Annotated in this window: 53 protein-coding genes (2 of these 53 running past the window's edge); 26 read left to right on the top strand and 27 right to left on the bottom strand. The window is 56.3% G+C overall.

Translation table 11 applies throughout. The features are described from left to right. A protein-coding gene (gene hrpA / locus PAG01S_RS03515) for an ATP-dependent RNA helicase HrpA (RefSeq protein WP_062757709.1) crosses the window boundary here: on the top strand, positions 1-1,429 show its final stretch. The gene continues 2,474 nt to the left of window position 1, outside the view; 1,429 of the gene's 3,903 nt are visible here — the last part of the coding sequence; the start codon falls outside the window, past its left edge; its stop codon occupies positions 1,427-1,429. A gap of 57 nt (positions 1,430-1,486) precedes the next feature. Here hrpA and PAG01S_RS03510 read toward each other — a convergent pair whose 3' ends face one another. The 6 genes from PAG01S_RS03510 to rstA form a co-directional block, all read right to left on the bottom strand. Further along, on the bottom strand, positions 1,487-2,296 hold the full coding sequence (locus PAG01S_RS03510; protein WP_062757708.1) for a trypsin-like serine peptidase: 810 nt from the start codon (positions 2,294-2,296) through the stop codon (positions 1,487-1,489). Between the two features lie 115 nt (positions 2,297-2,411). Next, the gene (ydgU, locus tag PAG01S_RS22790; protein ID WP_010244657.1) at positions 2,412-2,492 is read right to left on the bottom strand and encodes a small membrane protein YdgU; all 81 of its coding nucleotides are present in this window, start codon (positions 2,490-2,492) and stop codon (positions 2,412-2,414) included. An 81-nt stretch (positions 2,493-2,573) separates the two neighbouring features. Continuing rightward, positions 2,574-3,101: an acid resistance repetitive basic protein Asr gene (asr, locus tag PAG01S_RS21475; protein WP_071785070.1), complete on the bottom strand. Its 528-nt coding sequence runs from the start codon at positions 3,099-3,101 to the stop codon at positions 2,574-2,576. A gap of 159 nt (positions 3,102-3,260) precedes the next feature. Next, positions 3,261-4,748, bottom strand: a complete 1,488-nt coding sequence (locus tag PAG01S_RS03500) for a carboxypeptidase M32 (RefSeq protein ID WP_062757706.1) — start codon at positions 4,746-4,748, stop codon at positions 3,261-3,263. Positions 4,749-4,767: 19 nt separating this feature from the next. Further along, complete coding sequence (gene rstB / locus PAG01S_RS03495) at positions 4,768-6,069, bottom strand: two-component system sensor histidine kinase RstB (protein ID WP_010244663.1); 1,302 nt, start codon at positions 6,067-6,069, stop codon at positions 4,768-4,770. Then, a complete protein-coding gene (rstA, locus tag PAG01S_RS03490; RefSeq protein WP_010244666.1) occupies positions 6,066-6,791 on the bottom strand; it encodes a two-component system response regulator RstA in 726 nt (241 codons plus the stop codon). Before rstA ends, rstB begins: the two co-directional genes overlap by 4 nt. A gap of 178 nt (positions 6,792-6,969) precedes the next feature. On the opposite strand from rstA, the gene PAG01S_RS03485 reads away from it, so the two are divergent. Further along, entirely contained in the window at positions 6,970-7,383 is a 414-nt protein-coding gene (locus PAG01S_RS03485) for a hypothetical protein (RefSeq protein WP_010244668.1), read from the top strand. A gap of 127 nt (positions 7,384-7,510) precedes the next feature. On the opposite strand, the gene PAG01S_RS03480 is transcribed toward PAG01S_RS03485, so the two are convergent. Beyond that, complete coding sequence (locus PAG01S_RS03480) at positions 7,511-8,902, bottom strand: basic amino acid/polyamine antiporter (RefSeq protein ID WP_010244671.1); 1,392 nt, start codon at positions 8,900-8,902, stop codon at positions 7,511-7,513. Positions 8,903-9,108: 206 nt separating this feature from the next. Further along, entirely contained in the window at positions 9,109-10,062 is a 954-nt protein-coding gene (ydgH, locus tag PAG01S_RS03475; RefSeq protein ID WP_010244673.1) for a DUF1471 family protein YdgH, read from the bottom strand. 540 nt (positions 10,063-10,602) lie between these two features. Here ydgH and pntA point away from each other — a divergent pair. Both pntA and pntB read left to right on the top strand, forming a co-directional pair. Further along, entirely contained in the window at positions 10,603-12,135 is a 1,533-nt protein-coding gene (gene pntA, locus PAG01S_RS03470; protein WP_062757705.1) for a Re/Si-specific NAD(P)(+) transhydrogenase subunit alpha, read from the top strand. A 3-nt stretch (positions 12,136-12,138) separates the two neighbouring features. Continuing rightward, positions 12,139-13,527, top strand: coding sequence for a Re/Si-specific NAD(P)(+) transhydrogenase subunit beta (pntB, locus tag PAG01S_RS03465; protein ID WP_010670206.1), 1,389 nt, complete (start codon positions 12,139-12,141; stop codon positions 13,525-13,527). Positions 13,528-14,153: 626 nt separating this feature from the next. Here the strand turns inward: pntB and uspE are convergent. Next, a complete protein-coding gene (gene uspE, locus PAG01S_RS03450; protein ID WP_010244683.1) occupies positions 14,154-15,110 on the bottom strand; it encodes a universal stress protein UspE in 957 nt (318 codons plus the stop codon). Positions 15,111-15,245: 135 nt separating this feature from the next. After that, positions 15,246-15,980 carry a fumarate/nitrate reduction transcriptional regulator Fnr gene (gene fnr, locus PAG01S_RS03445; RefSeq protein WP_062757703.1) on the bottom strand — a complete coding sequence of 245 codons (735 nt, stop codon included), beginning with the start codon at positions 15,978-15,980 and terminating at the stop codon, positions 15,246-15,248. A gap of 317 nt (positions 15,981-16,297) precedes the next feature. On the opposite strand from fnr, the gene smrA reads away from it, so the two are divergent. Next, positions 16,298-16,864, top strand: a complete 567-nt coding sequence (smrA, locus tag PAG01S_RS03440) for a DNA endonuclease SmrA (RefSeq protein ID WP_062757701.1) — start codon at positions 16,298-16,300, stop codon at positions 16,862-16,864. Here smrA and PAG01S_RS03435 read toward each other — a convergent pair. Continuing rightward, entirely contained in the window at positions 16,861-17,781 is a 921-nt protein-coding gene (locus PAG01S_RS03435; protein ID WP_010670205.1) for a LysR substrate-binding domain-containing protein, read from the bottom strand. The genes smrA and PAG01S_RS03435 overlap by 4 nt on opposite strands. 322 nt (positions 17,782-18,103) lie before the next feature. On the opposite strand from PAG01S_RS03435, the gene PAG01S_RS03430 reads away from it, so the two are divergent. From PAG01S_RS03430 to PAG01S_RS03415, 4 genes are all read left to right on the top strand, one after another. Beyond that, positions 18,104-19,438 (top strand): MFS transporter, encoded by a 1,335-nt coding sequence (locus tag PAG01S_RS03430; RefSeq protein ID WP_062757699.1) that lies wholly within the window; start codon positions 18,104-18,106, stop codon positions 19,436-19,438. A gap of 67 nt (positions 19,439-19,505) precedes the next feature. Continuing rightward, positions 19,506-20,849 (top strand): 2-oxoadipate dioxygenase/decarboxylase HglS, encoded by a 1,344-nt coding sequence (hglS, locus tag PAG01S_RS03425; RefSeq protein WP_062757697.1) that lies wholly within the window; start codon positions 19,506-19,508, stop codon positions 20,847-20,849. 431 nt (positions 20,850-21,280) lie between these two features. After that, entirely contained in the window at positions 21,281-22,801 is a 1,521-nt protein-coding gene (locus tag PAG01S_RS03420) for a carboxylesterase/lipase family protein (protein WP_029519079.1), read from the top strand. A gap of 217 nt (positions 22,802-23,018) precedes the next feature. Further along, a complete protein-coding gene (locus PAG01S_RS03415; protein WP_062757695.1) occupies positions 23,019-24,683 on the top strand; it encodes a methyl-accepting chemotaxis protein in 1,665 nt (554 codons plus the stop codon). Here the strand turns inward: PAG01S_RS03415 and PAG01S_RS03410 are convergent. Next, positions 24,641-25,522: a LysR substrate-binding domain-containing protein gene (locus tag PAG01S_RS03410; protein ID WP_062757694.1), complete on the bottom strand. Its 882-nt coding sequence runs from the start codon at positions 25,520-25,522 to the stop codon at positions 24,641-24,643. The genes PAG01S_RS03415 and PAG01S_RS03410 overlap by 43 nt on opposite strands. A 125-nt stretch (positions 25,523-25,647) precedes the next feature. Between PAG01S_RS03410 and PAG01S_RS03405 the strand changes: the two genes are divergently transcribed. Together PAG01S_RS03405 and PAG01S_RS03400 are read left to right on the top strand one after the other, a co-directional pair. Then, complete coding sequence (locus PAG01S_RS03405) at positions 25,648-26,814, top strand: methionine aminotransferase (RefSeq protein ID WP_062757693.1); 1,167 nt, start codon at positions 25,648-25,650, stop codon at positions 26,812-26,814. Between the two features lie 65 nt (positions 26,815-26,879). After that, positions 26,880-27,656 carry a transporter substrate-binding domain-containing protein gene (locus PAG01S_RS03400; RefSeq protein WP_010670199.1) on the top strand — a complete coding sequence of 259 codons (777 nt, stop codon included), beginning with the start codon at positions 26,880-26,882 and terminating at the stop codon, positions 27,654-27,656. Positions 27,657-27,692: 36 nt separating this feature from the next. On the opposite strand, the gene pepT is transcribed toward PAG01S_RS03400, so the two are convergent. Beyond that, entirely contained in the window at positions 27,693-28,919 is a 1,227-nt protein-coding gene (pepT, locus tag PAG01S_RS03395; protein WP_062757692.1) for a peptidase T, read from the bottom strand. A 127-nt stretch (positions 28,920-29,046) separates the two neighbouring features. Here pepT and PAG01S_RS03390 point away from each other — a divergent pair, with 127 nt between their 5' ends. Further along, positions 29,047-30,642, top strand: coding sequence for an ABC transporter substrate-binding protein (locus PAG01S_RS03390; protein WP_050679896.1), 1,596 nt, complete (start codon positions 29,047-29,049; stop codon positions 30,640-30,642). Positions 30,643-30,965: 323 nt separating this feature from the next. On the opposite strand, the gene PAG01S_RS03385 is transcribed toward PAG01S_RS03390, so the two are convergent. Further along, positions 30,966-31,880, bottom strand: a complete 915-nt coding sequence (locus tag PAG01S_RS03385; RefSeq protein ID WP_010244726.1) for a LysR family transcriptional regulator — start codon at positions 31,878-31,880, stop codon at positions 30,966-30,968. A gap of 140 nt (positions 31,881-32,020) precedes the next feature. On the opposite strand from PAG01S_RS03385, the gene PAG01S_RS03380 reads away from it, so the two are divergent. Continuing rightward, positions 32,021-33,442, top strand: coding sequence for a M20 family metallopeptidase (locus PAG01S_RS03380; RefSeq protein ID WP_062757690.1), 1,422 nt, complete (start codon positions 32,021-32,023; stop codon positions 33,440-33,442). After that, positions 33,439-34,707 carry an MFS transporter gene (locus PAG01S_RS03375; RefSeq protein WP_010244731.1) on the top strand — a complete coding sequence of 423 codons (1,269 nt, stop codon included), beginning with the start codon at positions 33,439-33,441 and terminating at the stop codon, positions 34,705-34,707. The genes PAG01S_RS03380 and PAG01S_RS03375 overlap by 4 nt, the downstream gene beginning before the upstream one ends. 75 nt (positions 34,708-34,782) lie before the next feature. On the opposite strand, the gene aldA is transcribed toward PAG01S_RS03375, so the two are convergent. Further along, positions 34,783-36,219, bottom strand: a complete 1,437-nt coding sequence (gene aldA, locus PAG01S_RS03370; protein ID WP_062757688.1) for an aldehyde dehydrogenase — start codon at positions 36,217-36,219, stop codon at positions 34,783-34,785. 196 nt (positions 36,220-36,415) lie between these two features. Here aldA and PAG01S_RS03365 point away from each other — a divergent pair, with 196 nt between their 5' ends. Next, positions 36,416-36,682, top strand: a complete 267-nt coding sequence (locus PAG01S_RS03365) for a DksA/TraR family C4-type zinc finger protein (RefSeq protein WP_010244737.1) — start codon at positions 36,416-36,418, stop codon at positions 36,680-36,682. A gap of 3 nt (positions 36,683-36,685) precedes the next feature. Here PAG01S_RS03365 and PAG01S_RS22180 read toward each other — a convergent pair whose 3' ends face one another. Next, the gene (locus tag PAG01S_RS22180; protein WP_008925225.1) at positions 36,686-36,784 is read right to left on the bottom strand and encodes a YoaK family small membrane protein; all 99 of its coding nucleotides are present in this window, start codon (positions 36,782-36,784) and stop codon (positions 36,686-36,688) included. Between the two features lie 43 nt (positions 36,785-36,827). Further along, positions 36,828-37,151: a hypothetical protein gene (locus tag PAG01S_RS03360; protein WP_010244743.1), complete on the bottom strand. Its 324-nt coding sequence runs from the start codon at positions 37,149-37,151 to the stop codon at positions 36,828-36,830. Positions 37,152-37,510: 359 nt separating this feature from the next. On the opposite strand from PAG01S_RS03360, the gene rhaT reads away from it, so the two are divergent. Then, entirely contained in the window at positions 37,511-38,545 is a 1,035-nt protein-coding gene (rhaT, locus tag PAG01S_RS03355) for an L-rhamnose/proton symporter RhaT (protein WP_062757686.1), read from the top strand. Positions 38,546-38,802: 257 nt separating this feature from the next. Here the strand turns inward: rhaT and rhaR are convergent, their stop codons facing one another. Beyond that, complete coding sequence (gene rhaR / locus PAG01S_RS03350) at positions 38,803-39,666, bottom strand: HTH-type transcriptional activator RhaR (RefSeq protein ID WP_062757684.1); 864 nt, start codon at positions 39,664-39,666, stop codon at positions 38,803-38,805. A gap of 11 nt (positions 39,667-39,677) precedes the next feature. Beyond that, entirely contained in the window at positions 39,678-40,499 is an 822-nt protein-coding gene (rhaS, locus tag PAG01S_RS03345; RefSeq protein WP_029519076.1) for an HTH-type transcriptional activator RhaS, read from the bottom strand. Positions 40,500-40,790: 291 nt separating this feature from the next. Between rhaS and rhaB the strand changes: the two genes are divergently transcribed. Genes rhaB through rhaM form a run of 4 tightly spaced genes read left to right on the top strand, consistent with a single transcriptional unit; the run spans position 40,791 to position 44,669 of the window. Next, positions 40,791-42,263 (top strand): rhamnulokinase, encoded by a 1,473-nt coding sequence (rhaB, locus tag PAG01S_RS03340; protein ID WP_062757683.1) that lies wholly within the window; start codon positions 40,791-40,793, stop codon positions 42,261-42,263. Continuing rightward, on the top strand, positions 42,256-43,512 hold the full coding sequence (locus PAG01S_RS03335; protein WP_010244756.1) for an L-rhamnose isomerase: 1,257 nt from the start codon (positions 42,256-42,258) through the stop codon (positions 43,510-43,512). The genes rhaB and PAG01S_RS03335 overlap by 8 nt, the downstream gene beginning before the upstream one ends. Positions 43,513-43,522: 10 nt before the next feature. Then, positions 43,523-44,365: a rhamnulose-1-phosphate aldolase gene (gene rhaD, locus PAG01S_RS03330; RefSeq protein ID WP_022625622.1), complete on the top strand. Its 843-nt coding sequence runs from the start codon at positions 43,523-43,525 to the stop codon at positions 44,363-44,365. Further along, positions 44,355-44,669: an L-rhamnose mutarotase gene (gene rhaM, locus PAG01S_RS03325; protein ID WP_010670186.1), complete on the top strand. Its 315-nt coding sequence runs from the start codon at positions 44,355-44,357 to the stop codon at positions 44,667-44,669. The genes rhaD and rhaM overlap by 11 nt, the downstream gene beginning before the upstream one ends. 47 nt (positions 44,670-44,716) lie before the next feature. On the opposite strand, the gene PAG01S_RS03320 is transcribed toward rhaM, so the two are convergent. Continuing rightward, entirely contained in the window at positions 44,717-45,367 is a 651-nt protein-coding gene (locus PAG01S_RS03320; protein ID WP_062757681.1) for a TetR/AcrR family transcriptional regulator, read from the bottom strand. Between the two features lie 307 nt (positions 45,368-45,674). On the opposite strand from PAG01S_RS03320, the gene bhsA (PAG01S_RS03315) reads away from it, so the two are divergent. Both bhsA (PAG01S_RS03315) and bhsA (PAG01S_RS03310) read left to right on the top strand, forming a co-directional pair. After that, positions 45,675-45,932, top strand: coding sequence for a multiple stress resistance protein BhsA (bhsA, locus tag PAG01S_RS03315; RefSeq protein WP_031592385.1), 258 nt, complete (start codon positions 45,675-45,677; stop codon positions 45,930-45,932). A 39-nt stretch (positions 45,933-45,971) separates the two neighbouring features. Then, positions 45,972-46,229 carry a multiple stress resistance protein BhsA gene (bhsA, locus tag PAG01S_RS03310; RefSeq protein ID WP_010670183.1) on the top strand — a complete coding sequence of 86 codons (258 nt, stop codon included), beginning with the start codon at positions 45,972-45,974 and terminating at the stop codon, positions 46,227-46,229. An 82-nt stretch (positions 46,230-46,311) separates the two neighbouring features. Here the strand turns inward: bhsA (PAG01S_RS03310) and PAG01S_RS03305 are convergent, their stop codons facing one another. The 4 genes from PAG01S_RS03305 to ynfM all read right to left on the bottom strand — a co-directional run bounded on the left by PAG01S_RS03305 (position 46,312) and on the right by ynfM (position 50,007). Then, a complete protein-coding gene (locus tag PAG01S_RS03305; protein WP_010244774.1) occupies positions 46,312-47,496 on the bottom strand; it encodes a sugar transporter in 1,185 nt (394 codons plus the stop codon). 174 nt (positions 47,497-47,670) lie between these two features. Beyond that, the gene (cybB, locus tag PAG01S_RS03300; RefSeq protein ID WP_010244777.1) at positions 47,671-48,213 is read right to left on the bottom strand and encodes a cytochrome b561; all 543 of its coding nucleotides are present in this window, start codon (positions 48,211-48,213) and stop codon (positions 47,671-47,673) included. Positions 48,214-48,325: 112 nt separating this feature from the next. After that, positions 48,326-48,586, bottom strand: coding sequence for a hypothetical protein (locus PAG01S_RS03295; RefSeq protein ID WP_010244780.1), 261 nt, complete (start codon positions 48,584-48,586; stop codon positions 48,326-48,328). Positions 48,587-48,753: 167 nt separating this feature from the next. Continuing rightward, the gene (ynfM, locus tag PAG01S_RS03290) at positions 48,754-50,007 is read right to left on the bottom strand and encodes a multidrug efflux MFS transporter YnfM/SxtP(Kp) (RefSeq protein ID WP_062757679.1); all 1,254 of its coding nucleotides are present in this window, start codon (positions 50,005-50,007) and stop codon (positions 48,754-48,756) included. Positions 50,008-50,102: 95 nt separating this feature from the next. Here ynfM and PAG01S_RS03285 point away from each other — a divergent pair, with 95 nt between their 5' ends. From PAG01S_RS03285 to PAG01S_RS03270, 4 genes are all read left to right on the top strand, one after another. Next, positions 50,103-50,996 (top strand): LysR family transcriptional regulator, encoded by an 894-nt coding sequence (locus tag PAG01S_RS03285; RefSeq protein ID WP_062757677.1) that lies wholly within the window; start codon positions 50,103-50,105, stop codon positions 50,994-50,996. A 130-nt stretch (positions 50,997-51,126) separates the two neighbouring features. Then, positions 51,127-52,344, top strand: coding sequence for a sugar metabolism global transcriptional regulator Mlc (gene mlc, locus PAG01S_RS03280; protein WP_062757675.1), 1,218 nt, complete (start codon positions 51,127-51,129; stop codon positions 52,342-52,344). A 113-nt stretch (positions 52,345-52,457) separates the two neighbouring features. Then, positions 52,458-53,156: a dethiobiotin synthase gene (bioD, locus tag PAG01S_RS03275; protein WP_033767301.1), complete on the top strand. Its 699-nt coding sequence runs from the start codon at positions 52,458-52,460 to the stop codon at positions 53,154-53,156. A gap of 180 nt (positions 53,157-53,336) precedes the next feature. After that, entirely contained in the window at positions 53,337-54,713 is a 1,377-nt protein-coding gene (locus PAG01S_RS03270; protein WP_010670178.1) for a nucleobase:cation symporter-2 family protein, read from the top strand. 508 nt (positions 54,714-55,221) lie between these two features. On the opposite strand, the gene osmV is transcribed toward PAG01S_RS03270, so the two are convergent. The 3 genes in view from osmV to PAG01S_RS03255 are tightly spaced (at most 9 nt apart) and all read right to left on the bottom strand, a layout consistent with a single transcriptional unit that may run on beyond the window. Then, a complete protein-coding gene (gene osmV, locus PAG01S_RS03265) occupies positions 55,222-56,358 on the bottom strand; it encodes an osmoprotectant ABC transporter ATP-binding protein OsmV (RefSeq protein WP_010244799.1) in 1,137 nt (378 codons plus the stop codon). Continuing rightward, positions 56,358-57,005 (bottom strand): osmoprotectant ABC transporter permease OsmW, encoded by a 648-nt coding sequence (osmW, locus tag PAG01S_RS03260; RefSeq protein ID WP_010244802.1) that lies wholly within the window; start codon positions 57,003-57,005, stop codon positions 56,358-56,360. Before osmW ends, osmV begins: the two co-directional genes overlap by 1 nt. A gap of 9 nt (positions 57,006-57,014) precedes the next feature. Next, positions 57,015-57,088: the end of a glycine betaine ABC transporter substrate-binding protein gene (locus tag PAG01S_RS03255; protein ID WP_010244805.1), read on the bottom strand. 838 nt of this gene lie beyond the right edge of the window; the window shows 74 of its 912 coding nt (coding positions 839-912); its start codon lies beyond the right edge, outside the window; its stop codon occupies positions 57,015-57,017.

Genomic DNA, 57,088 nt, shown 5'->3' with positions numbered 1-57,088 from the left:
AGAACTGCTGAATTTCGACAAGCAGATGCTGATCAAAGAGGGTGCGGATAAAGTCAGTCAGCTCGACTACCCCAACTTCTGGCATCAGGGCAACCTCAAACTGAAGCTGAGTTATCAGTTTGAGCCGGGCGCAGATGCGGATGGCGTGACGGTACATATTCCGCTGCCGCTGCTGAACCAGGTAGAGGATAGCGGTTTTGAGTGGCAGATCCCCGGTGTGCGCCGTGAACTGATCATCGCACTGATTAAGTCGCTGCCCAAGCCGCTGCGCCGTAACCTGGTGCCTGCGCCTAACTACGCCGAGGCGTTCTTAGGAAGAGTGAAAGCGATGGAGATGCCGCTGCCTGATGCGCTGGCGCGGGAATTTCGCCGCATGACCGGCGTCACGCTGGAGCGGGAAAACTGGCAGTGGGAACAGGTGCCCGATCATCTGAAAATGACGTTCCGGGTAGTCGACGAGCACAACCGTAAACTGCTGGAAGGTAAAGATCTTACGGCGCTTAAGGCACAGCTGAAAGACAAAGTGCAGGAAACGCTGTCGAAAGTGGCGGATGACGGGCTGGAGCAGAGCGGGCTGCATATCTGGAGTTTTGGCGATCTGCCACGCAGTTATGAACAGAAGCGCGGCAGCTACCAGGTTAAAGCCTGGCCTGCGCTGGTCGACGAAAAAGAGAGCGTCGCCATTCGTCTGTTTGACAGCGAGCAGGAGCAGCAAAAAATGATGTGGCGCGGTCAGCGTCGCCTGCTGCTGCTGAATGTGCCGTCACCGGTTAAATATCTGCACGAGAAGCTGCCGAACAAAGCCAAGCTCGGACTCTACTTTAATCCTTATGGCAAAGTGCTGGAGCTGATTGATGACTGCATCGCCTGTGGCATCGACAAGCTGATGGGGGAAGCGGGCGGACCGGCCTGGGATCAAACCTCTTTTGAGCAGTTGCGTGACAAAGTGCGCGGCGAACTCAATGAAACCGTGGTGACCATCGCGAAGCAGGTCGAGCAGATCCTGACGGCAGTCTTCAACATCAATAAGCGTCTGAAGGGCCGGGTCGATATGACCATGGCGCTGGCGTTATCTGACATCAAAGCGCAGTTAAGTGGTCTGGTTTATCGCGGCTTTGTCACCGGCAACGGCTGGCAGCGACTGGCCGATACGCTGCGTTATCTGCATGGGATTGAGCGCCGACTGGAAAAACTGCCTGCCGATCCGCACAGCGATCGTGCGCGGATGTTAAAAGTACAGGCAGTGGAACAGGCTTATCAGGCGTGGCGCAACAAGTTGCCGCCGCAGCGTCAGGATGATGAAGAGGTGCAGAGCATCCGCTGGATGATCGAAGAGCTGCGAATCAGTTATTTTGCTCAGCAGCTGGGTACGCCTTATCCCATCTCAGATAAGCGTATTCTGCAGATGATGGAGCAGATAGCGGGTTAAACGCAGGGATGCGCGCCGTAACCGGCGCGCATCCGATAATGAGGGTAAGAGTGCGGGCTACTGCGCCAGGGATTCCAGCTTATCTTTAAACGAGGTGACCGAAATCGCACGGTTATCAGCCAGGTAGCGATCTTTCGCTGCCGGTGCTGAGCTTTGTACCGCGATTAACTGCCAGCCTTTATCGCTGTTGAGCAGCAGTGGCGAACCACTGTCACCCGGCAGGGTGTCACACTGATGCGACAACACGGCGCGCTGCGCCCAGCCGGTGATCAGGCAATCGCTGTGAGAGTAAAGCGTGTCCAGATGATCAGCCGGATAGCCCGCCTGCGTCACTTTGCGTCCGGTCAGCTTCAGCGCCGCAGTGAGATCGCTGCGTGAGCCATCGAACAGCGGAATAGGCGTAATCGCTGAGGGCGGATTGCGTAAAATCACGATGCCGTAGTCATAGGGTGCTGCACTGCTCGGCACGATCCAGCCTTCACCGTCCGCTTTTAACTTTGACGCCAGCGAGGGTTCAACCCGCGCATCAATATCATGAAGCTCGTAGCGCCAGCCTTTATCGCTGGCCATAAATCGTAGCGCAACCGGCTTATCGAAATTACCCGGAGGGGCAAGCAGGCAGTGTCCGGCGGTCAGCGCCAGATGCGGAGAGATGAGCGTGGCAGTACAGAGGTTGCCGCTTTCGGTTTCCAGCTGACCAATGGCATCCCAGGGGGCAGCGGTAATATCGGTGATTGCCTGGCGATGATCCTTACCGAAAAACAGCATCTTAATTTCAGCAGGAGTAGGCGAGTCATCGTCATCATCGGCATGAACCGTGGTGGCAAAGCTGAGGAGTCCAACCATTAACAGGGTAGCCAGGCGCATAGAAATCTCAATGGCGAGAAAAAATTAACGTTATTGTTATTACGTAAGTACGGTAACTATAGTCGGTGAGCGTTGAAAAAGGGAGTTTTATTGGTTAATCAGTACGCTACAGCGGTTAAACAAAAAAGCTTGCTGCAACAATGCCACACAGGATCATCACCAGCAGAATAATTTCGAAGCGATAGCGACGCACCATATCATCCACTCCAGTAAAGAAACACCCGGCAGAACCGGGTGTTTTTAATCATCATCTCGTGGCCGTGCGCTGAAGGCGACCTTAGTTTTTAGCTGCTGGTTTCACAACTTTTTTGTGGTGAACTTTTTTAGCAGCCTGCGCTTTCTGTGCAGCTGGTTTAGCTACTTTTTTGTGGTGAACTTTTTTAGCAGCCTGGGCTTTCTGAGCGGCTGGCTGAGTGGCTTTTTTGTGGTGAACTTTTTTAGCGGCCTGGGCTTTCTGAGCAGCTGGTTTAGTGACTTTTTTGTGGTGAACTTTTTTAGCGGCCTGGGCTTTCTGTGCAGCAGGTTTAGCTACTTTTTTGTGGTGAACTTTTTTAGCCGCCTGCGCTTTCTGCGCGGCATCTTTTTTCACAGCTTTTTTGTGGTGTTTCTTAGCAGCCTGCGCTTTCTGAGCCGCTTTATGGTGTTTCTTGTGCGCAGTTTTGTGAACGGTTTTAGCCGGTGCTGCAGCGGTAGTAGTGGTTGTTGCGGCTGGCGCAGCAGCTGGAGCAGCTGTGGTGTCAGCAGCGAAAGCAACAGAAGACATACCCATAGCAGCGGCGACAACCAGTGCAAATAATTTTTTCATTGCAAATCCCTCGAAGACTATTTTTTCATGTGTAGCCCACTGCGGGGCCGGTGAAGAGACTATAGGGATATCAATGAACGGTGTCCGTGGGTGTTTGGTATCGGCGTGTAACCGATTGTACAAAGGCGGGAAAGGGCGGTCAGCTGACCGCCCGAGAGCTTAGCTTTTCAGGTAACGTTGTTCAAGGTGCTGGCGGAAGAAAGCCGGATTCAGCGCTTCGCCGGTGGCGTTGATCAGCAGCTGGTCGGTGGAGAAACGGCTGCCGTGCTGCCAGATGTTCTGTTGCAGCCAGTCGAATACCGGCTGCAGCTCACCGTGCTGAATCAGCTCGCTGAGCTGAGGAATCGCAAGATGTACCGAGCGGAACAGCTGTGCGGCGTACATCGCGCCCAGCGTATAGGTCGGGAAGTAGCCAAAAGCGCCGTCGGTCCAGTGGATATCCTGCATACAACCATCGCGGTAGTTACCCCGGGTATCCAGACCCAGCGACTGCATCATTTTCTCATCCCACAGCGCCGGAATATCCTCAACCTCAATCTCGCCTTCAATCAGCGCCTGTTCGATTTCATAACGCAGAATGACATGCGCCGGATAGCTGAGCTCATCGGCATCAACCCGGATCAGGCCAGGCTTAACCTGCTGGGTCAGGCGCACAAAATTATCCGCCTGCAGGGCAGGCTGATCGCCAAAGGTGGCGATCACCTGCGGCAGAATGCGCTGCAGGAATTCGCGGCTGCGACCGAGCTGCATCTCCATAAACAGGCTTTGTGATTCGTGGATAGCGGTGGAGCGCGCCAGCGCCACCGGCTGGCCGCGCCACTGCTGCGGCAGATTTTGCTCATAGCGGGCGTGGCCGGTTTCGTGGATCACGCCCATCAGGGCACTGAGAAACTCATTCTCGTTGTAACGGGTGGTAATGCGCACATCTTCCGGCACGCCACCGCAGAAGGGATGCGCACTGATATCCAGACGGCCATGGTTGAAGTCGAAACCCAGCGTTTCCATGATGCTCAGGCCGAGCTGACGCTGAGCAGGCAGGGCGAACGGCCCCTGCGGCGTGACAACAGTTTGCTGCGCCTGTTTTTCCACGACCTGCTGTAACAGATCGGGCAGCCAGGTTTTCAGTTCGCCAAAGGTTTCATCCAGCCGGGCGCGGGTCATCCCCGGTTCATAAAGATCCAGCAGCGCATCGTAACGCGAGCAGCCAGTGGCGTCGGCGCGGCGCTGGGCCTCTTCGCGGCTCAGACGCACCACCTCTTTAAGATTGGCGGCGAAGCCCTGCCAGTCGTTGGCGGGACGCTGAGTGCGCCATGCATGTTCACATACCGAACCGGCGATTGATTTGGCTTCAACAAAATCATCAGGCAGCAGGGTGGCCTGCTGGTAAGCGCGCTGCATCTCGTTGAGATTGGCCCGCTCAACATCGTTGAGTGACTGCTGCTCTGCGGCCCTGAGCCACTCACCAACCTGAGGGGCAGTGAGGATCTGGTGCTGCAACACGCTCATTTCGGCCAGCGCTTCACCACGCGCCTGACTGCCGCCCGGCGGCATGGTGGTTTGCATGTCACATCCGGCGATGGCCGTGACGTGGCTGAAACGGGAAAGGCGCTGGAACGTCTTGGTAAGTTGTTGATACGCTGAGGTCACGTAAGACTCCTTGTGGTTTTTAACGCAGCGGAATTTCCCGCAAGGTTAGATCAACCGGCCAGCAAAAGCGAACGCTGGCGCCGCCCAGCGGACTGGATTCAATCGTCACATTGCCGCTCAGCGCCTGGGCAATAGAGTGCACAATCGCAAGTCCCAGTCCGCAGCCGCCTGTAGCGCGATCGCGGCTGGGGTCCAGCCGGACAAAGGGTTCGAAAACCCGTTCACGCTCTTCAGGCGGAATGCCGGGACCGTCATCTTCCACCTGCAGACACCCTATCGGACCGTCGAACCACAAACTGACGCGCAGCCGCTGTTGCGCATAACGCAGCGCATTGTTCACCAGGTTATCCAGTACCCGCTCCATCAGGCGGGTATCAGAAATGCCGATGTTTTCACGCTGCGGCAGCTCAAGGTCGAGCCGCACGTCGGGATTAATGGTGCGGAAATCGTCAAGCCGCTCGCGCAGCCAGTTGGCCAAATCCAGTGTTTTCAGATTGAGATCGACGCGCGGCCGGTCAAGACGTGCATAGGTCAGGAGCTCCTCAATCAGGCTTTCGAGCTGGCCGATGTCGCGATTCAGCGCCACCCGTTCGCCATCCGTGAGGTTGTCGCTCATCTCCAGCCGGTAACGCAGGCGCACCAGCGGTGTGCGCAGCTCATGCGCAATACCGTCTATTAGCTGCTTCTTACTGGCAACCAGCGTATTGATGTTCTCAGCCATCTGGTTAAAGGCGATGCCGAGCCGGAACAGGCTGGAGGTGCTGTCGAAATGGGTGCGCACGTCCAGCTCGCCACGGCCAAAGCGCTGTGCCGCTTTTTCCAGTCGCTGCATCTCCTGCCAGTGGGGGCGCAGCCAGATAAATACCGGCAGCGCCAGTGACATACCTATAAAGATCAGCAGGGCAATATCCAGCAGTCGCATCTGATGCAGATAGAAGAGATAGGGAATCGGCCCGACTGACAACACGTAGTGGCTGCGCGGAATGTGCTGCAAAAAGGTGTATTGATCGTCGAGCGCCACGATCTCTCCGGCGCGCAACCGACGCATGTTGCCTTCATCAAGCTGATATTTGTTCATCGGCTCGATGTGCAGATCGAACGACAGGCCGAGATCGAGACTCTTGATGGTTTTATTCCAGTCACGCGGGGGGATCTCGCGCAGTTCGCTGCGGATCAGGTAGAGCGAACTGGCCATCAGGTCATTCATCGACTGGCGGCCCGCGCGTTCAGCGGTGAACTTGTAGACCAGCCCCACCAGCAGCGCCATCACCAGAAAGCAGACAAACAGCAGCAGATAAAACTGAATAAAAAGCTTTCTCATAGTCCGCGGGTATCCCAGGCCTGGGGCGCAAACAGATAGCCTTTGTTACGAATGGTTTTAATGCGGAACGGCTCGGTGGCGCTGTCGTGCAGCTTTTTGCGCAACCGGGAGATGGCCACGTCGATGCTGCGGTCAAGGCCGTCATAGCTGACCCCGCGCAACGTTTTCAGCAGCGCATCACGGTTAAGCGTCTGGCCTGCATGGCTGGCGAGTACCCACAGCAGATCGAAATCCGCAGTGGAAAGGGCGATCTGCTCGTCAAACAGCGTGACCTGGCGGTTCAGCGCATCGATGGTCAGCGAGCCAAAACGCAGCATACGGTTGGCGGCGGGTGCGCTGGGCGCATCGTCCGGCTGTCCCTGCTGCGACTGACGCAGATGAAGGCGCAGGCGGGCTAGCAGTACCGCCGGCGGCGTGGTTTTCAGAATGTAATCCTGCGCACCCATCTCCAGGGCCAGAATATGGTTCATGTCGCTGTCCAGTGAGGTGAGCAGCACGATCGGCCCCTGCCAGTTGGCCCGCAGGTCACGGCAGATAGTCATGCCATCTTTGCCTGGCAACATGATATCCAGCATCACCAGATCGGGCTGCTGTTCGGCAATGACCGCTTCAGCACGGTCGCCGCGCATCTCGACAATCACCTCAATATCATGACGACCCAGATAGGCCGCAATCAGAGAGCCCACTTCGGGTTCATCTTCTACATAAACAATTTTGTTCATAGTTCACAAAGCAGAAACAGGGATGGACGGAAGCATATCTTTTCCTGGTCCTGAGCTCTACGTTACCGCACGAAATATCCGTGGCTTGCTGGTATATAACCGGCAAAATGTGCAATCATTAGCGCGGCCTTTTTGCGCCAGGTTTGGGATATTGATGATTACCATGAGGAGCGTTAGTGTGTCTGATAAAGAGCTGGCATCAGCCATATACCCCGACCGCATCTGCTTCAATTACAGTGACTTTCTCTCCGCTTCCTGCAAAAAGCGCTGGAGCTTCGTCGATGCTATTTATGGTGTGATGCCGATATTTGGCATGGTGACACGTAAATCGGCACACCGCTTACAGGGCAGTGACGACCCGTTAAAAGAATTAGCATTACAAATCATTTCTACTCAGGTCAGCGACGAAATTAATATCGCGCGCCTGATTACCCTTGCGGAACAACAGCAGATTAGTCGCTTCGATATTCAGCTTCCTTATCCGCTTTCGGCGGAGCAGCTGGACGCGATCCATCATGAATATTCCAGGCCGCTGAATCTGACACAGCAGGATGACCTGCTGTGTGTCTCAATACCTGTGCAGTCGCACTGAGAGCCTCTCCCATCAGGCTCTGAACCTGGGCAGTGCTCACCATCCTCACGTACTATCTGTACGCCTGGTTGCTCCGCGCTGGCCGGGTTCGCACTGCCTGCAACCATTACGCCTGCCGGGCCAGGCGTTAAGTTGTCAGCTGCCACACGGCGGGCAGCGTCGCGGCAATCAGCAATCCCATTGCAATCCGCTCCAGCGAGGTCAGCGCAAACTCTGCGCGGCCACCGCGTCGTGCAAACAGAAACAGCAGCAGGCCCGGTGTATAGAGCACCACTGACATCATCAGGTGCAATGGCCCCGAGGCGTAAAGCAGCCAGATGCCATACAGGCTGGCACCGATACCGGTCGCCATCGCCAGCGGCTTATGCTGTCCGCGTACCACTTTGATCAGATACAACCCCACCAGCAGATAGGGCACCAGAATCATCTCAGAGGCGATGGTCAGCAGGTTGTTGTAGTTCGCACCTGTCAGGGCAATCAGGATCAGGCAGAGCTGAATACTGCCGTTGGTCAGCCACAGTGAGGCGGCTGGCGCGTTATGGCGGTTTTGTCGGGCGATACTGCGTGGAAATGCACCCTGTTGCGCGGCAATCAGCGGCACTTCAGCGGCCATAATCGTCCAGCTCAGATAGGCACCGCACACCGAGATAACCAGACCCACCGCAATCACCGCATCGCCCCAGTTGCCCATCAGTCGGGTCATCAATCCCGCCATGGAGGGGTTACGCATCTGAGCCAGTTCAGCACGTGGAACCACGCCAAGCGACAGCAGTGTCACCAGCAGATAGACCAGCAACGCTGCCAGCACGGCGAATAGTGTAGCCCGGCCCACATCCTTTTTCTGGCGCGCGCGTGCAGAGACCACCACCGCCCCCTCGACGCCAATAAAGACCCACAGGGTAATCAGCATGGTCTGCTTGACCTGCTCCCATAGCGGTTGCCCCAGCGTGATGCCGGAAAAGTCAAAGCGGAAGCGATCATAGTTGAACGCCATCACCGCCAGCACAATAAACAGCAGCAGCGGCACCAGCTTGCCGAGCGTCGCCATCAGATTAATGCTGGCAGCGGTCTGAACGCCGCGCAGCACCAGCCAGTGAACCAGCCACAACAGCACGGAGGCACCCAGCATCGCCTGCCAGGTGTTGCCATCGCCAAAGATAATCCGGTCCGGCGTATCGGTGAAGAAGCTCAGGGCAGAGAAGACAATCACCAGATAGGAGACGTTGGCGATCACGGCGCACAGCCAGTAGCCCCACGCGGAGCAGAAGCCCATCAGCTCGCCGAAACCGGCACGGGCATAGGTAAAGATGCCACCATCCAGCTCGGGTTTAAGGCGGGTCAGCAGCAGCATCGCCAGCGACAGAAAGATGATGCCGACGCCGGTAATCAGCCAGCCCAGCAGCAGCGCCGCCGGACCGGCCACTGCAGCCATATTTTGCGGAAGACTGAACACGCCTGCGCCCAGCATTGAGCTGAGCACCAGCGCCGTCAGCGCACCGAGACCTAATTTTTTCTCCAAAACAACCTTCCCGCTAGCATATATGGCTGGGTAAATCGGATTCTGTCGCTGGGTTATGTCACACCAAAGGCACAATACAGGGACAATATCCGGTAAAACAGGCGGAGGATTTTACGGAGTGTGGCAGGGGATGGCAATGCGTGACTATGCAAAACAGCGCAGGAATTATGCAAACAGCAGGGCGGCAGGCGCCGCCCTGAGGAGGATTACTTAAACAGGTCAGCCGTGACGGTCAGGTTACCGCCACTCTGGTTCTGCCACTGGCGGGTAACGTGGTAGAACTTGGCACCTTTGTCCGCCGCACGCTTCGCCACTTCTTCTGAAATCTCAGTTGGCGTACCGAAGTGACCGGTGAAGGTTACGGTATCGAACGGCTGCATCTGAGCAGCAGTAATGGCATTCACTTCCTGCACCGATTTGCCGTTTGGCAGATTAACGGTATAGCGCTTGCCGGTAGAGCTTTGGGTTTCGAAGAAACGGCCCACTTTGTTGCTTGGCGTTTCAGACGAGGCCACGCCTGGAATCTCTACGTTAGCCGCCGCAGCGCCACCGGTTGCCAGTGCGGCTTTACCCGCTTCTGAATCGGCAGGAATCGCATTTGGTGTCTGCACCGCGCGCTCTTTAGCATCCGCTTTATAGACATAGGCGGTGACATACTGATTGCCGCCGCTGTTGGCATCGATCTGGCGAACGATAAAGAAGGAGGCTGCGCCTTTCTGTTTTGCGGCTTTCGAAATTGCGTCGTTTACATCCGGCTGGCTGGCAAAGAAGCCGCTGACCGAAACGGTATCGAAGGGTTCGAGTTTATACGCTTCTGCTTTTGGCAGTTCGTTTACGCCGTTGAAACGACGGTAGGTCGTTGACTCTGTGGCTGCCGGGGCATCGGCTTTATAGAGGTCAGCCGTAACGCGCCAGTTACCGCTGTTGCCGTTGCTGTCGTTGATCGCCTGAATGTAATAAGAGGCAGCGCCCATCTGATCTGCACGCTTAGATACCGCATCGGCAGCGTCGCCAATTGCGTTGAAACGGCCGGTGATATTAATACGTTCGAATGGCTTCAACGCGGCCGCTTTTTCTGGCGTAAGTTCCTGCGCAGCGAATGCGTTGGCTGCCAGCAGGGACAACAGAGTAGTCGCCAGAATAGTGTTCTTCAGCTTCATAAAAATAATCCTTCGCCTTACGCAAAAATGAGTACGAAAACGTGCTGGACTCTTGATGTATAACAGAATAGCCGCTGATTATTGCATGTTATAAACAGACTGTCGCAGCGATTTTTTGTGTCAGATCGCGTTATTCAACCATGATTTTTTCATTTGTTTGTCATCAAACGCAGTTATGGCCAGTTTTAGTGACAGTTACCACTAAAAGCGGTAACTGTTAGCGCTAAAATAGTTAATGCATTGTTAAATAAAGGTTTTTGTTGTTGATTAATTCGTCCTGGTACAATTGTTTCTGGCAGATTATCTGCCTGTGAGACTATTTTGCAGTGGGATAACGCAGGTTTCTTAACAGAACACTGCATAATTGGGTGAATGTCATCACTCTGCGTAGGCGCTGTAGATCGCTCGTCACATTTTCAGTAGGTTATAAACACTTTGAAATACCTGCGTTTCGTCCAAAAGCGGCTGAAATCGCGTTTCAGTCGCGCTCTCGTGGTGCAGGTTCGGGCCATCATCCTTTAACCGATGAAAGGAAACACTATGTTAATTGGAATACCCAAGGAAAGGTTGCCAAACGAGTCGCGCGTGGCCGCCACGCCTAAGACCGTGGAACAACTCATCAAGCTGGGTTTCAGCGTCACCCTTGAGCATGACGCCGGTAAACGCGCCAGCTTCGATGATGAAAGCTATATCGCAGCCGGTGCCACACTCAGCGACAGAGAGCAGGTCTGGCAGTCCGATATCGTGCTGAAGGTGAATGCGCCGGATGACGAAGAGATTGCGCTGACGCGTGCGGGCAGCACGCTGGTCAGTTTTATCTGGCCCGCACAGAATCCCGATCTGTTGTCAAAGCTGGCCGCACGTCAGGTCACGGTAATGGCAATGGATTCAGTGCCGCGTATTTCACGGGCGCAGTCGCTGGATGCCCTGAGCTCTATGGCGAACATTGCCGGTTATCGCGCCATTGTCGAAGCCGCCCATGAATTTGGTCGCTTCTTTACCGGTCAGATCACGGCAGCCGGTAAAGTGCCACCGGCAAAAGTGATGGTAATTGGAGCCGGCGTTGCCGGGCTGGCCGCGATTGGCGCAGCGGGCAGCCTGGGCGCGATTGTCCGGGCGTTTGATACCCGTCCCGAAGTCAAAGAGCAGGTGCAGAGTATGGGCGCCGAATTCCTCGAGCTCGACTTTGAAGAGGAAGCGGGCAGCGGCGACGGCTATGCCAAAGTCATGTCCGAGGCTTTCATCAAAGCTGAGATGGCGCTGTTTGCCAGTCAGGCCAGAGACGTGGACATCATTGTCACCACGGCGCTGATCCCAGGCAAACCGGCTCCGAAACTGATCACCGAAGAGATGGTCGCCAGCATGAAGCCGGGCAGCGTCATTGTTGATCTGGCGGCGCAGACCGGCGGCAACTGCGCGCTGACCGTCGCTGACCAGGTTACCGTCACGCCGAATGGCGTGAAAATCATCGGTTACACCGATCTGCCCAGCCGTCTGGCGACACAATCCTCCCAGCTCTACGGCACCAATCTGGTCAATCTGATCAAGCTGCTGTGTAAAGAGAAAAATGGCGAAATCCAGGTCGATTTCGAAGATGTGGTGGTGCGTGGCGTCACCGTGGTACGCGATGGTGAAGTGACCTGGCCAGCCCCGCCGATTCAGGTCTCCGCCGCCCCACAGGCTGCCGCTGCCGCCGCGAAGCCGTCAGAAAAGATTGAGGCGAAGCCCGTTTCACCGTGGCGTAAATATCTGCTGATCGCCCTGGCTATTGTGCTGTTTGGCTGCCTGGCAAACGTGGCACCGGCCGACTTCCTCTCCCATTTTACCGTGTTCGCGCTCGCCTGCGTGGTGGGGTATTACGTGGTCTGGAACGTCAGTCATGCGCTGCATACACCGCTGATGTCCGTAACCAATGCCATTTCCGGCATCATTGTTATCGGTGCGGTCTTGCAGATGGGCCACGGTGGCTGGGTCACCTTTATCTCCTTTATTGCCGTGCTGATTGCCAGCATCAATATCTTTGGTGGCTTCACCGTCACCCAGCGCATGCTGAAAATGTTTCGTAAGGGGTAACACATGTCTGGCGGATTAGTCACTGCAGCCTATATTGTGGCTGCGATTCTGTTCATCTGTAGCCTTGCTGGTCTTTCGCGTCATGAGACCTCTAAGCGGGGTAATATTTTCGGTATCAGCGGTATGGCGATTGCGCTAATCGCCACCATATTTGGCCCGGACAGCGGTAATGTGGTCTGGATCCTGCTGGCGATGGTCATCGGCGGCGCTATCGGCATTCGTCTGGCGAAGAAAGTCGAAATGACGGAAATGCCAGAGCTGGTGGCGATTCTGCACAGCTTTGTTGGTCTGGCCGCAGTGCTGGTGGGCATCAACAGCTATATCGACCATGCGCCTGGCCTGCCAGCGGTGATGGAGAATATCCATCTCAGTGAAGTGTTTATCGGTATCTTTATCGGTGCCGTCACCTTCACCGGCTCGCTGGTGGCGTTTGGCAAACTGTGCGGCAAAATCTCTTCACGGCCGTTAGCGTTACCGCATCGTCACAAGCTGAATCTGCTGGCGCTGGTGGTTTCGTTCCTGCTGCTGTTGTGGTTTGTTAACACCAGCAGCACGGCTGTACAGGTGTTTGCACTCTTGCTGATGACGGTCATTGCGCTGGCGTTTGGCTGGCATCTGGTCGCGTCGATTGGCGGCGCGGATATGCCGGTCGTGGTATCGATGCTTAACTCCTATTCAGGCTGGGCCGCCGCCGCTGCCGGTTTCATGTTGAGCAACGATCTGCTGATTGTGACCGGTGCGCTGGTGGGGTCATCCGGTGCGATTCTCTCCTACATCATGTGCAAAGCGATGAACCGTTCGTTTATCAGCGTGATCGCGGGCGGCTTTGGTACTGAAGCCAGCAGTGGCGATGAAAGTCAGGAAGCGGGCGAGCATCGTGAGATTACGGCTGAAGAGACCGCTGAGATGCTCAAGGCTTCCAGCTCGGTGATTATCACCCCAGGCTACGGCATGGCGGTAGCGCAGGCGCAGTATCCGGTCGCGGAAATGACTGCCCGACTGCGTGCGCTTGGCATCAAAGTTCGCTTCGGTATCCATCCGGTGGCGGGGCGTCTGCCGGGTCACATGAACGTGCTGCTGGCAGAGGCGAAAGTGCCTTATGACGTGGTGCTGGAGATGGATGAGATCAACGACGATTTCAGTGACACCGACACGGTGCTGGTCATTGGCGCTAACGACACGGTCAACCCGGCGGCGCAGGATGATCCCCGCAGTCCGATTGCGGGCATGCCGGTGCTGGAAGTGTGGAAGGCGCACAACGTGATAGTGTTCAAACGCTCAATGAACACTGGCTATGCCGGGGTGCAGAATCCGCTGTTCTTCAAAGAGAATAGCCAGATGCTGTTTGGTGATGCCAAAGCCAGCGTGGAAGCGATTCTCAAAGCGCTGTAATAAAAAAAGGGCGGCTAATCAGCCTAATGCTGGTCAGTTAAGATTAGATTTGTAAAGGCTGTCACGGTCAGACGTGGCAGCTTTTTTTCCGGGCGAGCGAGCCGCAGTGCGGGCCAGAGCACCTCTGCTGCTGCCGGGCCGTCCTCGCGCCGCTCACGCGGTACCTTCGGCTTTGACGTCGTGCCGACGAACCGTTCGGGGATCGGCCCTCCCTGGCCGGCCCCGAACTGTCCACGCTTCCCGGCGTGGACTTCTGGCCCACCGTCACGCCTCAGCGCTGCGGATAATCCTTTCATCAGCAGAGGCGCTCAGGCCTTCACTATCGTGCCCTTTTTAACAGCTGGCACTGAAGCTTCAGTGCAGGCCGGTGGCGATCAGGAGCAGGCAATCCGCAGCGCTGAACAGAATGAGTCTGCCAGGAGAGCCCGCAGGACGCGGGCGAAAGGCGGGGCGGCACAGGATGTGCCATCCCCGGCGGTCCGTCAGGCAGAGGAATGAAGTGAAGGAACCGCGCAGCGGCGCGAGGACCGCCAGCCCCTGAGCGGCACCAGACTGCGTTATCACCTGTCGCTTAACTGTGACAGGCATTACGGCTAATCAGCCGCCCTCTCTGTTTCTGAGGAGGATTAATCCTCCTCATCCTCTTCATCATCCAGGTCAATCGGCGATTTGAAATCGTCCGGCTTAAGCGCCAGCAGATCGCAACGCAGATGATCAATCACCTGTTCCGCCGTATTGCCGAGGAATGCCGCCGACAGTCCGGTGCGTCCAATCGTGCCCAGCACCACCACACCAGCTCCCAGATGTGCCGCCAGATCGGGGATGACCTCTTCCGGCAGGCCTTTAGCCACATGGGTGAACTCTTCACCAATCGAGAACTTCTGCCGTAGCGCTTTCATTGCCACAAGATGCTGACCACGGATCGCGTCGTTGTAGACGCTGGGATCAAAATCGGGCAGTTCGATAGCAATATTGATAGGGGTAATCGGGTAAGCACCGACCAGATGCACTTCGGTCTGATTCACCTTTTCCGCCAGGATCACCGTTTCACGAATCAGCTTCTGATTCAGGCCATCGTGATGCGGCTCTTCGCTGGCAAGATTGACCGCCACAATCGCTTTACCGCCTTCCGGCCACGGCTGATCTTTGACCATCCACACCGGACACGGGCATTTACGCAGCAGGTGCCAGTCAGTTGGAGTGAAAATCACTGACTCAAGGCGATCATGCTGATGCGCCATCTTAAGCACCAGGTCATGCTGGTGAGCGAGCACTTCCTGAATAATGGCTTCGTAGGGACGGTTGTGCCAGATCACTTTGATGTCAATTTCGACACCGGCATCAAGATAAGCGCGGGCCTGCTCGCGGATCCATTCGGTACGCTGGCTGATCACGCCCTGGCGCATCGACGCGCGCTCATCCGGCGAAAGCAGGGTGGTCATCTCATATGAGAAGTCATAGATAGGCAGGAAGGCTTTAATTCTTCCGCCAAGACGTTGATTCAGATAGACCGCACGTCGCAGCGCGGGCTGATCGTCTTGCTGGGCATCAATGGCGACCAGAACATTTTGGTACTGGGACATGAGGCGTTCTCCTTAAACCAGAGCGACTGGAATAAAGATAGCCTATGTTGCACAGCGGAAGAAGTGAAAAAGTTACTGCCGGATCAACAAAATAAGATTTATTGATCCGGCTGAGGATCAGGCGGCCTGGTGGCTCTAACCGGCGAGCTCTTCCAGCAGGGCGTGGTTTTCAATCGTGATGTATTTGCCTTTCACCGCCAGCATACCGGACTTCTGAAAACGCCCCAGCAGGCGGCTGATGGTTTCAACCGTCAGGCCCAGGTAATTACCGATATCGCCACGCGTCATGGTGAGGCGGAATTCGCGCTGTGAAAAGCCGCGCTGGCCAAAACGACGGGAAAGGTTCCAGATAAACGCCGCCAGGCGCTCTTCAGCATTTTTCTTCGACAGCAGCAGGATCATGTCCTGATCGCCTTTGATTTCACCGCTCATCAGACGCATCATCTGCTGACGCAGGGCCGGCATTTTGCCCGACAAATCATCAAGCGTTTCAAAAGGGATCTCACACACCATTGCCGTTTCCAGCGCCTGCGCAAAGCTGGGATGGCTGGAGCCCATAATCGCGTCAAAGCCGACTAAATCGCCCGCCAGATGGAAACCGGTGATTTGCTCATCACCCTGTTCAGTGATGGTGTAGCTTTTAATGGTGCCGGAGCGAATCGCATACAGAGACTTAAGTTCATCGCCTGCTTTGAAAAGCGTTTGCCCTTTCTGAATCGGTTTTTTACGCTCAATGATATTGTCGAGCTGATCCAGCTCATGTTCATTTAGCGTAAAGGGGATGCAGAGCTGACTGATGCTGCAATCCTGGCAGTGAATGGCACAACCGCCCGACTGAATACGACGAATGCTGCGTTTTTCAGGGATCATAATGGTTTGCTCGACGATTATTGACTGGGGTCAATTTTAACATTTTTTGTGCTGAAGGGAACTCATCCGAGCAGTTTTACACTTACAAATATTATGGACTAAGCACACAACGACAAACGCTGATGTGACGGGCTTCTCAGAATCCCGACAGTGCCGACTGTCAAGAAAACTTTCCGCTTATGTGATCTGTCACACGCTTCTGCACTGGCAGTGACTTTCGAAAAAGTGGGGTGGGCCGGTGATTCCAGCTTTTGCTACGCTAACGGGTAAAGCGTGATTTGCACATTCCATCAATTTTAACCAGGTGTGAGAAAACCATGAACCTTGATGATAATGATCTCTTTCGGGATGCCATGGGCGATGTCACGCCGTTAAAAGACACCACCACAACCTTGTGGCTCAAAGCACCCTCAACGAAGGCGCCACGAAAACCGCCAGGTGAATCTGAGCTGGAGAATTTCCTGACCCGGGGCGATCTGGAGATCGTTTCACTCAATACCCCGCTGGAATACAAAGCCGACGGCATTCAGCAGGGGATTCTGGATAAACTGCGCAGAGGTGAGTATCAGCTGGATGCCAGCCTGAACCTGTTGCGGCAACCGGTCGAAACCTGTCGTCAGGCGCTCTTTAACTTTATGATGCAGGCGCACAAACAGGGATTGCGCAATCTGCTGATCATCCACGGCAAAGGTCGTGATGATGAATCGCATGCCAACATCGTGCGCAGCTATCTGGCGCGCTGGCTAAAGCAGTTTGATGACGTACAGACCTTTTGCGTGGCCCAGACCCGGCATGGCGGGGCCGGGGCGCTTTATGTCGGATTGCGCAAAACCGATAAAGCCCGGCTTGAAAACCGCGAGCGGCATGCGAAACGCAGCCGCTAACTGTGAAACTTACGGATGGTGGACATCAGCACTTCAGCACTCAGGCTCAATTCTGCGCCGGTGCGGGTAATGATGCCCACCGGTTCGCCCGGCCCGGAAGAGGCGATCGGCAGCGCACAAACAGCGTTGTGGCTCAGATCCTCTTTAATCGCCCCGGAAGGGACGAACCAGATGTAGTCGTAGCGAAGAGCCAGCTGGCGTGCCAGTGAAGTCGAAGAGGTCTCAATGCAGTGAGGCGGAAGGGTGCAGCCCTGTTCATCCAGCATCTGCTGGGCAATCCGGCGCGGAGCGGTGCCCTCGGGCGATATCACTACCGGCCACTGCATCGCACGCGAAAGCGTGACGTTGTCACTTAAAAGCGGGTGTTCCGGCCTGACCACCAGCTTGAGTGACTCCAGAAACAGCAATTCATAGGTCAGCCCGGTCATCATGGCGCTGTCCGCCATCCGGCCAATGCCGATATCGAATTCACCGCCGCGCAAGCCCGCCAGCAGCACATTATTGTGAAGTGTCGCTACCTGAATGGTGGTGTTGGGCTGCAATTGATGAAAACGATCCAGGATGCGTGGCAGCATCCCCATCGCAGCAGTGGTTAATGCCCCCAGCCGGATAATCACCGGCGCATCGCCCGGCTGCTCATTAAAACTCTGTCCGGCATGGTTCAGCGCGTCGAGTACCCGTACCGCATGGGTCAAAAACTGCTCTCCCATGGTGGTCAGCTGCGCGCCAAGCCGGCCACGTTCAAACAGACGAACGCCAGTCAGCTCCTCCAGCTCATTCAGGGTCTTGGAGAGGGCAGGCTGGCTGAGGCTAAGCGTCTCTGCCGCCCGGCCCAGTGTGCCTTGCTGCGCAACCGCAACAAAGGTATGTAGATGGCGCAAGCGAATGCGCTGATTGAAAAGGATATTTTTTTCCATATCCTAAACTTAATGAGAATGACCGGCTTCAGGCAACTGTTTAAAATGAATTCTGTTAACTTTGCTGCAAATTTATTTTAACAAACGATTCGAAATGACCGCGTTACCCTTTAACTCTCTGATTAAAAAGCGCTCAGCCGGGTATGCCGCTGAAATACGCCATCCTCTGACTACGGTATATCAATAACTTAACAGCTAAAAATTGAATAATTCTCAATATCATATAAAAATCTGACCGCTTAAGGTTAACGATCGGCTATCATTAGCGCCGTTTTTTTTACTTAAACTGATGTCAGATTTCGTTACTCCAGAGGAGTGTTCATTGACCAGCGTCGAGGCGGTAGATGTCCGCCAGCTTATCAACCAGCAGGGGCTGAGCCACTGGCAAAAGCGGCTCATTACGCTCTGTTTTATCGTGGTAGCACTCGATGGCATGGACATTGCGATCATGGGATTTATTGCGCCGACACTGAAAGCCGCGTGGGGGGTGAGTAATCATCAGCTCGGGGTCGTCATCAGCGCAGCGTTAATCGGGCTGGCGCTGGGTGCCATGGTTGCAGGACCGCTGGCTGACCGCTATGGCCGTCGCATGATGATTATCCTCAGCGTCTTCTTTTTCGGTCTCTGGACGCTGGCAACGGCGCTGTCACAAAACATTGAGCAGATGATGCTGTTCCGTTTCCTGACCGGGCTGGGACTGGGTGCGGCGATGCCCAACGTCGGCACGCTGGTGGCGGAATATGCACCTGAGCGGCGACGGGCTTTTATCATCACGGTGGTGTTCTGCGGCTTTACCTTTGGTGCCGCCAGCGGGGGATTTGCTGCCTCCTGGCTGTTACCGCGCTATGACTGGCACTCCGTGCTGCTGCTGGGCGGTATTCTGCCGCTGCTGGTGTTGCCATTACTGATCCGCGGCCTGCCGGAGTCGGTGCGATTTCTTATCAGCCGTGGCGCACCGGCTGCCCGCATTCACGCCATCCTCGACCGGATGATGCCGGGCAAAACCGCGCCCGACTGTGCGTTTCACGCGCCTGAGGCCACCGTGCCGGTGAGCGGCGCGATAGGCACCGTACTTTCACGCCGCTATCTGTTTGGCAGCACCATGCTGTGGGGCGGCTACTTTATGGGGCTGTTCATGGTTTACCTGATTGGCAGCTGGCTGCCGTCGCTGGTCAACACCCTGGGCATGTCAGTGACCGAAGCGGCGATTATCACCGCGATGTATCAGGCGGGCGGGACGCTGGGCTCCCTGTTTGCGGGCTGGATGATGGATCGCTTCAATGCTAACCTGGCCCTGGCGGCGATCTACGGCTGCGGCGGGCTGTTTATTGTGGCACTGGGCTTTTCACCCGCGGAAGTGGGCATGATGAGTGCGATCGCCTTTTGCAGTGGCTTCTGTTTCAACGGGGCCAATACCGGTATGAATGCCTTATCCGCCAGCTATTATCCTACCCATGCCCGCGCTACCGGTTCCAGCTGGATGCATGGAGTGGGCCGCATCGGCGCGATTTTAAGCGCCTTTGTTGGCGCAGAGATGATGTCTCTTGGATGGTCTTTCAGCGTAATCTTTCTGCTGCTGGCAATACCGGCTGTGATCACTACCCTGATGCTGCTGTTAAAAAACCGCTACGGCTTTAAGCCGATCACAGATTCGTGATTTTTTCCGCTGAGGCCAGCGCGTTGCATTACATTAGCAGCAACGCTAACGGTGTCAGGTGGATAAGATGGACAACTTTCTCAGTGCGGATCTCATCCGCACCCGTTTCTCTCAGGCGATGTCAGCTATGTATCAGCAGGAAGTGCCGCAATATGGCACGCTGATGCAGCTGGTGGCGACCGTCAACGATCGCGCGCTGGAAGCGAATATCGCGCTGAAAGATCGTCTCACCGCAGCCGATGAGATCGGCCGACTCAATCTGGAACGTCACGGTGCAATCCGTGTGGGCACGGCAGACGAATTAGCCACACTGCGGCAGCTGTTTGCGGTGATGGGAATGCACCCGGTTGGCTATTACGATCTCTCTCAGGCTGGTGTGCCGGTTCACTCCACGGCGTTCCGGCCGATCACCGATGCGGCGTTGCGCCGCAATCCCTTTCGGGTCTTTACCTCGCTGTTACGCCCTGAACTGATCGACGACCACGGGCTGCGTGAAAAGGCGGCGGAGATTCTTGCCGCGCGCGACATTTTCACCCCCCGTTGCCGGGCGCTATTGGAACTTCATCAGCAGCAGGGCGGTTTAACTGACGAGCAGGCCACTGAGTTTGTTACCGAAGCACTGGAAACCTTCCGCTGGCACGCCCACAGCAGCGTGGACAGTCAGACCTATCAGGCGCTGAACCAGCAGCATCGGCTGATCGCTGACGTGGTCTGCTTCCCCGGCTGCCACATCAACCATCTCACGCCGCGCACGCTGGATATCGACCGCGTACAGCAACTGATGCCGTCGCGTGGTATCGATCCGAAAACCCTGATTGAGGGACCGCCGCGTCGTCAGGTACCGATCCTGTTACGTCAGACCAGCTTTAAAGCGCTGGAAGAGCCGATCATCTTTCAGGATGGGCATCAGGGAACCCATACTGCACGCTTCGGTGAAATTGAGCAGCGCGGCGTGGCGCTGACGCCTCAGGGCCGTGCGCTTTACGATCGGCTGCTCAGCGAGGCGGGCAGCGGTCAGGATAATCAGCAGCATCAGCAACATCTGGCGGCGATTTTCCGTGACTTCCCCGACGACGAAACCACGCTGCGCCAGCAGGAGCTGGCCTGGTTCCATTATCGCCTGAGTGAAAAGGGCATCGCGACGCCGCCGGCTCAGGGTGAATCGCTGGAGACTCTCATCGAAGAAGGTCGTGTGCTGGCAGACCCCATCATCTATGAAGATTTTCTGCCCGTCAGCGCGGCGGGCATTTTTCAGTCCAACCTCGGCGATCGGGCGCAGGTTCGTTCGGCGGGACAGGCGAGCCGCCAGGCATTTGAAGCCGCGCTGGGCGCTGTCGTGCTGGATGAGATGGCGTTATACGAAGAGCGGCAGCAGCGCTCGCTGGCGCAGTGTGGCTTACGGCCAGACTGACGCCTCTGCGGGCAACAGGCGCGTTGCCCGCAACACTTTCTCTGCACTCGCCCTGCTAAGGCCAGTGGACCTGAAGTAGAGCAACGCGGGTAATATGCTGACAGGACTGGGGAAAAACAACGCTTTACCGCTCAGCGCAGGTTTACCCGCGTGAGTATCTTAATCTATTAGCAGACGGACTGATTAGCAGCAGCACAACCGCACGTGATAACAGAGCAACGACGCGCCACTCCGGCGCTGGCAGCGTCATTGACCAATTGCGAAAAGATAAACAACGTTAAATCATAACCGTAACTGACTCTCTGAACCTGTTGATGAGCATGTTCACGCCTGCCCCTCACGCTTCGGCATATTCTGCAAATCCCTTCCGTACCTGGACAATGCTGGCGGGCCTGCAAATAATGGAGGGACGTTTGAACAGGGAAACAGGAATGAAAAACGAAACAGGTCTGAGGATCATGACTGCTGAGGGGGAGTTGCGTGGATGCATGGACGATGACCTTTTCGTATTCAAAGGCATACCTTATGCGGCGGCACCGCTTGGCGCACTGCGCTGGCGTCCGCCTCAGCCGGTTACGCCCTGGCAGCAGGTGCGCGACGCCACCGCGTTTGGGGCTTCCGGCTGGCAAAATCGCACTTACTGCCAGGCCGTGGGCGGTGGCGATCCGGGTGAGTTCAGCGAAGACTGCCTCTACCTTAATGTCTGGACGCCCGATGTCGCGCCCGTGAAACCCCTGCCGGTGATGGTATGGCTGCACGGTGGTGGTTACACCATTGGTGCTGGCGGGCTGGCACCTTACAACGGCAAGCCGATGGCTTCACGCGGCGCGGTGGTGGTGACGCTCAACTACCGGCTAGGCCATCTCGGTTTCTTTTCTCATCCGGCCCTGGATGCTGAATACCCTGTTGCCAGCACGGTGAACAATTTTGGCCTGCTGGATCAGATTGCCGCACTGCAGTGGGTGCAGCGCAACATTCCTGCCTTTGGCGGCGACCGCCGCAATGTGACACTCTTCGGTGAATCCTCAGGCGCACGCAGCGTGCTGTCACTCTGCTGTTCGCCACTGGCCGAAGGGCTGTTTCATAAAGGGATTGTGCAGAGCGCCTACAGCCTGCCTGACACGCCGCTGAAAAAAGCGCGTCAGCAGGGTATGGCGGTGGCCCGCCATTTTGGTCTGCCGCCCGATGCCAGCGCTGATGACCTGCGCGCACTGCCTGCCGATGCTTTCTGGTCGCTGGAAGGGCCGCTGGCGATCCCGCCGGTGCCGATTGCGGGTGATGCTGTCCTGCCTGAGCCGATGCTGAAAACCTTTATGGCTGCAAAACAGCACCGTCTGCCGCTGATGGCGGGCAGCAACAGCGATGAAGCCAGCGTGCTGGAATATTTTGGCGTGGATGCCACCGCGGTGCTGCATCAGTTACGCGATAAAAATCGGCTCACTTACCGGACGCTGAAATGGATGTATGACATTCATGACGATCAGCGGCTGGGACGTGCTGTGGCACGCGATATGGCCTTCAGCCTGGTGCCGTGGCTGGTGATGCGGGCGCAGCACAATGCCGGAATGCCAGGCTGGCGCTACTGGTTTGATTATGTCTCTGAACATGCCCGTGACCTCTATCCGCACGGCACCTGGCACGGCAACGAAGTGCCTTATGTGCTGAACACGCTGAGTCAGATGCCGGATCCCAACGAAGAACGGCCCTTCAGTGAGGCCGATCGGGCATTTGCGGCGCGTGTCAGCGAGTACTGGTTTACTTTTGCCCGTGATGCAACGGAATATAAGCATCAGCTGGAGGGGGAAGTCGTGTGGCCAGCCTGGCACCCGGGCTCTGACGTGACAATGTCACTCGGTGATGATCGGAAGAGCGGGCTGGTTTTGAAGCGAAACTTTATGCGCGCTCGTATGCGGCTTTTCCGGCTATTAATGACTCGTATGGTCAGGCTTTAAGCGATGGGTCATGGTTAGCCTGCTAACCATCAAATTGCGCGAATGGAATTACTCTGCTTTTTAAAGGCTAAGCTATTGAATTAAAAAATCATAAACACAAATCTGTAATATGGACGCTGTAAAATATTAGGTAACAAAACAGTTACATCTTCACAATCGCATGCCGATAAACAACCTATGCCCGACGCTTGCGGGTCAACGTGTATAGGATTTTGGTATGGGAATGCTCAAAAATTTTACCATTCGCGCAGTGATGCTCACGATTCTGGGACTGTTTTGTTTACTGTGGAGCGGCGTCGGGCTGTATAGCATTCACTCTCTGGGCGCGCTCAGCGAAGGGAATGATGTGGACCGTCATCTGGTTGAGCAAATGACGGTGCTGAGCAAAGGCAACGATCAATATTTTCGTGTTATTACGCGCTTATCCCGCGTGATGGAAGGCAAAGCGGCGGGTAAAGCGCTGACCGACGAGGCTTATGCTCCGGTACAGCAGGCGCTGGATGGTATGACCCAGCAACTGGCTCGCTTTAAACAGCTGGCACCCGGTCCGATGAACCCGGAAGTGGTGGATGGCGTAATTCAGACCTGGCAAAAGTTGCTGGACGAGGGCGTGACTCCACAGTTGCAGCTGGCCCGCCAGGCAACACCTCATGTTTATCGCCAGCAGGCAAATAACGTCACGCCGCCACTCAGCCGTGCCTTTGGCATCAGCGCAGAGAAATTCAGCCAGAGCGCAGCTGAAAAGCTGGATGCAACCCGGGTTGAAGTGGATCACCTTACCGCGATGACCAAAACGATTATTACCATCACGGTAATTATCGGACTGTTTATTCTGCTGTTCACCGACCGTTATCTGGTGGCGATGCTGGTCCGTCCGCTGGAAAGCATTCGTACCCACTTCGCGGTCATTGCCACGGGCGATCTGAGTCAGCCGGTATCCGATTTCGGACGCAACTGCGTCGGTAAACTGGTGCCGCTGCTGAGCGCCATGCAGGACAGCCTGCGTGAAGCGGTCAGCGCCATTCGCAGCGGCACCGAGAATATCTCGCGCGGTGCCGCAGAGATTTCTGCCGGTAACAACGACCTCTCTTCACGTACCGAAGAGCAGGCCGCTGCGCTGGAACAGACTGCGGCCAGCATGGAGCAGTTGACGGCCACGGTAAAATTCAACGCCGATAATGCCCGCCAGGCCAGCCTGCTGGCAGAAACTGCCACCACTACGGCACAACGTGGCGGTCAGCTGGTCAGTGAAGTCATCAGCACTATGGATGGCATCTCAGGCAGCTCGAAGAAAATCGCTGAAATCACTAACGTGATCAACGGTATCGCTTTCCAGACCAATATTCTGGCACTGAACGCCGCCGTCGAAGCGGCACGTGCTGGTGAACAGGGTCGGGGTTTTGCGGTGGTTGCCTCTGAAGTGCGTAACCTTGCACAGCGCAGCGCCAACGCCGCCAAAGAGATTGCGACGCTGATTGAAGATTCGGTTCAGCGTGTAGGTAAAGGCGCCGAGCTGGTCAGCACCACCGGCGGCACCATGAACAATATTCTGAAATCAGTGCAGGATGTTGATGCGATCATGAAACAGATTGCTTCCGCCTCGGAAGAGCAGAGCAAAGGCATCTCTCAGGTCGGTGCCGCGGTAACCGAAATGGATAGCGTGACCCAGCAGAACGCCTCACTGGTTGAAGAGGTCTCGGCCGCGGCGAGCGCACTGGCATTGCAGACGGAAGCGCTACAGGCTTCTGTGTCGAAGTTCCGTCTCTCCAGCAACCGCCAGACCGCACCGGTCATCACGAATAAACCTGCCGCGCCTAAAGCAACCGTGCTGAGTGCGCCTCAGGCTAAACCCGCTGATAACGGCGACTGGGTTACTTTCTGATCCCTGCACAGCCACGCCACCAGTTCCGCCAGGAACGGTGGCGCATCCTGCGCGGGCCGTTGCAGCAAACTGTAAACGGCACCGGTTTTTACCTCGCCAGCGAACGGCTTAATCAGCCTGCCGCTGGCTATATCACTCTCCACCAGATTGCTGTCGGCCATCGCCACACCAAACCCCTGAATCGCTGCACTGATCGCTAAGTCCATGGTGGCAAAATGCTGGTTCCGCTTCATGTGCAGCGTCACCTGCTGCGCCTGCAGCCAGCACTGCCAGTCACGCGTATCTGCCGTGGGATGCAAGAAGGTCATTGTGGCCAGTGCCGCCGGGGAGTCCGGGCGGGGTTGATCGGCTGCCATCACCGGCGTCAGCGACTCACTGAACAGGCAAATTCCGTCAGGGTGCGGCTTACCATAGACAATCGCCACATCGAAGTTCTCAAGCTGCGCGGCATGATCCAGCGTAGTGGTCAGGGCCACATGCAGTTCGGGCCGATGCTGCTCCAGCGCCATCAGCCGGGGCACCAGCCAGCGCATTGCACAGGTTGGCGCTTTCAGGCGAATGCTGACCTGACTGCGGCGGACCTTCTCGCTGGCCTGAACCATCAGCTCAAAACCCTGCTGTAAGTCGGGCAGCAGCGCCGCGCCCTGAGGGGTCAGGCGCAGACCGCGCGCGTGGCGGTCAAACAGCGTCACGCCCAGCCACTGCTCCAGCGCGGCAATCTTACGACTGACGGCGCCCTGCGTCAGGCAAAGTTCGCGGGCAGCGTGAGTCAGATTGAGATGTCGGGCGGTCACCAGAAAGGCGTGAATGGCATTAAGCGGCAGCGATAAGCGTGACACGGTGAACCTCAGCTATGCATTTTTGTCATGGCTATTATGACGACATTTCGCTTGCCGACTCAAGTCGCAGCCCGTTGAATAGCTATTTACCGCATCTGAGCGGTTATGCCCCTGACGGAGAGAGTATGTCCCTGAAAACGCCTGTCGCTATCCACTCAAAATTGCCGGACGTCGGCACCACTATTTTCAGCGTGATTGGCCAGCTTTCGGCGCAGCATCAGGCGATTAACCTGTCGCAGGGCGCGCCCAGTTTCCCCTGTGATCCGGCGCTGGTCGACTCAGTCAGCCGCGCGATGCAGGAAGGACATAATCAGTATGCCGCCATGATGGGCTTGCCCGCCTTACGCGACGCGCTTGCCAGCAAAGTGCAGGCGCTCTATGGACAACAATATGATGCCACCAGTGAAGTGCTGATCACCGGCAGCGCCAGCCAGGGGCTCTATATGGCGATCACCGCGCTGGTCCATCAGGGCGATGAGGTGATCTTCTTTGAACCGGCGTTTGACAGCTACGCGCCGGTGGTGCGGTTGCAGGGCGGTAAACCGATTGGCCTGAAGTTGCAGGTGCCGTCGTTTGCTATCGACTGGGATCAGTTGCGGGCAGCAATCACGCCGCGCACCCGGATGATCATTATTAATACGCCGCACAACCCCAGCGCGCAGGTGCTGACCCCCGACGACCTGAATCAGCTGGCAGCCTTACTCCGCAACACGGATATCGTGGTGCTCTCCGATGAGGTTTACGAACATATTCTGTTTGATGGCCGCCCGCATTGTGGGATGGCGACGCATCCGGAACTGGCAGCCCGCAGCGTCATTGTCTCTTCGTTTGGCAAAACCTTCCACGTCACCGGCTGGCGGGTAGGCTACTGTCTGGCACCGGCAGAGCTGATGACTGAGCTGGTGAAAGTGCATCAGTTTATGATGTACGCCGCCGATACACCGATGCAGGTCGGTTTCGCACACTATCTGCAGACGCCAGAGAACTATCTGTCGCTCAGTGCCTTCTATCAGCAGAAGCGCGATCGGCTGATTGCCCTGATGCAGAACTCCCCGTTCCGGCTGCTGCCGAGTGCGGGTTCGTTCTTTATGCTCGCCAGCTATGGACATTTCAGTGACGAACCGGACAGTGAAATGGTAAAACGTCTTATCGTCGATCACGGTGTGGCGACCATACCGCTGTCGGCGTTTTATATGGATGGCACAGATAACAAACTGATTCGGCTCTCTTTTGCCAAAGACGAGGCGACACTTGAGGCTGGCGCGGCTGCGCTATGTGCTTTTTCTCACTGATTCACGCCACCGCGTGAGGCAGCTCGGGGAACAGGTAACCAGGACTTTTCGGGGTAAATGACATAATGAAGAAACTGAACGCGCTTTTTCTCGCTCTGGGCATGATGACATCGGTACAGGCACTGGCACAGGATTTACGCTACGGCGTGGAGTCACAATATCCGCCTTTTGAAAGCCGCAATGCTAAAGGGGAACTGGAAGGCTTTGATATCGAGCTGGGCAATGCCATCTGTAAGGCGGGCAACTTCAGCTGCCACTGGGTTGAGAGCAGTTTTGATGCGCTGATCCCGGCACTGCAGGCGAAAAAGTTCGACGCCATTAACTCGGCGATGAACATCACCGAAGCGCGCGCCAGAAGCATTGCGTTTACGCAGCCGATCTACCGTATTCCGACCATGTTAGTGGCGAAGACCGGTGAAAATCTGGCACCGACCGCCGAAGGTCTGAAGGGCAAGAACATCGGTGTATTACAGGGATCCATCCAGGAAACCTATGCGAAGAAGCACTGGGAGCCGCAGGGTGTGACTGTGACCTCGTATCAGGATCAAAACCAGGTTTACAACGACATGGTCGCGGGCCGCCTGGATGGCACACTGGTGATGTCCGCTGCCGGTCAGTCTGGCTTCCTCGATAAACCGCAGGGCAAAGGCTTTGGTTTTGTTGGCAAGCCAGTCGAAGATGACGCGATTCTTGGTTCAGGCATCGGCTACGGCCTGCGCAAAGATGACGCGCAGCTGAAGCAGTCACTGGATGCGGCGATTGCTAAAGTGCAGGGCGATGGCACCATCAAAAAGCTGGCTGAAAAATATTTCCCAGGCATTGATGTCAGCGCGAAGCCATAATCGCAATCGGGCGCGTTCTGCGCCCGATTCCTCCATTTATTCCGCTGCCAGATAACAGAGTTTTTCCGCCACCTGATAGGACTTCACAAACGACGTTACCGGCAGAAATTCGAAGCGTGAATGGAAGTTGTGCGCGCCGGTAAAGAAGTTCGGCGTCAGCAGACCTTTGGCTGACAGCGCGGCACCGTCTGTACCGCCACGCATCGGAATCACCTTCGGCTCAATCTCCAGCGCGGCAAAGGCACTGAAGATCAGGTCAATCGCCCGACGATCCTCACCCAGTGCGTTACTGATATTGCTGTAGGTATCGCTGATACTCACGTTCACCTTGCCGGTGGGGTAACGCGCCGCCAGATCCTCTGCTGCCTGCTGCAACTGCTGCTTACGTGCCGCAAAGCTGGTCAGATCAAAATCACGGATTGAGGCCTTCAGCGTTGCCTTGCTGGCGTTGGCCTGAATCTCATTGAACCAGATATAGCCTTCACGGCCTTCGGTGTGCTCCGGGGTCTGCTGCCGATCAAACAGGCTGATGTAGTCATGCGCCATCAGCAGCGGATTGACCAGCACCCCTTTGCCCGACATCGGATGGGCCGGTACGCCGGTAAACTGAATTTCTGCAGCGGCAGCATTGAAGTTTTCATAGACCACTTCGCCCAGTTCGCAGCAGTCGATGGTCCAGGCGAAATCGACATTAAAGCGCGTTTCCAGATCCAGCGCTTTCGCACCGCGCAGCCCAATTTCTTCGTCCGGCACAAAGGCCACCACGATGTCGCCGTGGTCGCCCTTAAGGTTCTCCATCAGCGTCATCACCACGGTGACCGCCGCTTTGTTGTCCGCGCCCAGCACGCTGGTGCCGTCGCTGAAGATCACCTGCTGACCGACGTAGGGCGCGATCTCCGGATGTTCTTCGCGGCGCAGCCAGATATCCTGCTCTGCATTCAGACAGAGATCTTCGCCCTGCCAGGTGAGGATCTGCGGGTGGATATCGGGCGACAAACCGACATCAACGGTATCGATATGCGTAATAAACCCGATGCGCGGCGCGTCAGGCCGGTTGCCGCGTTTCACCGCCGTCACCGTGGCATGCTCATCAATCACCACCTCATCCAGCCCTGACGCGCGCAGCTCATCCGCCAGCAGTTCCGCCATGGCGTGCTGGCTCGGCGTACTGGGCAGGGTGGTGGATTTGGCATCGCTCTGACTGCTGATGGCGAGGTAACGGAAAAAACGTTCTGTGAGCTGCGACTCGAGTTTGTCTGTCATCACTATTCCTTATTAGTCAGCCACCGGCGGGGTTCGTTATGGTGCCGAATCGTGCTATCAATGAAGCATCTGAATGATTCATTTAGATATTGTGATCACCGGAAGTCAATACAAAGCGAGGATAATAATGAAAATCAAGATAGCCACCTTAGCGCTTGTTACGGCTGGGATAGCGCTGGCTGGCAGCGTTAACGCCAAAACGCTGGTCTTCTGTTCTGAGGGATCGCCAGAGAACTTTAACCCGCAGCTCTATACCTCGGGGACCAGCGTTGACGCCAGTGCGGTGCCGGTCTTTAACCGGCTGGTGGACTTTACGCCCGGCACGACCAATCTGGTGCCCAGCCTGGCGGAACGCTGGGAAATCAGCCCGGATGGCACGGTTTACACCTTCTATCTGCGCAAGAACGTGAAGTTTCAGAGCAATAAAGCCTTCAAACCCAGCCGCGACTTCAACGCCGACGACGTGATCTTCTCGTTTATGCGCCAGATGGACCCGAAAAATCCTTACCATAATGTCTCTGGCGGCACCTATTCCAACTTCGAAAGCCTGGAGCTCTCCACGCTGATTAAAAGTATCGACCGGGTCGATGACCACACCGTACGTTTTACGCTGTCCCATCCGGAAGCGCCGTTCCTTGCCGATCTCGCCTGGTACTTCGCCTCAATCCACTCGGCGGAATATGCAGACGCGATGCTGAAAGCGGGGACGCCGGAGAAGGTCGATATGAACCCGATCGGCACTGGACCGTTTGAGCTGGTGCAGTATCAGAAAGATTCCCGCATTCTCTACAAAGCGTTCCCGGACTACTGGCAGGGCAAGGCGAAGCTCGATCGGCTGGTGTTCAGCATCACGCCGGATGCCTCCGTGCGTTATGCCAAGCTGGAGAAGAATGAGTGTCAGGTAATGCCATTCCCTAATCCCGCCGATCTTGAAAAGATGCGCGCTAACCCGGATATCACCCTGGAACAGAAGGCGGGTCTGAATACCGGCTTCCTGGCGTTTAACACCACCAAAGCGCCAACCGATAACGTCAAAGTGCGCCAGGCGCTGGCGATGGCGATCAACAAACCGGCGATCATCGATGCGATATTTAAAGGCACCGGCACGGTCGCGAAAAATATCCTGCCACCGGGCGTATGGAGCGCCGACAAAGATCTGAAAGACTACGACTACGACCCAGAGAAGGCCAAAGCCCTGCTGCAACAGGCGGGTGTGAAACCGGGTACCGAAATTGCGCTCTGGGCGATGCCGGTTCAGCGGCCTTACAATCCGAATGCGCGCCGCATGGCGGAGATGATTCAGTCGGACTGGGCTAAAGTGGGCATCAAAGCCAATATCGTCAGCTATGAGTGGGGCGAATACCTGAAACGCGTGCGCAGCGGCGAGCATCAGGCGGCACTGATGGGCTGGACCACCGCCACCGGCGATCCGGACAACTTCTTTGGCCCGCTTTACAGCTGTACCTCGGCACAGGGCGGTTCCAACTCCTCAAAATGGTGCTATCAGCCATTTGAGAAGTTAATCACCGAAGCCCGCGCCGAGCCGGATCAGGGCAAACGCACCGCGCTCTATCTGCAGGCACAGCAGATGATGCATGACCAGATGCCTGCGGTGATGATTGCGCACTCCACCATCTTTGAGCCGGTGCGCAAATCGGTCAGCGGCTATCAGGTCGATCCGTTCGGCAAGCACATCTTCTATCAGGTGGATATTAAGCAGTAAGCGGTCACAGCTATCTTTACAGGCCCATACCTCTGTGGGCCTGTGCTGTCTGGCTCAGCTCAAAAAGAACTGACAGCAATAAATAAGCTCAACGCGAAGGGAACATGACCCGAAGAGGAAAGCGTCCCGCCGCCCGGATAAAAACGCCGGGAGCGTTTTTGAACAACGCAAAGCGTTGGCCCGGCTACGGGCGCACCTCAGGGATGAGGTGCGTAATCGCGTGGGCCGAGCATGCCATGGATGGCGGCTTTTGCGACTTTCCGATCGGGTCGAGTTCCCTTAGCCATCACGGTCTTATAGCAAATCTTTGCAGACCTTAACCCTTATCCCATCCTCACCTGCTGATCCATCTCCGTTAGCCGCTGCTGCAAAAACTGCAGAAACAGCGTCAGCGCCGCATTCCGCTGGCGGCCGGACACCGTCTGAAGCTGCAACGTACGCTGACTCAGCTGATCCACCCCCATCGAACGCAACACCAGATTTTGCGTGTCGCGCTCAAACAACAGGGTAAACGCACTGCAAATGGTTACTGCCTGCGGGGTATGCAGCAAAAAGTGGTAGAGCGTAGCGAAATAGTCGCAGGTCAGCACCGGCTCGACCACGCAGTCGTTCATCTGACAGGAGAGGTCAAACAACTGCCGCACGGTAGTATGCTGACCTGGCAACGCCAGCGGCCAGCCATGCAGATCGGCCAGCGTCACCTGACGCGACGCCAGCGGATGTGACTGATGCATCGCCAGTAACACCGGCGCCGGCCACGAGCCGAGCACCTCAACGCTGCGCTCCGGTTGCAGACTGAACTGCAGCGCAACATCGCATTCCCCAGCCCTGACGCATGCCGCCACGCCCTGAGAGTGCGTCACGTTAAGCGCAAACAGCACGCCGGGGTTGGCCTGACGGAACTCCGCCAGCAATCCCGGCAGCAGACTAAACGCCATTCCGTCGGTGCAGGCGATGCGGATCAGGCTGCGCCGTATTGCTTTCAGCCCCTTAATCTCCGCCAGCGCATATTCCATATCGAGCTGACTCTTGCGCACATGATGCGCGAATATTTCACCCGCTTCGTTCAATACCATGCCGCGTGCATGCCGCTCAAACAGCGGCACACCCACCTGCGTCTCCAGACGCTGAATCTGGCGACTAATCGCCGACACCGCCACAAAGAGCTGCTCGCTGGCGGCGCTGAGCGATCCGCACTGTACGACCGCCAGGAAATAGCGGATCTCACTGCTTAACATGGTCACTCCAACAAAACGCATCATAAAAGGGCAGGCATGGCTTGCTTTAAAAGCAAGGCTCACTCGATAAATTAATAATTGTGGCAAAGAGAGAAGTTTGTCAAAGATAAAGCACGATAAAAAGAACAGACAGGGCAAACATGACAGAGCAACAGACCGTTGACCAGGCGATGCACTATTTCGACAGTGGCGAGTTTCAGCAGTTGCTGGCACGACGAATTTCCTGCGTGACCGAAAGCCAGCACGCCAGCAGGCAGGCGGAGCTGGAGAGCTATCTGCAGCAGGAGATCGGCCCGCAGCTGGCGACGATGGGATTTACGCTGCACCCGTTTGAGAATCCGCAGCCCGGCAGCCCGCCGTTTCTGATCGCCACGCTCATTGAAGATCCCTTCAGACCGACGCTGCTCTGCTATGGCCACGGCGATGTGGTGTTCGGCGACGATGAGAACTGGCGCGACGGTTTATCACCGTGGCGACTCACGGCTGAAGATGACCGCCTGTACGGGCGCGGCAGTGCGGACAACAAAGGCCAGCACTGCATCAATCTCGCGGCGCTGGAGCAGGTGTGGCAGGCACGCGGTGGCGCACTGGGCTTCAACTGCAAAATCCTGTTTGAAATGGGTGAAGAGATCAGCTCGCCAGGGCTGGCGGAGATTTGTCAGCAGCAGCGGGCGCTGTTACAGGCCGACCTCTTTATCGCCTCAGATGGCCCGCGTCTGAACGCGGTGCGGCCGACACTGTTCCTGGGTTCGCGTGGCGCGGCGAACTTTCGTCTGACTATCAGGGCGCGCGACAACGCCTATCACTCCGGCAACTGGGGCGGACTGCTGAGCAATCCCGGCACCCAGCTGGCGAATGCGCTCGCCTGCCTGGTGAATGCAAAGGGTGTATTGCAGGTCGCCGCGCTGAAACCGGACTCCCTGACCGATGCGGTGCGCGCCATCCTCAGTGATATCGAGGTGGGCGGAATGCCGGGCGATCCGGCGCTGGCCGACGGCTGGGGAGAACCTGGCCTGACGCCTGCGGAGCGTCTTTATGGCTGGAACACGCTGGAGGTGCTGGCGTTTGAAACCGGTAACCCGGCGCGCCCGATGAACGCCATCCCCGGCAGCGCCACGGCGGTGTGTCAGCTGCGATTTGTGGTCGGCACCGACTGGGAAAATCTGGTCCAGCATGTCGAAAGTCACCTGCATCAGCACGGCTTCGATAACGTCAGCGTGGAGTTTATGCGCGGTTCACCTGCAACGCGACTCGATCCGCAGGATCCGCTGGTGGCCTGGGCGCTGGACACGCTGGCCCGCAGCAGCGGTAAAAAACCGGCGCTGTTGCCCAATCTCGGCGGTTCACTGCCCAATGAGGTATTTGCCGATATCCTCGGCCTCCCGACGCTGTGGGTGCCCCATTCCTATCCGGCCTGCGGCCAGCACGGCGTTAACGAACACATGCTCACCTCTGTTGCACGTGAAGGGCTGGCGATCATGACCCGCCTTTTCTGGCAACTGGGTGAAGAGGGCGAACAACTGATGTCGCGCCACCATCAGTGGCGGAGAGGTGAACAATGAGCAGCATCGCGCAGAGTACTCCGCAGGTGAAACCGAGCCTGCACAAAACGCTGTTCGCTACCTGCATTGGTAACGCGCTGGAGTGGTTCGACATCGCGGTGTATGGCTTCTTCGCCAGCTACATCGCGCACGTCTTCTTTCCGGTCAGCGATCCGTCGGTGTCGCTGCTGCTGACCTTCGGCAGCTTCGGCATCTCGTTCCTGATCCGTCCGCTGGGTGCCATCGTGCTGGGCAACTATGCCGACCGTCATGGCCGTAAAAAAGCACTGCTGCTCTCAATCAATCTGATGATGCTGGGCGGGGCGATCATTACCTTTATGCCGGGTTACGCCACTATTGGTCTGGCGGCGCCGCTGCTGATTATCCTGGCGCGTCTGATTCAGGGTTTCTCTGCCGGGGGCGAGTTTGGCAGTTCCACCGCTTTCCTGGTAGAGCACTTTCCCGAGCGCAAAGCCTTTATCGCCAGCTGGCAGTTCGCCACCCAGGGCGCCAGTACTCTGATGGCATCGGCGTTCGGCCTGGGGCTGACACACTGGCTGAGCGAAAGCGAGATTCAGGCGTGGGGCTGGCGTATCCCGTTTGCCTTCGGCTTACTGATTGGGCCGCTGGGGATCTACATTCGCCGTCACGTGCAGGAGCCCGCCAGCTTTGCGACGCAGGAGAAGGAAGCCGCACCGCTGAAAACGCTGTTCGGGCGGCAGAAAGCGCTGATCACCCTGGCGATTGGGGTGATGGTGATCTCGACCGCCGTCAACTACATGCTCAATTACATTCCGACCTACGCCACCAAAACGCTGCATCTGCCGGGGTCGGTAGCCTTTACCGCCACGCTGGTCGCAGGGATTATCCTGACGGTGGTGACGCCCATAATGGGATTGTGGGCGGAGCGGATTGGCCGATTGCCGCTGATGTGGGGATCGCTGCTGCTGTTGATGGTCACCATCTATCCCGCCTTCAAATGGATGGTCGATCACACTACGCCCACCACGCTGATCCTGCTGGTGGCGTGGATGGCGCTACTCAAGTCGGTCTATTTCTCCACGGTGCCGTCGGTGATGGCCGATCTCTTCCCGGCGACCACGCGCGCCAGCGGCATGGCGATCAGCTACAACGTGGCCGTGACGGTATTTGGCGGGTTTGCACCGCTGATTTGCAGCATGCTGATTGCCGCCACCGGCAGCAGTCTGGCGCCTGGATACTACCTGATGGCCGTAGCGGTGCTGAGTGGCATCGCGCTGCTGCGCTGCAGTAAGCGGGTGGCATAAAAGAGTGGGCCGATTACTGGCCCACTCTGGTACTGACAACGTCAGGTACGGGAGGCGGTAAGATTGAGCCAGTGATTAACTGAACTGTAAATAGGCAACATGGGTCTGCAGATACTCCTCCAGACCATGTTTTCCATCGGCACCGCCGACACCCGATTTACGCCACCCGGCATGAAAACCCTGCATCGCTTCGAAGTTTTCACGGTTAACATAGGTTTCGCCGAACTTCAGCTTTCGCAGCGCGGTCATGGTGGTATTCAGATTCTGCGTATAAATCGAGGAGGTCAGCCCATACTCGCAGTCGTTGGCCAGCGCAATCGCCTCATCCAGCGTTTTAAAACTCATCACCGGCAGAACCGGGCCAAAAATCTCCTCCTGCATAATCGCCATCTCCTGGCGCACCTCAGTCAGCAAGGTAGGCTGGAAAAAGAAGCCTCTGTCTCCGGCGCGCTTGCCGCCCAGCACCACTTTCGCCCCTGCGGCGACGGCCTCTGCCACCTTCTGCTCCACCCGATCCCGTGCTGCGGCATTAATCAGCGGACCCATATCGATATCGCTGCGTTCGGCCGGGTCGCCAAATGTCACCTGCTGAAACGCGGCGGTCAGTGCGCTGATAAAACGATCGTAAATGCCTTCCTGCACATAGAGCCGCTCTACGCAATTGCAGACCTGTCCGCTGTTAATGATCCGCGAGCTGACGACCGCCCGCACAGCCAGCTCGAGGTCGGCATCATCCATCACGATGGCAGGGGCTTTGCCACCCAGTTCCAGCGACACTTTGGTGACATTTTTAGCCGCGGCTTCCATGGTGGCAATGCCCGCACCGACGCTTCCGGTCAGACTCACCAGACCGACCTTAGGATTTGCTGCCAGCTCCTGTCCCACTTCCGGTCCCAGACCATAAACAAAGTTAATGACGCCAGCAGGCAGACCCAGCTTTTGTATGATGTCGGCAAAAAGTGCCGCATTATTCGGTGTCAGCTCACTGGGTTTGATCACGATGGTGTTTCCGGTGATCAGGGCCGGTGCTGCTTTGCGGGCAATGAGGAAGAAGGGGAAATTCCACGGCAGTATTCCGGTAGTGACGCCGATCGCTTTTTTGAACAGGAAGATATTTTCGTTGGGGCGGTCACTGTTGATGATCTCACCTTCATAGCGGCGCGCCCACTCCGCCATGTAGTCGAGGTAGTCGGCGGTGAACATCACTTCAGTCTTCGCCAGTCCCTGGGTTTTTCCACCCTCAGCCACAATGGTTGCCGTCAGTTCAGGCTCACGCTGGCGGATGGCGGTGGCAATTTTGTGCAGCCAGACGCCGCGCTCTACTGCAGGCAGCGCTTCCCATCCAGGCTGAGCCACTTCTGCGGCGCTGATAGCAAGGCTGGCATCCTGACGACTGCCCTGGGGAATACGGGACAGCAACGCCTCCGTGGACGGATTGATCACTTCAATCCACCGGTCACCCTGATGGGCAACAAATTCGCCATTAATGAAATGTTGATGATGTGTTGTCATTCGCTTGGCTCTCCGCTATCGATACGTTGCAGTAATGTGATAGCAGGGTGAAACAGATTGCTCAGGGCTACCTTTAGCTGATTGCCAGCTGCCGGGAGCGGCTGGCAGCCAATCACAGATATCGGTGAGTTCTGCGGCAAAAACGTCAATATGTTGTAGATTTAAAGGAGTGAAGTGGTAATAAAGGGGTTAAATCATGGCAAATGGATGGGCGTCAGAAGGCGCAGTACAGGAACAGATCGATAGCACCGTCAATGATGGCATTGAGCGGGTAAGACAGTCGATTGGACAGGGCGAAAGCGCCACCGAATGCGAGCTCTGCGGCGAGCCGATCCCCGAAGCGCGTCGTCAGGCGCTTAAAGGCGTGCACTATTGTGTGGCGTGTCAGGAAAAAATCGACAAGCAACAGCAGACCAGCAGTTTATATAACCGTCGGGGCAGTAAAGACAGTCAGTTGCGCTGATCCTCAGGAGCCTGGCATCGCCAGGCCACTGCCAATAAACCACGCCAGAAAGCCCACGCCCGCCACAATGATGGCGATCGGAAACAGAATTCCAATTCTCATAATTTACCTGCTGCAAACAGCGATTTCAGGGGCTGCGATCTTATCATGAGATCTGCAATACGGCGCGGTGGGTTTTCAGCAGAGTGAACAGCTGGAACTGCGTTGCATCATTTTCCTCCCGCAACACCTCACCTTTTTTATAGAGAATATGGTGAACATGTCCGAGCTGACGCCAGACCACTATCGCTGAGGCGATCAGGGCGCAATGCTGATCCGCCTGCACACACTCAAGAGTGGCATAGTGGGTTTCATCCAGGCCATTCACAAACACCTTTATCGCATCTGCAGGTAATATCGCGCGCAGATCATCCAGCATGACCTGGCTGACTGACTGCGAAAGAAACAGCGTTAACCACTTTGTCGTCATCCCATTCCCTGATCCGATCAATTTTCCCCAGTTTATACGACCTTGCCCGCGTTAATGAAAGGCTTCTTTGCACATTTGCCAACCTTCCCTTGTGAATGGCAGTCAGATCAGAATTGTGCTGCGCCACACAGCAAAAATGAAAAAAACATTGAATAATAAGTTACTTACTTAACTAATCGTCCGGTTTTCTGACAACGGTAAAATTGTGATCCCTGATGGGCACAACGGGTAAATATTGCCACTTCACTGTGGCTTCCGGCATTTATCCAAAGGCTGAGGAATTCCTGCTGAACGTAGACTGCGTGCTGAGCGGAAGCAGACAGGTTTCCGACAGGCCTCAACCTAACCGGGGAATAACAATGAACAGTGCCATTATTGCGGGTATCTTCTGGCATTTTGTCGGAGCTGCCAGCGCCGCATGTTTCTACGCGCCTTTTAAACAGGTGAAAAGATGGTCATGGGAAACCATGTGGTCGATCGGTGGCCTGATGTCGTGGCTGATCCTGCCGTGGGCGGTAAGTGCCATTTTACTGCCAGATTTTATGGCCTATTACAGCAACTTCTCGCTTTCGCAACTGACGCCGGTATTTCTGTTTGGCGCGATGTGGGGCATAGGCAATATCAACTACGGCCTGACCATGCGTTATCTCGGCATGTCGATGGGGATCGGTATCGCGATTGGCATTACCCTGGTGGTCGGCACGCTGATGACACCGCTTCTGCAGGGGCGTTTTGGTGAGCTCTTCGCGTCGGCGGGTGGCCGGTTAACCCTGCTGGGCGTACTGGTGGCACTGATTGGCGTCGGGATTGTGTCGCGTGCCGGGCTGTTAAAAGAGCGGGCGCTGGGGATTAACGCAGAAGAGTTTAATCTCAGAAAAGGACTGGTGCTGGCGGTGATGTGCGGCATCTTCTCGGCGGGTATGTCCTTTGCCATGGATGCGGCTAAGCCCATGCATCAGGCCGCCGCTAATCTTGGCATCGATCCGCTGTATGTAGCTCTGCCCAGCTACGTGATCATTATGGGCGGCGGGGCTCTGGTTAATCTGGCCTTCTGTTTCTGGCGGCTGGCCACCCGGCCAGAGCTGTCGGTGCGTAAAGACTTCTCGGTCGGGAAGTCGCTGCTGATTACCAATACCGCGTTTGCGGTGCTCGGCGGCACCATGTGGTATCTGCAGTTCTTCTTCTATGCCTGGGGCCATGCCAGAATCCCGGCGCAGTATGACTATGTCAGCTGGATGCTGCACATGAGTCTATACGTCCTGTGTGGTGGTCTGGTGGGGCTGCTGATGAAGGAGTGGAAGTCTGCGGGACGTCGCCCGGTCAGCGTGTTATCAATCGGCTGTGTGGTGATTATCATTGCCGCCAATATAGTGGGACTTGGCATGGCGGCCTGATTGCGAATACAGAGACGCTGTTTTAATACAGAACGGGCCATCCATGGCATGCCCGGCCCGCACGATTACGCACCTCATCACTGAGGTGCGCCCGTAGGCGGGCCAACGCGTTGCGTTGTTCAAAAACGCTCCCGGCGTTTTTGTCCATGGTGCGGGACGCTTTCCTCTTCTGAGCGTGTTCCCTGCGCCTTTTAGCTGATTTATTGCTGCTTTTGTGCAGTAAATTGCTCGACAGCGTTCAATGAAGGCCCGTTTTATTAAGACGTGGCACTTTTCAGCGCCTGTCGTGGCGCGATAAATTGCTGTCGCCAGGCGCTGGGAGGTAAACCGGTGTCACGGGTGAAGACCACCGAAAAATAGTTACTGTCATCAAAGCCGCAGCGGGCGGCAACCTCGCTAATCAGACAATCCTGGGTGCGCAGCAGATATTTTGCCTGACAGAGCTGCAGCTGACGCAGGTAATGACCGATAGTCATCCCGGTCTGCTGACGGAAAAGCTGCCTCAGCGCCCGTTCGCTGAGCTGGTTCAGCTGACAAAACTCCGCGAGATCAAAGGGGCGGGCAATCGCACCCTGTAACGCTGACATCAGCAGATCGAGCTGTTCGCCCTCCGGCAACGCCCAGGGGCGGTCGGCCGCGTAGCCGTGGCGGCGCAGAATCAGCGCCAGCTGTAAAAACAGCGCCTCTGAGAGCTGAACTGACAGGGGATCGCTTTTTCGGCTTTCACGCTCCAGCTGGCTGATCACCCCCCGGGCCAGCGCCATCCCTCGCGTAGTCAGCCGCCAGCCGCCAGGCGCATCCGGTCCCTGTTGCGGCAGCAGCTGATTCCAGTCAAGGGCAAGACCAAAGCGATCCCGACAGTAGAGGATGTTATCCAGCACCAGATCGTTAACGCTGTCGTAGCTGTGGCAGTCACTGTCGCGGATATAAAAAACATCGCCACAGGTAATCAGCCAGGGGCGATCGTTGAGGACGTGCAGGCCGTTGCCGCGCCAGACAATCACGATTTCACTGAACTCGTGCCGGTGCGGCGGGAAAGAGGGTTGTGGCATCCTTTCGGCGACCGCCACCGGTAGAGTAGTGGCGGGAAAATAGTCATCCCGACTGAGTATCAATGCCATGATTGGCTCCTTTACATCATCTGCTGGCGCTCCGCTCGCGGTGCGCAGCCAAATTCGCGCCTGAACAGGGTTGAGAAATGGTTGCTGTCCCCAAATCCACACTGGAAGGCGATATCGGTAATTCGCATATCACTGTGACGCAGCAGATGACGGGCCTGCAACAGCCGCACACGGTTCAGGTAGCGCTGCGGCGTGCTGCCGGTTTGCTGCTTCATTTGCCGATGCAGGGTACGCAGCGACAGGGAGAAGCGATCTGCCAGTTCATCCCAGATAATCTCATCACTGTAATGCTCACCCAGCCAGTCGAGCAGACGATGCAGCCGCGCCTCCTGATCCTGACTCTGTCCATCAATGCACGCCTCACGCAATAGCACCAGCAACTGTAAAAAGAGCTGTTCCTGACGCGCCTGTTTTTCCATCGACCAGGTATCATCCGGCTGCATCTGCGCCGCCACACTCAGCGCCTGCGTCATCACTTTTTGATTGATGCGCCAGTGGGAAGCATATTGCCCGTCCTGATCGCAGGGCAGTAAAGCCTGTAACCCGGAGAGAAAGCGAAACGCGCCGGGGCTGCGATAAAGCACGTTGGTCAGGCAAAGGTTGTCGGTCTGCTCATAAAGATGACGATCGTGATCGCGCACAAAGCATACGCAACCGGCGCAAAGCGTTTGTGGCTGACCATTAAACACATGAATGCCAGAGCCTTGCTCAACCAGCACAATTTCATGGAAATCATGATGATGCTCCGGGAAGGCGGCCTGGGGTATGCGGGGTTCAATCGCAATGGCGTAATCGCCTTCGGGGAAAAAATCCGCACTGTGCAATATGGTCATGGTCATCTCTCGCTGCTTAACAAAACCGTAACGCAGTCTAATCAGCACGCTCTAACCTTACCTTGAATTTTCAGCCTGACTCAGCAGGAATCATGCTGATTTTTCAAGAAATCCTCAGCAGTTAACAGATTTGCGGCAGGGGTCACATCCTCCTGCCTTTCGCCTCTGTGATCTCTCTCACGAAGTTCTTTGCAAGTCTGCCAGGGCTTATCAGCCGCTGGCACTCCGGGGAAGGTCTTTAACCGGCCAGGTTTTTACTCTGTGACCACTCAATCACAGGGAAAAGTCGCCATGACCAGGAGAAACATTGTTGCTATTGATCTCGGAGCATCCAGCGGGCGCGTCATGCTCGCAAGCTGGGATGCTGCGCAGCGCCAGCTGGCGCTTCGTGAGGTCCGGCGCTTTAAAAATAAGCGCCAGCGTCGTGCCGGTTATGACTGCTGGGATCTGACGATGCTTGAGCAGGAGATACGCGCCGGGCTGGCTCAGTTAGATGAAGAGAAGATCGTGCCAGACAGTATCGGTATCGACACCTGGGGCGTTGATATGGTGCTGCTTGATGCAGAGGGCGAGCCGGTGGGTGAGGCGGTCAGCTACCGCGATGCGCGCACCCACGGCCTGATGGAGCAGGCGCAGCACGAACTGAGCCGCAGTGCCATCTACGCCCGAACCGGCATTCAGTTTCTGCCATTCAATACGCTCTATCAGATGCGCGCCCTGCATCAGCAGCAGCCCGACTGGCAGGCCCGCGTGGCGCATGCGCTGATGATGCCGGACTACCTGCATTATCGGCTGACCGGCAATCTCAACTGGGAATACACCAACGCCACCACCACGCAAATGCTCAATATTCACAGCGGCGAATGGGATCGTGATCTGCTCGCCTGGGCGGGCGTTGCTCCTGAGTGGTTCGGTCAGCCGCAGGCACCGGGCAACACCGTCGGCCACTGGGTCAATAGCGCAGGTGTCCCGGTCCCGGTGATTGCCGTCGCCACCCACGACACCGCCAGCGCGGTTCTGGCAACGCCGCTGATGCAGGACGATGCGGCCTATCTTAGTTCCGGAACCTGGTCGCTGATGGGCTTTGAAAGTTTGCAGCCTTATGCCTGCGATGGCGCATTACGCGCCAATATCACCAATGAGGGCGGCGCAGAAGGCTACCGCGTACTGAAAAATATCATGGGCTTATGGCTGTTGCAGCGCATCTGCGGTGAACTGCAGATTGACGAACTCAGCGCACTGATTGATCAGACGGCCCGCCAGCCCGCCTGTGTTTCACTGATCAATCCTAACGATGCGCGCTTCATCAATCCCGACAGCATGGTTAACGAAATTCAGAACGCCTGCGCAGAGCAGGGAATGCCGGTGCCACAATCTGCCGCCGCGCTGGCACGCTGCATATTTGACAGTCTGGCACTGCTCTATCGCGAGGTGATCCAGGAGCTGGCAGAGCTGCGAGGCAAACCTTTCAGCCAGCTTCACGTGGTAGGGGGCGGCAGTCAGAACCGTTTTCTTAACCAGCTCTGTGCCGATGCCTGCCAGATTCCGGTGCTGGCAGGTCCGGTTGAAGCCTCCACGCTGGGTAACGTCGGTTGCCAGCTGATTGCACTTGGCGAACTGATCGATGTGGCTGATTTCCGCTGCAGCGTCATCAACAACTTCCCACTGGAAAAATTCGAACCGCAAACTCACAGCGTCTTCAGTGCCAGTCAGGCACGCTTCGCGACGCTGAGTCAACCCGCTAAGGAACCCGCTTATGACTAAGCAGATTGAACAGGCTTTTGAACTGGCTAAACAACGCTACGCTGACAATGGAGTTGATGTTGAACAGGCCATTCGCCAGCTGGACAGCATTCCTGTCTCGATGCACTGCTGGCAGGGGGACGATGTCCGGGGCTTTGAGAACCCACAGGGTGCATTGACCGGCGGCATCCAGGCGACCGGCAACTATCCGGGGCGGGCACGTAATGCCAGTGAATTACGCAGCGATATCGACAAGGCGATGTCTCTGATCCCGGGCGCAAAACGTCTGAACCTGCACGCTATCTATCTGGAAAGCGACAAGCCAGTCGATCGGGATGCCATTGAACCTGCCCATTTCGCCAACTGGGTCGCCTGGGCGAAAGAGCACAACTTAGGGCTGGATTTTAACCCCAGCTGCTTCTCGCATCCGATGAGTGCCGACGGTTTTACGCTGTCGCACAGTGATAAAACCGTGCGTCAGTTCTGGATCGATCACTGTAAAGCGAGTCGCCGCATCTCCGCTTCGTTTGGTGAGCAGCTTGGCACGCCGTCAGTGATGAATATCTGGGTGCCGGACGGCATGAAAGATATTACCGTGGATCGCCTGGCCCCGCGTCAGCGTCTGATGAGCGCACTGGATGAGGTCATCTCAGAAAAACTGAATCCGCAGCACCATATCGACGCGGTTGAGAGCAAGCTGTTTGGCATTGGCGCAGAGAGCTACACCGTGGGCTCCAATGAGTTTTATCTTGGTTACGCCGCCAGCCGCCAGACGGCACTATGCCTGGATGCAGGACATTTCCATCCCACCGAAGTGATCTCCGACAAAATTTCCGCCGCGATGCTCTATGTACCGCGTCTGCTGCTGCACGTCAGCCGCCCGGTGCGCTGGGACAGCGACCATGTGGTGCTGCTGGATGATGAAACTCAGGCGATCGCCAGTGAGATCGTCCGCCATCAGCTGTTCGACAAAGTGCATATCGGACTCGATTTCTTCGACGCCTCTATCAACCGGATTGCCGCCTGGGTTATCGGCACCCGTAACACTAAAAAAGCGCTGCTGCGTGCTCTGCTGGAGCCAACCGATCGTCTGCGCCAGGCCGAGAACGAGGGTGATTACACCGCGCGGCTGACGCTGCTGGAAGAGCAAAAATCATTGCCGTGGCAGGCGGTATGGGAAGCCTGGTGCCTGCGCCATGACGTCCCGGCTGATGCCAGCTGGTTAGGCGACGTCCGCCATTATGAACAACAGATTTTGAGCCAACGTTAAGGATTTCACTATGCAAAGCATTCTTTCTTCCGGGTTTGTTAAGGGAATGGTCAAAGCAACCAGCGATATGTGGCTGAAGGGCTGGGACGAACGTAACGGCGGCAACGTCAGCCTGCGTCTGCTGGAAGAGGAGGTTAAACCTTTTGCCGCTGATTTCTGCCTGCAACCGCGCTGTATTGAGCTGACACAACCCGCGCCGGCGCTGGCGAACGACTGGTTTCTGGTGACCGGGTCAGGAAAATTCATGCGTAATGTCCAGCTTGATCCGGCGGATTGTCTGGCACTGCTGCAGGTCGATGACAAAGGGCTCTCTTATAAAATTCACTGGGGCCTGTCGAATGGCGGTTTGCCGACCTCTGAACTGGCGTCACACTTTCAGTCCCATGCGGTGCGTAAAGCGGTCAGCAAGGGTGCAGACCGGGTGATCATGCACTGTCACGCTACCAACTTTATGGCCTTAAGCTATGTGGTTGAGATGGATTCCGCCCGCTTTACCCGTCTGCTGTGGGAAGGGAGTACCGAATGTCTGGTGGTGTTCCCGGATGGTGTGGGTGTTTTACCCTGGATGGTGCCCGGCACCGATGAAATCGGCACCGCGACCGCCGGGCAGATGCAGTCACATACCCTGGTGATGTGGCCATTCCACGGTGTCTTTGGCACGGGCCCGACACTCGATGAGACTTTTGGTCTGATTGATACGGCGGAAAAATCCTCAGAAGTGATCGTCAAAGTGCTGTCGATGGGCGGTATTCGTCAGAGTATCACCACAGAACAGCTTGTTGCATTGGGTGAGCGCTTTGGTGTGAAGCCGTGGCAACCGGCGCTGGATGCAGGGCCTGCTAATGCTGCGTAAAGCCTTTGTGATGCAGGTGAATCCTTATTGCCATGCAGAGTATGAGCGTCGGCACTCACCGATCTGGCCTGAACTGGCCGAAACCCTGAAAGCGCACGGTGCGCACAACTATGCCATCTGGCTGGACGCCGAGCGGCATCTGCTGTTCGCCAGTGTTGAGATTGAATCTGAGGAGCGCTGGAACGCGGTGGCGGAAACGGAGGTCTGTCAGCGCTGGTGGGCATCAATGAAAGATCTGATGCCGTCGAATGCAGATAACAGCCCGATCAGTGAGCCGTTAAAACCGGTTTTCTTTCTGGAATAAAAACCGGAATAAAAGATGAAAAGGGCGGCATCGCCGCCCTGATATTTTTAACGCTTAGCCTGACACAGGCCGGTGAGTGTCGGCCACATCGCCATCAGCGTATCAATAATGCTCTCCAGATCGTCACGCTCAACGCCTTCACGCGCCCGCACCGACATGCCCTGCAGCATACAACTCAGATAACGTGACAGCGCGGGAATGTTTACAGACGCACTCAGTTCACCACGCTGCTGACGCGCCAGCAGAAAATCCTTTAACACATGCTCCTGCGACTGATGCTGCTGTTGCAGCATGGTGGCAATCTCTGCTGAAGCCGCCGACAGGGCGGTCGAGGTGCAGATAAAGAAACAGCCGCCGGGAGAGTCACGTTCGGTAAAACAGGCCGCGGTGGCGCGCAAATAGGCTTCAATAGCCCGATCCACCGGTAACTGGTCATCGCCCAATGCCGCTTCACGCCATGCACTGAACTTCTCCACATAGCGCTCCATCGCCGCGCGAAACAGTCCCTCTTTATTAACAAACTCGGCGTAGAGGGTTGGCGCTTTCGCGCCGGTTGCGGCCACCAGATCGGCCAGAGAAGTTCCCTCGTAACCGTGCGTCCAGAACAGGGTCAGAGCTTTATCGAGCGCTGCTTCGCGATCGAACACTTTTGGTCGGCCGCGGCATTTCTTTACATCGCAATCCTGAACCTGACTCATACACCCTCACTGACAGTAAAACACCCTATTAAATTACCGATCATTATAAAAATGTGCAAGGCCTGGCGTGGATACCGCCGACAGGGGTTGCCATTTTGTGCGCCAGCGCATTATTACAGCCCCTTAGGTTAAGTCAGAAAAGAGGCTGAAGCCCATAATCACGCCACTTCGCGAATAAAATAACGCTCATTAAATAAATGTTGACGACAAACCGTATCGGGGTCTATCATTTGTTTAACGGTCATTAATTAAATAGTGACAACCCATTCAGACCAACCGAATTTCAATATTGAATAGAGAGATTATTATGAAAAACATCAAAACCACCCTGGCAGCACTGGCACTGACGACTCTGACTTTTGGCGCATCTGCCGCTGACCTGGTGACCAGCGAACCTGTTAATCAGCAGCCAGTTGGCACCATCTCTGTACTGGGCGGCACCAATCTGTCTTCTGTTGAAGCGCAGCTGAGTGCTAAAGCGGATGAAGCGGGTGCGAAATCGTTCCGCATCACCTCAACCAGCGGCCAGAACAAGCTGCACGGCACGGCTGTGATTTATCAGTAATTTTGGTTTTTCAACAGAATAAGTGAGAAGGGGTTCGTTATGAAAAGTATCAATATGATGGTCGTGGCGGCGGTGCTAAGCGGTCTGTCATTTGCCAGCGTAGCGGCCCAGCAGGTCAGCAGCACACCGCTGGATCAGCAAAAAATCGGTGTCATCAGCGCAACGGGCAGTACTAATCTGCTTTCGCTGGAGCAGCAGCTGTCAGAAAAGGCCAGCGATGCAGGAGCAAAGTCTTTCCGCATCACTTCGACCTCTGGCAGCAACAACCTGCATGGCACAGCCGTTCTTTATAGATAAAGTGAGCGGTAAATAACCCTAAACAGGCTTCAGATAACCCGCTTATCTGAAGCCTTTTTTATTGTTTGCTCTCTGGTTTTATCTAGCCGTTACTGCGTAACTGTGGATAACGACGGAAGATATAAACACACCACAGTAACGCCACCAGGCCAATCATCCCGCCGACATTGCCGACTTCCGCCATGCTCAGATGCAGGCTGACCTGATTACCCAGCAGCGCACCCGCGCCGATACCGATATTGTAGATACCGGACATCAGCGACATTGCTACATCCGTGGCATCCGGTGCCAGCGACAGCACCCGCACCTGCATACCCAGTCCGATCATCATCATCGCCATTCCCCAGACAACGCACAGCGTTGAGATAGCCGCAGGGCGAACGGCAGCAAAAATCAGCAGGCCCATGCACAGGGTGATCAGCGCGATGGCCGCAATCAGCAGTCCGGAGGGAAACTTATTACCGAGTGTGCTGAACAGTACGCTACCCACAATGCCCGCAGAGCCAAACAGCAGCAGTAGCAGGGTAGTGAAGTTGCCACTGGAATGGGCCACGGTTTGCATAAAGGGCTCGATATAGCTGTAAGCGGTGTAATGCGCGGTAACGACCAGCGTCACCAGCAGATACATGCTGACCAGCGCCGGACGGCGAAACAGCATCGGCACACTGCTCAGCGAGCCAGTATGTTCACTCGGCAGGCGCGGCAGGATGCGCACCAGCATAATCATCAGCACCAGCGCCGAAAGGCCAATCGCGCCGAAGGTCGTACGCCAGCCAAGATACTGACCCACCACACGGCCAATCGGCACGCCCAGCACCATCGCCAGCGCGGTACCGGTTGCCAGCATACTCAGCGCCTGAGTTTTCTTACCGGCCGGAGCGACGCGAATCGCCAGCGAGGCGGTGATCGACCAGAACACCGCGTGAGACAGGGCGATACCCACGCGTGACACCATCAGAGACCGGAAATCCCAGGCAACGGTAGAAAGCACGTGGCTGACGATAAAGATCAGGAACAGCACACCCAGCAGCAGTCGTCGCTCAATATTGCGGGTCAGCAGCATCAGCGGCAGTGAGAGCAGTGCGACCACCCAGGCATAGATGGTCAGCATGATCCCGACGTCAGCCGTCTGCATTGAAAAGTCAGCAGCGATGTCAGACAACAGGCCAACCGGCACAAATTCGGTGGTATTAAATACAAAGGCGGCGATGGCCAGCAATACCACGCGTAGCCAGGCAGTTTTACGTGAAACAGTAGTTGGTTGCATGAGGAGTCAAGTCAGTCAGTACAGCGAATCGGATGCGGCAGAAACATCCAGCGAAAGTGACCTGCGTCACAAATTACTGACCATTGTAGTGAATAAAGCGGGAAGAGAAACCTTATAAACGCCTTTTAATGCTGAAATTTTTTTATCGCCCCATCACAGGGCGATAGCCTGAGGTTATTGACCGCGACGCCGGGCGGGCATCATTCGCAGCAGAGTATTGTCTTTAAGCAGATAGTGATGGAACAGTGCGGCAGCAGCATGCAGTCCGATAAGCCAGTAACCCAGCGGTGCCAGGGTTTCATGCCAGCCAATCAGCATATCCGCCATATCAAAGTCAGGTTCAGGCGCGACCGGCATGCTGATGCCAAACAGCCACCATTCCCGACCTTTAAGATAACGCGATGTCAGACCGAGGATCGGCAGAGTGATAAACAGGGCATAGAGCAGGGTATGAGTCAGATGTGCCAGCCCGGTTTGCCAGCGCGGCGGAGCGGGAGTAATGGGCGGTGTGCGATGCCGGGTGCGTAAAAAGAGGCGGGCAAGCATCAATACCAGGATGGTCGCGCCGGCGCTGAAATGGGTAATGATCATGGCATAACCCTGCCAGGATCCGCGCTGTGCAAAACCGCGCAGTTCAATGGTGGCGTAGGCCGTCACCACCAGTAAAAAGGTGAGCCAGTGAAGGGCTATCTGAGCGCGCGCAAACTTATCCCGCATTGTGCATTCCATTAAAGAGAATCAGAAAGATTAACATAACGGAAAACAGCGGTAATTCTTAACAAATTAGCGCAGCGGGAAAAATTTTTCCCCCCTTACCAGGTGGATCAGATTAACGCGAAGCCGGGGTGTGCTTCAGGGCCACGCTGAGCTGGGTGGCCTGCTGGTCAACATTTTTAAGTGGACAACAATTTTCACAGCCGATTGCGCCAGCATAATATTTTTTAGCCTGCAGGATGGCGGCATTCACATGGTAAAAACTGCCCAGAAACATACGGTTATCGATGTCGGGAAGATGGGGGCAGCCTGCGGCATGAACCACATGATTATTGTTATATCCTGACTGTTTATTGACGTAGTAGTAGAGAGCCACAGGCGTTCCTTGTTGCCGTGTTAAAAGGCAAAGCAGATGAATTATTACAATAAAAACGATTATAGCGGGAAACCTGCATTTTGTTTGCTGTGGCTCTGAATAGCGCGTTTATTGTGATAAACCGCCAGGCCCGCAGGAGAAGCCAGGCCTGGCATGAGAAGACATTCTCAGAGTTTTTTACTGTGCAGACGCCAGGCAACCAGTAACGCCAGCATCAGCAGGACGCTGATAAACAGCGTAATCCCGATCCAGCCGAAATTATGCCAGAACACGCCACCCAGCGTACCCGCGACGCTGGAACCCACGTAGTAGCTGAACAGATAGAGCGAAGAGGCCTGGCCTCGTGCCCGGCGCGCCCGGGGGCCAATCCAGCCGCTGGCGACCGCGTGGGCGGCAAAAAAACCGGCGGTGAACAGCATCATCCCAGGCAGGATCAGCCAGAGGGAGTTGAAGGCGGTAATCAGCAAACCCAGCAGCATGATGGCGGTAGCACCCAGCATCACAGGACCCCGACCCAACCGGTTGGTCAGCGCGCCCGCTTTAGGCGAACTCCAGGAGCCGGTGAGGTAGACCACTGATAACAGCCCGACCACAGCCTGGCTGAGATGCCAGGGCGCATCCAGTAAACGGTAGCCAATATAGTTAAACAGGGTGACAAAGGCTCCCATCAGCAGGAACCCTTCGGCAAACAGCCAGGGAAGACCTGGATCGCGCCAGTGCAGCCGGAAGTTAATCAGCAGATTACGCGGACGCAGCGTAATGGGCCGGAAATGGCGCGACGCAGGCAGAATCTTCCAGAACATCAGCGCCGAGGCCAGCGAAAAACAGCCGATTACCGCCACGGCGAGTCGCCATGAGAAGAGGTCAGTCAGTACACCGCTCAGCAGTCGACCGCTCATCCCGCCTATCGAGTTACCGCTGATATATAACCCCATGGAAAAGGCGACGACGCGTGCATCCATCTCCTCGCTGAGGTAGGTCATGCCGACCGCCGCCACGCCACTCAGCGACAACCCCATCAGCGCCCGCATAATCAGAATGCCGTGCCAGCTGGTCATGGTGGCCGAGACCAGCGTGCAGATGGCGGCCAGCATCAGGGCTGTGACCATCACCGATTTACGACCGATAGCATCAGAGAGCGGCCCGGTGACCAGCAGGCCCAGCGCCATCAGGCCGGTCGAGATGGAGAGTGACAGGCTGCTGGTTGCCGGAGAGATACCAAACTGCTGTGACAGCACCGGCAGAATCGGCTGCACACAGTAGAGCAGGGCAAAGGTCGCCAGCCCGGCGGAGAAAAGCGCCAGCGTCACGCGCATAAACTGTGGCGAATCCCGGCGGATATGACCTGAAGCGGCAACTGACTCTGGCGGCGCAGAGACCGCATTCTCATCCACTGTGACAGCATGTGTTGAGCGACTCACACATCTTCCTCAAATTTAGAAAACCTGTCGTCAGCTTAGGAAAGCGGCATTATGATGTCTAATATATTAATAATCTCAAATGAGACGTTTAAGATATGAATATCGAACTGCGTCATCTGCGCTACTTTGTTGCGGTGGCGGAAGAATTACATTTCGGGCGGGCGGCCCAGCGACTGAACATTTCTCAGCCGCCGCTCAGCCAGCAGATTATTCAGCTGGAAACAGAAACGGGCGCAAGGCTGTTCAATCGCACTAACCGCAGCGTGCAGCTTACCGCTGCCGGACAGCAACTGCTTAGTGACGCCCGCGCGATTCTGTTGCAGGTCGAGCAGGCGGCCGATCGCGCCGCCCGGCTGCATCGTGGTGAAGAGGGGGAGCTGCGGATTGGCTTTACCTCCTCGGCCCCGTTTACCGCCGTGGTCTCCGACGCGCTATTCCGGTTTCGTCAGCGCTGGCCGCAGGTACATATTCAGATGCAGGAGATTAATACCCGCCAGCAGCTCGCACCGCTTCATGATGGACGGCTCGATCTTGGCGTGATGCGCAACACGCCGCTGCCCGCCGATCTGCGTCATCAGCTGCTGCTGAGTGAGCCGCTTTATGCCGTGGTGCATAAGGCGCATCCGTTGGCTGACGCCGATAAAATCTCTGTCACTGCCCTGGCGGTGGAACCCTTTGTATTCTTTGACCCTCAGGGCGGAACCGCGCTCTACAGCGATATTCTGGCGCTGCTGCACCGCTACCATATAAAGCCCTTTATTACTCAGGAAGTGGGTGAGGCGATGACCATCCTTGGGCTGGTGGCAACCGGGTTAGGCGTCTCCATTCTGCCTGCCTCATTTCGTCGGGCGCGGCTGGCCGATCTGGTCTGGTTGCCATTAACGGAAGAGGATGCCATTTCAGAGCTGTGGCTGGTCTGGTCAGCCGGACGCGAAATAAATGCGCAGATGGAAAACATGATGGCGTTGCTGCGGCGAAACCGGCCCTGATGCGCGGGCAACACCGCATCAATCTGTGCGATAAATCACATTTCTAATCAAATATTTGACGCTGTCGCCGGATCTGGCTCACCATGGCGCATGTTTATTTAGAAGCGCGAAAATAACCGGGAGCAGGGTTGTGAATCCGGACAGTCAACCTGGCCACATTGACCAGATCAAGCAGACTAATGCAGGTGTCGTATATCGATTAATTGACCGTTATGGTCCCATTTCGCGTATCGAACTTTCCCGCCGAGCCCAGCTTGCTCCGGCCAGCATTACCAAAATTGTGCGTGAAATGCTGGACGCACATTTAGTGCAGGAGACCGAGTTTCAGGATCCCGGCAGTCGTGGTCGTCCGGCGATAGGCCTGATACTGGATACCGACGCCTGGCACTATCTGGCTATTCGCCTGCATCGCGGCGCCATGACGTTTACGCTGCGCGATCTCAGCAGCAAGGAACTGGTGGAAGAGAGCCTGCCGCTGCCTGATGAGTCTGCTCAGCCGTTACTTACCGCGCTGATTGAACAGGTTGATGCCTTCTTTATTCGTCATCAGAAGAAGCTGGAACGCCTTACGGCCATTGCCATTACATTGCCAGGGCTGATCAACGCCGCGTCAGGTGTGGTGCATCGGCTACCGGGTTATGAGGTGCGCGATATGCCGCTGGGCGATGCGCTGGCGGCACGAACCGGCTTACCGGTGTTTGTGCAGCACGATATTTCAGCCTGGACGCTGGCGGAGTCGCTGTTTGGTGCCTCACGTGGGGCGCAGGATGTGATTCAGATTGTGATTGATGAAACCGTGGGAGCCGGGGTGATCAGTGGCGGTCAACTGCTGCATAAAAGTGGCAGGGTGCTGGTCGAGATCGGGCATACTCAGATCGACCCCTATGGTCAGCAGTGCTACTGCGGTAATCATGGCTGTCTGGAGACCGTGGCCAGCACCGGCAGTCTGCTGGCGCTGGCGGCGCAGCGTCTGCCGGCCCAGCCCGACAGCCTGCTCAATAATCAGCCGCTGACGCTGGAGTCGCTGTGCGCGGCGGCGCAGTCTGGCGACCGTCTGGCGCGCGACACCATCGCCAGCGTGGGTCATCATGTTGGCCGGATTCTGGCGATGATGGTCAACATCTTCAATCCTCAACATATTCTTATCGGTTCCCCCCTGAATGCCGCCGCGGATGTGCTGTTTCCGGCCGTGAGCAACACCATTCTGCAGCAATCACTCCCGGCCTACAGCGCGAGTATCCAGCTGGCACCTACCGAATTTAGCGAGCCGGGAACGTTAGGCGGCGCAGCCCTGATCAAAGACGCGCTCTATAACGGACACCTGTTAGTGAAACTGTTGCAAGGTTAAGCGGGCCTAATCTTGCGCTAACGCAATCTGTTCTCATCCTCCATTCCTTAAAATGCCGGTTCGCAGCAAGGTTAATCACCGATTAACCGCAACGGTTCGAGAGGAGAAGTTGAGTGAACAGACTATTTGTTACCGGCACTGACACCGCAGTGGGCAAAACGGTGGTGTCACGCGCCCTGTTACAAAGTTTTATCCAGGCCAGGCTCAGTGCCGTCGGGTACAAGCCCGTCGCGCGCTGCGCGGTCAAAACCGCCGACGGCCTGCGTAACAAAGATGCACAGGTTCTGCAAAGCGCTTCATCTATCGATTTACCCTATCAGGCGATCAATCCGCTGGCCTTTCAGGAAGAGGAGATCTGCACCCATCCGAGCCAGATCATTGATTACGCATTGCTGACACAGGGCTTAAGCAGCCTGACGCAGCAGGCCGATCGCGTGGTCGTGGAGGGCACCGGCGGCTGGCGCAGCCTGATGAACGATGGACGTCCGCTCTCCTGCTGGGTCGTTGAGCAGCAGCTGCCGGTGGTGCTGGTGGTCGGTATCCAGTCGGGCTGTATCAGTCACGCCCTGTTAACAGCAGAAGCGATAGCGCAGGATGGACTGCCACTGGTGGGCTGGGTGGCCAATCGCATCAATCCGGGACTGGCGCAGTACAGCGATATTATTGAGATTCTGCGTGAAAAAATTAGTGCGCCGCTGCTGGGCGAGCTGCCTTATCTGCCGCGTGCAGAACAGCGTGATTTGACGCCTTACATCGATATTTCTCTGCTGGAGCAGAACAATCTGCACGCTGTGAGTGCAAAGATCGCCTGATTATGAAACAAACTAAGTCATCTGAGTCGGCAATGAGCCTAAAGTTTCAGGCTTGTTGTCGGCTGTCTTTAACTATTTCCATTTAGAATTGAAAGACCTGGCTCGGATATCGCGAAATCGTGGCGTCATGGCGCAGAAAATGCATTAACTCCGCTTATCACACTGAGCTGGAGCCCCATCATGTCGCACTCGCACGAGAAAGGTTTGTTATATGGGCTTGAAGCCCGCATCGGCCCCGCCCCGGCGTTTTTCGCCGCACTGCAACATCTGCTGGCCAGCGTGGTGGGAATCATCACGCCGCCGCTGATTATTGGCTCCGTTCTGGGGTTGCAGGCCTATATTCCTTATCTGATCAGCATGTCATTGTTCGTTTCCGGCTTAGGCACGTTTATGCAGGCCAGACGCTTTTATGGCATCGGGGCGGGCATGATCTGTCTGCAGGGCACCAGCTTCGCGTTTCTGGGGGTGATCCTCTCGGGTGGTCTGATGGTGAAAGGGCGCGGTGGTTCGCCGGAAGAGATTATGGCGATGCTGTTTGGCTGTAACCTGGTGGCGGCGTTGATTCCGATTCTGATCAGCCGCTGCGTTGGCTCGCTGCGCAAAGTTCTGACGCCGGTGGTGACCGGCACGGTGATCACCCTGATTGGCATCAGCCTGATAAAAGTCAGCATTACCGACTGGGCGGGCGGGCACAACGCCACAGATTTTGGATCGCCGGGAAATCTGGCGCTGGGGGCGCTGACGTTGCTGGTGATCGTGGCGCTGAACCGCTCGCGAAATCGCTGGGCGCGGCTGGTGGCGGTGGTGGCCGGAATCGCGGTGGGATGCGTTGCCGCGGCCTTGACCGGTCATCTGCAACTTAATGTTGCGCCGGAGAGCAACTGGCTGGTGCTGCCCGCGTTCTTCCGGTTTGGTTTTGCCTTTGACTGGACCATTTTCCTGCCGATCGCGCTGGTGTCAGTGATCGCGGTAATTGAAGCCGTCGGTGACCTTACCGCTAACTGCCTGATTTCACAGCAGCCGATCACCGGCAAACCTTTTCAGCAGCGGTTGCAGGGTGGCATTGTCGCCGACGGCCTGAGCTGTGTGCTGGCAGCGGTCTTCTCCGCCTTTCCCAACACCACGTTTGCGCAGAACAATGGCGTTATCCAGATGACCGGCGTCGCCAGCCGTTACGTCGGTATGCTGCTGGGAATCATGCTGGCGCTGCTGGGGCTGTTTCCCTTTATTGGCTCCCTGTTGCAGCAGATCCCGCCGCCGGTGCTGGGCGGGGCGACAATCGTGATGTTTGGCAGCGTGGTTGCTGCGGGCATCCGGGTGATGACCCAGACGCCGCTGGGTCGCCGCGAGATGCTGATTGTGGCGATCGCTTTTGGTATTGGTCTGGGCGTGGAGGCGGTGCCGGATGTGCTGAAGCAGTTCCCGCCGCTGATTAACAGTCTGTTTGGTCATGCGGTGACGACCGGCGGCATTCTGGCGATTGTGCTGAACATGGTGCTGCCGGACGAGGCGCCTGTGGTGGAAGAGGTGGAGGCGGAAACGCTGACGGAGAGCTAAAAAGCAGAAGAGCCGATGTATCTCTCACATACGGCTCAAAAATCCAAAGCGATGGGAGCATATGCCTGTATCAAAGCATCGCGGACCAGGGATGGGCCGCGCTGAGCATGCCATGGATGGCATCTTTTGCGTCTTTGCTACAGGCGTATGCTCCCTGAGCTACTACCTGAATTGACAGACAGGACAGGCCGTGACTTAACTGGCTTTAAGATGGAGTCTGCGAAGGGAACAGGGTCAGATCGGAAAGTCGCAAAAGCCGCCATCCGTGGCACGCTCGGCCCGCGCAATTACGCACCTCATCCCTGAGGTGCGCCCGTACCGGGCCAACGCGTTGCGTTGTTCAAAAACGCTCCCGGCGTTTTTGTCCATGGCGCGGGACGCTTTCCTCCTCTGACCCGGTTCCCTGCGCGTTAAGCTTGTTTGTTGCTGTCTGATTTACCCAGGCTTGGGTATATCTGCTTATATCTGCTGTTTTAATGGGCCGGTAAGACCCATTTAGGTGACGAAATTATGGATTCAGACGACGGCGGGTACGACCGGAACTGAGGTAATCCGCAATATAATCCTGCGAAATCTCACCGCTGTAGCGACCCTCTTCATCGACAATCGGCATCCAGACCGTGTTGTGCTCATAGAGTTTTGATAGCACCACGCGCAGGTTCTCTTCCGCTTTACCGGTGACCTTAAAGGTGTGCAGTCGCTCTTCACAGCGGCCACTGACGTTACGCGCCTCGCGACGCTTCACGAAGCCCAGCGGTTTGCCATCCTCATCGACCACGGTAATCGACCGCATATCGTTCTCATCCATGGTGCCAAAGGCTTCTTCCAGCGGTGTAGAGCGGCGGACGGTGATCGTCGGCTGCTGGTCGGTCACGTCGCCCGCCTGCACCAGTAACAGGCGCTTAAGCGTACGGTCCTGACCCACAAACGAGCCGACGAACTCATTGGCAGGGGTCGCCAGCAGTTCATCCGGGCTGGCGCACTGCACGATTTTACCCTGACCAAATACCGCAATGCGATCGCCGAGCTTCAGCGCCTCGTCAATATCGTGGCTCACCAGCATTACGGTTTTTTTCAGCTGACGCTGCATGTCGAGAAACTCATTCTGGATCACTTCGCGGTTAATTGGGTCAACGGCGCCAAACGGCTCATCCATCAGCAGCACCGGTGGATCCGCCGCCAGGGCACGAATCACCCCGATACGCTGCTGCTGACCGCCGGACATCTCTCGCGGATAGCGATGCAGGAATTTGGTGGGATCCAGCGCAACCATGCTCATCAGCTCGGTAGCCCGCTCGTGGCACTGCTTTTTGTTCCAGCCCAGCATGCGTGGCACGACGGTAATGTTCTCTTCGATGGTCATGTTGGGGAACAGACCAATCTGCTGGATAACATAGCCAATGTTGCGACGCAGGGTGGTGGTGTCCTGCGTACTGGTATCTTCGCCATTAATCAGGATTCGGCCACTGGTGGCGGGAATCAGGCGGTTAATCATCTTCAGCGTGGTGGTTTTCCCGCAGCCCGAGGGTCCCAGCAGCACGCACATCTCACCGGCTGGCACGTGCAGGCTGACGTTATCGACGGCTTTATTGGTCGTGCCGTTTTTCTGGGTAAAGGTTTTCGTCAGGTTTTCCAGCGTAATCATTATCGAATCCCCTTTGGAGTCAGCGCCTGCTGCAAACGGTGCAGCAGCCAGTCAAGAAAAATAGCCAGCAGACAGATCATCAATGCCCCGGCAATTAACATACGAATATCACTGCCGCTGATACCATCCAGCAGCAGCTGGCCCAGACCGCCCGCGCCAATCACGGCGGCAATCGCCATGACGCCAACGTTCATTACCACGGCGGTACGGATGCCACCGAAGATCACCGGCAGCGCCATCGGGATTTCAACCCAGCGCAGGCGCTGCCAGAATGTCATGCCGATACCACGACCCGCCTCACGCAGGCCGTCCGGCAGATTCTCCAGCGCGGTGTGGGTGTTGCGCACAATCGGCAGCAGCGAGTAGAGGAATACGGCGGTAATCGCCGGCAGCGCGCCAATGCCCTGACCGATGAGTGAAAACAGCGGGATCATCAGACCAAACAGCGCAATGGTGGGAATAGTCAGCACTACGGTGGCGATACCGAGAATCGGCGTTGCCAGCCATCTTACACGCACGATCAGAATGCCAAGCGGCACGCCAATCACAATTGCCAGTCCGACCGCGACCAGCACCAGCCAGCTGTGCTGCCAGCTCAGGGTGAGCAGGGTGCTCCAGTTATCCATGATGTAGTGAAGGGTATCCACAGTGCCTCCTTACAGCATGTTTTTGGATTTAAGGAAATCACGCGCCACGGTTTCCGGTGACTGATGATCGATATCGACCCGCT

It is taken from the genome of Pantoea agglomerans NBRC 102470 (assembly GCF_001598475.1).
GTDB lineage: Bacteria > Pseudomonadota > Gammaproteobacteria > Enterobacterales > Enterobacteriaceae > Pantoea > Pantoea agglomerans.
Note: the sequence above shows the minus strand (reverse complement) of the source record. Positions and strands in the feature narration are given on the sequence as shown.

Excerpts from the sequence above, each read along its gene's own strand:
- PAG01S_RS03510 (WP_062757708.1), bottom strand. The coding sequence starts at position 2,296 with ATGCGCCTGGCTACCCTGTTAATGGTTGGACTCCTCAGCTTTGCCACC.
- ydgU (WP_010244657.1), bottom strand. The coding sequence starts at position 2,492 with ATGGTGCGTCGCTATCGCTTCGAAATTATTCTGCTGGTGATGATCCTG.
- asr (WP_071785070.1), bottom strand. The coding sequence starts at position 3,101 with ATGAAAAAATTATTTGCACTGGTTGTCGCCGCTGCTATGGGTATGTCT.
- rstB (WP_010244663.1), bottom strand. The coding sequence starts at position 6,069 with ATGAGAAAGCTTTTTATTCAGTTTTATCTGCTGCTGTTTGTCTGCTTT.
- rstA (WP_010244666.1), bottom strand. The coding sequence starts at position 6,791 with ATGAACAAAATTGTTTATGTAGAAGATGAACCCGAAGTGGGCTCTCTG.
- ydgH (WP_010244673.1), bottom strand. The coding sequence starts at position 10,062 with ATGAAGCTGAAGAACACTATTCTGGCGACTACTCTGTTGTCCCTGCTG.
- pntA (WP_062757705.1), top strand. The coding sequence starts at position 10,603 with ATGTTAATTGGAATACCCAAGGAAAGGTTGCCAAACGAGTCGCGCGTG.
- pntB (WP_010670206.1), top strand. The coding sequence starts at position 12,139 with ATGTCTGGCGGATTAGTCACTGCAGCCTATATTGTGGCTGCGATTCTG.
- uspE (WP_010244683.1), bottom strand. The coding sequence starts at position 15,110 with ATGTCCCAGTACCAAAATGTTCTGGTCGCCATTGATGCCCAGCAAGAC.
- fnr (WP_062757703.1), bottom strand. The coding sequence starts at position 15,980 with ATGATCCCTGAAAAACGCAGCATTCGTCGTATTCAGTCGGGCGGTTGT.
- smrA (WP_062757701.1), top strand. The coding sequence starts at position 16,298 with ATGAACCTTGATGATAATGATCTCTTTCGGGATGCCATGGGCGATGTC.
- PAG01S_RS03435 (WP_010670205.1), bottom strand. The coding sequence starts at position 17,781 with ATGGAAAAAAATATCCTTTTCAATCAGCGCATTCGCTTGCGCCATCTA.
- hglS (WP_062757697.1), top strand. The coding sequence starts at position 19,506 with ATGGACAACTTTCTCAGTGCGGATCTCATCCGCACCCGTTTCTCTCAG.
- PAG01S_RS03420 (WP_029519079.1), top strand. The coding sequence starts at position 21,281 with ATGAAAAACGAAACAGGTCTGAGGATCATGACTGCTGAGGGGGAGTTG.
- PAG01S_RS03415 (WP_062757695.1), top strand. The coding sequence starts at position 23,019 with ATGGGAATGCTCAAAAATTTTACCATTCGCGCAGTGATGCTCACGATT.
- PAG01S_RS03405 (WP_062757693.1), top strand. The coding sequence starts at position 25,648 with ATGTCCCTGAAAACGCCTGTCGCTATCCACTCAAAATTGCCGGACGTC.
- PAG01S_RS03400 (WP_010670199.1), top strand. The coding sequence starts at position 26,880 with ATGAAGAAACTGAACGCGCTTTTTCTCGCTCTGGGCATGATGACATCG.
- pepT (WP_062757692.1), bottom strand. The coding sequence starts at position 28,919 with ATGACAGACAAACTCGAGTCGCAGCTCACAGAACGTTTTTTCCGTTAC.
- PAG01S_RS03390 (WP_050679896.1), top strand. The coding sequence starts at position 29,047 with ATGAAAATCAAGATAGCCACCTTAGCGCTTGTTACGGCTGGGATAGCG.
- PAG01S_RS03385 (WP_010244726.1), bottom strand. The coding sequence starts at position 31,880 with ATGTTAAGCAGTGAGATCCGCTATTTCCTGGCGGTCGTACAGTGCGGA.
- PAG01S_RS03380 (WP_062757690.1), top strand. The coding sequence starts at position 32,021 with ATGACAGAGCAACAGACCGTTGACCAGGCGATGCACTATTTCGACAGT.
- PAG01S_RS03375 (WP_010244731.1), top strand. The coding sequence starts at position 33,439 with ATGAGCAGCATCGCGCAGAGTACTCCGCAGGTGAAACCGAGCCTGCAC.
- aldA (WP_062757688.1), bottom strand. The coding sequence starts at position 36,219 with ATGACAACACATCATCAACATTTCATTAATGGCGAATTTGTTGCCCAT.
- PAG01S_RS03365 (WP_010244737.1), top strand. The coding sequence starts at position 36,416 with ATGGCAAATGGATGGGCGTCAGAAGGCGCAGTACAGGAACAGATCGAT.
- PAG01S_RS22180 (WP_008925225.1), bottom strand. The coding sequence starts at position 36,784 with ATGAGAATTGGAATTCTGTTTCCGATCGCCATCATTGTGGCGGGCGTG.
- PAG01S_RS03360 (WP_010244743.1), bottom strand. The coding sequence starts at position 37,151 with ATGACGACAAAGTGGTTAACGCTGTTTCTTTCGCAGTCAGTCAGCCAG.
- rhaT (WP_062757686.1), top strand. The coding sequence starts at position 37,511 with ATGAACAGTGCCATTATTGCGGGTATCTTCTGGCATTTTGTCGGAGCT.
- rhaR (WP_062757684.1), bottom strand. The coding sequence starts at position 39,666 with ATGGCATTGATACTCAGTCGGGATGACTATTTTCCCGCCACTACTCTA.
- rhaS (WP_029519076.1), bottom strand. The coding sequence starts at position 40,499 with ATGACCATATTGCACAGTGCGGATTTTTTCCCCGAAGGCGATTACGCC.
- rhaB (WP_062757683.1), top strand. The coding sequence starts at position 40,791 with ATGACCAGGAGAAACATTGTTGCTATTGATCTCGGAGCATCCAGCGGG.
- PAG01S_RS03335 (WP_010244756.1), top strand. The coding sequence starts at position 42,256 with ATGACTAAGCAGATTGAACAGGCTTTTGAACTGGCTAAACAACGCTAC.
- rhaD (WP_022625622.1), top strand. The coding sequence starts at position 43,523 with ATGCAAAGCATTCTTTCTTCCGGGTTTGTTAAGGGAATGGTCAAAGCA.
- rhaM (WP_010670186.1), top strand. The coding sequence starts at position 44,355 with ATGCTGCGTAAAGCCTTTGTGATGCAGGTGAATCCTTATTGCCATGCA.
- PAG01S_RS03320 (WP_062757681.1), bottom strand. The coding sequence starts at position 45,367 with ATGAGTCAGGTTCAGGATTGCGATGTAAAGAAATGCCGCGGCCGACCA.
- bhsA (WP_031592385.1), top strand. The coding sequence starts at position 45,675 with ATGAAAAACATCAAAACCACCCTGGCAGCACTGGCACTGACGACTCTG.
- bhsA (WP_010670183.1), top strand. The coding sequence starts at position 45,972 with ATGAAAAGTATCAATATGATGGTCGTGGCGGCGGTGCTAAGCGGTCTG.
- PAG01S_RS03305 (WP_010244774.1), bottom strand. The coding sequence starts at position 47,496 with ATGCAACCAACTACTGTTTCACGTAAAACTGCCTGGCTACGCGTGGTA.
- cybB (WP_010244777.1), bottom strand. The coding sequence starts at position 48,213 with ATGCGGGATAAGTTTGCGCGCGCTCAGATAGCCCTTCACTGGCTCACC.
- PAG01S_RS03285 (WP_062757677.1), top strand. The coding sequence starts at position 50,103 with ATGAATATCGAACTGCGTCATCTGCGCTACTTTGTTGCGGTGGCGGAA.
- PAG01S_RS03270 (WP_010670178.1), top strand. The coding sequence starts at position 53,337 with ATGTCGCACTCGCACGAGAAAGGTTTGTTATATGGGCTTGAAGCCCGC.
- osmV (WP_010244799.1), bottom strand. The coding sequence starts at position 56,358 with ATGATTACGCTGGAAAACCTGACGAAAACCTTTACCCAGAAAAACGGC.